The following is a 57,671-nucleotide window of genomic DNA, read 5'->3' as shown; positions in this document are numbered from 1 at the left end:
ATGGCCACGGCCGCCAGGAAGGTGGCGCGCCAGTCGCGCAGGAACAGCAGCACCACCAGCACGGCCAGCAGGGCGCCCAGGCCCAGGGCCTCCAGCGAGGCGTAGTAGCTCTCCTCGATATATTTCACGTTCGAGGTCAGCTCGACGATCTTCAGCTCGGGGTGGGCCTTGTCGAGCTTCTCAACCTCCTTGCGGACCTTCTCGGCGACCTTGACCTCGGACGCGCCGCGCGAGCGGACCATGTTGAAGGTGACGACTTCCTGGTTGTTGAACCGCGCCTGGTTGCGCGGCTCGGCCCAGTGGTCGGTGACCTCGCCCAGGTCGCCCAGGCGCACGGTCTCGCCGTTGTTCAGCTGGACGCGGGTCTCGCGCAGCTGGTCGACGGTGTTGGCCGCCCCCAGGGTGCGGATGGCCCGCTCCGAGCCGGAGACCGTCACGCGGCCGCCGGGCAGGTCGGCGTTGGCCGATTGCAGGGCCTGGCTGACCTCGGCGGCCGTCACGCCGCGCGCGGCCAGGCGGTCGGGGTCCAGCGCCACCTGGATCTCACGGGTGACGCCGCCCTGGCGGTTGACCTCGCCGATGCCCTTGATGGCCAGCAGGGCGCGGCTGACATCATGGTCGACGAACCAGCTGCGCTGCTCGGGCGTCAGCGTCGGGGCCTGGACCACGTAGGTGATCAGCGGATTGCCCGAGATGTCGATGCGCGTGACGTTTGGGATCTGCATGTCCTGCGGCAGGGAGCTCTGCAGGTTGGACATGGCGTTGCGGACGTCGTTGGTGACCCGCTCGTGATCGACGCCCAGCTCGAACTCGATGAAGGTCGACGAGAAGCCGTCGCCGACGGTCGAGCTGATGTGGCGCACCTGGCCCAGGCCGGCGATCGAGTCCTCGATCAGGCGGGTGACCTGGGTTTCCAGCTCGGTCGGCGCCGCGCCGGGGCGCGAGGCGTTGACCACCACCAGCGGCAGGTCGACGTCCGGATTGTCGTTGATCCGCATGCTGCTGAAGCCGGAGATCCCGGCGATGGTCAGCAGCACGAACAGCAGCAGGACCGGGATCGGGTTCTTGATCGCCCAGCGCGAGATGTTGTTGGCGTTGGGGCTAGGGTTTTCCATCGCGATCCCCTAGCGCTTGGTGGCGACGGCGGACGGCGCGCCGGCGATGCGCACCGCGTCGTTGTCGCCCAGGAAGCCCGCGCCCTCGACCACGACGCGCTCGCCGGCGTTCAGGCCTTCGGCGGAGGTCTGGTCGGTGTTGCGCGCCAGGATGTCGATGCGGCGGAAGCGGGCGTGATTGCCGGCGTCGACCACGAACACGCCGGGTTGGTTCTGGCGATAGAGGATGGCGGCGGTCGGGATGGTCGGGGCGGGACGATCGCCGGCCGCGATCTGGGCGCGGGCGAACATGCCCGAGCGGAAGCCGCCGCCGGGCGCCAGGCTGATCCGGGCCAGGCCGACCCGGGTCTGGGTGTTGACCTCGGAGGTGACGATGCGGATCGTGCCCGTCGTCTGGCCGACCTGGTCGGAGCTGATGGTGGCCGGCATGCCCGCCTTGACCGACAACAGGTCGGCTTCGGGGATCTCGGCGTCCAGCTCCAGGCGGCCGTCGCGGACGATGCGGAACAGTTCGACGCCGGCCGAGACGATCTGGCCCTTGGTGACGCTGCGACGGCTGATCAGGCCCGAGACCGGCGCCCGGATGACGGCCTGGCCCAGGCGGGCGATGGTTTCGTTGCGGGCGGCGTCGGCGGCGGCCAGCTGGGCGGCCGCGGTCTGCTGGCGGGCGATCGCGGTGTCGAGCGAAGCCTGGGACAGATAGCCCCTGGCCTGCAGCTCGCGCGAGCGGCCCAGCGCCGCCTGGGCCTCGGCCAAGGTGGCCTTGGCGCTGGCCACGGAGGCTTCCTGCTGGTGCAGCTGGGCGCGCAGCATGGTGTCGTTCAGGGCGACCAGGACCTGGCCCTGGCGCACGACCTGGCCTTCTTCGGCGTTGACCGACACGGCGGTCAGGCCGCCGGTCTCTGCGCCGACGGGCACTTCTTCCCAGGGCGTGACAGTGCCCGAGGCGTTGATGATCCGCGGCAGCGACTGGACGGTCACCACGGCCACGCTGACGGTCTGGCTGGCGGTCAGGGAGGGTTTGGGCGTCTTGGCCTTGGCCTTGTCGCCGTGGTCGCACGCGGACAGCCCCAGGGCGCCGATGCAGAGCACCACCGGTAACGCAGTCGAACGCAGGCCGCGTTTGTTGATCCGTTGATGCACGACCACCTCAGCTCCGATAATTCTCTTGAACAGCCACCGCCTTCTAACCGAGAAACGCCGTTCACCGGATTAAATGATCGTAAGGAGGCCAAACGGCGTCAGGCGAATTCGCCCGGGCCCGGTTTCGTGCGCCGGCCTGCGTTCCAGGCGCCGACCAGGAGGGCGCCCATCACCAGGTAGCTGATCAGGCTGCCGGCCACGTAGTAGGCGCGGGGGATGATCTGGCTGTCAATCGCGGCGGCCAGGTGGATCAGGGCGGCGACGCCCTGGAACGCCGCCGCCGCCATGGTCCACCAGCGATCGGCGGTGAGGGCCAGGTAGAGCAGGACCAGCAGCAGCAGGATGTCGACGACCAGCACGCCGCTCTGGGCGCCGAGGGTCTGGTGGTCGTCCTGGACGAGAGGGCTGGCGAACCAGGCCGCGGCCATCGCCGCCGCGGCGACCCGCTCGACCCCGCGCCCGCGCCAGACGGCGAGACCGCAGCAGGCCAGCAGCATGGCGAGGCTGAACAGCTGGTCGGGAGTCTGGACGTACATCGGCGAGGTTCCGAGGCGGGCTCGACGGCGAGTCGAGATCGCAGGATAACCCCAGCCGCGGCGCAAGCCGATCCATGAAGTCGCGGGCCCGATCACATGTGGGGGTGCAGGATCGGGCCCGCTGCGCGAGGCCTGAGCGGGGAGGGGTCAGGCGACTTCGCGCGTGGTCGGCACCGCCCGAAGGCTGCCGATCAGAGAGGCGGGGGGCTTCTTGCCGCCGCCGCCGAACGAGACGGCCGAGAGGCCGATGTCGTGCTGGGCCTTGCTGAGGCCCTGATGGGTTTCGAGGATGTTCTGCCGCGCCACGCCCAGGGCGCGCATCGTCTCGATCGCGCTGATCAGGGCGTCCTGGCCGACCATCGCCGAAAGGTTGGCGGCTTGCCGCGAGGCCGGCATCAGGGTGGTCAGGGCGGCGGTGCTGGCGATGGCGGCGTCGATGGCCTTCTCGGCGGCGAACAGAGCCTCGGCGACGGCCTCGGCGGCCTCGCGGCGTTCCTTGAGCATGACGGTTCTCCTTGCGCCGTGTCTTGGGGGCGGCGCGTCATCGGGGTGAGGCCTTGGGGCGCGCTCGGGCCGGGAGCGGTCTAGAGCAGGCCCCGAAGGGCGTGCAGGCCGGCGAGCAGGGAGCCGAACGCGAAGGTGGTCGCGAGCATCACGGCGGCGATGAAGGCCAGCCGTTGGCCGAGCGTCAGGTCATTGGGGCCTCCCCAGTTTCCGAGCGGCCGGAAGGCAGGAAGCTCTCGTCCATCAAGGCGCCCGCCACGCAGAGGATCTCGCGTAGCACCATTTCCGGCGGCTTGAAGCTGGCCTGCTTGCGCGTCGCGTTGACCAGATCCGGCGCCATCAGGGCGCTCTGGGTGGTCGCCGCCAGGCTGGCGAGCTGACGTTCCAGCTGGGTCCAGGTGAAAGCCGGCGCCAGGTCGTCCTGCGAGTTGAGGGTCGGCCAGGCCTTGTGAAAGTTCAGGGCGTCGTGGCGCAGGCGCATGGCCTGGTCGATCGCCTCCTTCTGGGAATCCGTGAGTGGCGGCACGTGCTGTTCCTTCCTCGATGTCGCGACCTTCGGCCTGCCGGCCGGGCGATCGCGAAACCTCGACGGGGTCAGGACACCCGGCGGAAGGCGGGGAGGCTAGCCGCGCCGTGTCGGACCCCGACGCGATCGGAGGGGGGGACGCGGCGGCGTGGCGGCGCGGCGAGACCAGGCGGGCGGCCTCGTAGCGGTCGGCGGCGCCTAGGCGCCGCCGCGCCTTGTCCAGATGCCAGTCGACGGTGTGCTTGGACAGGCCGAGGCGGCGTGCGATCTCCTTGGAGCTGAGATGCTCGTCCACCAGGCGCAGGCAATCGCGCTCACGCTCGGTCAACCGGTCCATGCCGCTCACAGTCTGGTCCAAGCCATCGGCCCCCACGGTCATGGGGTGATTGTATTCCGACGGCGTTCCACCGCAAGATGCAGTCAGCCCTTGGGCAGGTCCGCGGCGGCGAGGGTGGACGAGACTTTCCACAGGTCGATGGCGCCTTCGGTCGCGTGGCGGTCGATCTGGTCCAGTTCCTCGGCCGTGAAGCCCAGGGCGTTCAGCGCGGCCAGGGAGTCCTCCAGCTGGGCCACGGTGCGCGCGCCGATCAGGGCCGAGGTGACGCGCGGATCGCGCAGCACCCAGGCCAGGGCCATCTGGGCCAGGCTCTGGCCGCGCGCCTTGGCGATCTCGTTCAGCGCCTGGATGCGGGCCAGGTTGTCGGCGCCGAGCAGGTGGCCGCCCAGCGAGCCCTCGCGGGCCGCGCGGGAGTCCTGGGGCACGCCGCCGAGGTACTTGCTGGTCAGCATGCCCTGGGCCAGGGGCGAGAAGGCGATGCAGCCCACGCCCAGGTCCGCGAGCGTGTCGAGCAGTTCGTCCTCGATCCAGCGGTTCAGCATCGAATAGGACGGCTGGTGGATCAGCAGCGGCACGCCCTCCGACTTCAGGATCGCGGCCGCCTGGCGGGTCAGTTCCGGCGAATAGGACGATAGGCCGACGTACAGCGCCTTGCCCTGGCGGTGCAGGTGGGCCAGGGCGCCCATGGTCTCCTCCAGCGGCGTCGTCGGGTCGACGCGATGCGAGTAGAAGATGTCGACATAGTCCAGGCCCATGCGCTTGAGGCTCTGGTCGCAGCTGGCGATCAGGTACTTGCGCGAGCCGCCGATCCCGCCGTAGGGGCCCGGCCACATGTCCCAGCCGGCCTTGGTGGAGATCACCAGCTCGTCGCGGTGGGCGGCGAAGTCGGTCGCCATGACCTTGCCGAAGTTCTCCTCGGCCGAGCCGTAGGGCGGGCCGTAGTTGTTGGCCAGGTCGAAGTGGGTGACGCCCAGGTCGAAGGCGCGGCGCAGGATGGCGCGGCCCGTCTCGAACACGTCGGCGCCCCCGAAGTTCTGCCACAGGCCCAGCGAGATCGCCGGCAGGTCCAGCCCGCTGCGGCCGGTGCGGCGGTAGGGCATGGCGTCATAGCGGGTCGGGGCGGCGACATAGGGCTTCTGCACGGCGGAGGTCCTGTGTGGAGAGGGTGCGGGGCTGGGCTGACATGGCGTGGAATCCGGCCGTTGTCATCAGCTCAAACCGTTGTCGTCCCGGAAGCCTCGCAGAGGCTGTCCGGCGACCCAGAGGACTGGGCTTATGCCTTGGGGTTCATCGGGGTCCCGGACAAGCGCCGCGCGCTTTCCGGGATGACGACGGCGGGGCTGTCATTTCGGAACCAGCGCGTCGTGGATCGGCGCCACCCAGGCGTCCTTGCCGATGTCGTAGGCGATGAAGTCGCTGTCGAACTGCCAATAGGCCCAGGCCCAGCCGCGGGCCTCGGCCTCGCGGGCCGCGGCGGCGGTGTAGGCGACGCGCGAGGCCATGTCGCCCTTGTCATAGGCGCCGAACTCGCCCAGCAGCATCGGCCGGTCATGGGTCTTGGCCCAGGCCTGGACGCCGTCGAAGTCGGCCCTCATTCGCTGGCGCTCGGCGTCCGTGCCCCAGGTGACGCCGGTCTTGGGCGTGGCGGGGTTCCACGACGCGCCCTGGTGGGTGAACTCCATGGGCAGGTAGTAGTGGACGGTGGCGATCAGGTGGCGGTCGCCTTGCGGCAGCTTCAGCTGGTCCAGGTGGCTGATATTGTTCCAGAAGGCCGGGCCGACGACGACGTTGCGGGTGGGATTGGTCGCCCGCACGACCGGCAGGAGGTCGGCGATCCAGGCGTTCCACACCTCGTCGGTCAGGCCCTTGCAGGGCTCGTTCAGCAGTTCGAACACCACGCCGTCGGGCGCGTCCTTGTAGTGTTCGCCGATCTGTTTCCAGAAGGCGATCAGCCTGGGCTTGCAGGTCGCGGGATCCTCGCCGCAGGCATTGAAGTCGTGCTCGTCGAGGATGACGGTCAGCTTCTGGGCCAGGGCGGCGTCGACCACCTGGTCCAGGGTTTTCAGCCAGGCGGGGTCCAACCGGTTGTCGGCGTCCATGTGCGCGAAGGCGTGCAGGTTCAGCCGCACGGTATCGAAGCCGCCGTCCTTGATCGTCTTGAAGTGCCGCATCTGGAAGCGGCCCTTGGCCGGATCCTTCCACAACGGGTCATAGCCCAGGACGTTGATCCCGCGGGTCATGGTCCTGACCTGGTCCTGCGGCGAGATTTCGCGCGCCGCGGCGGGCAGGGCGACCAGGGCCGAGGCGAGGGCAAGGGCGGCCAAGGGGCAGGCCAGGGCCCTGAGGGCTTTGAGCATGACGTTTCCTCGAGCAGCCCCTGCGGGCTTTCTATCTGACAACGTTGTCAGTTTTAGCCTGAAGTCGCGCGGGCGCAAGACCGATCGGCGCGGTCGATCAAGCGTCGCGGCGCGCCGCTTCGGACTCGGTCTCGGGCGAGGCGGCGCGGATCAGGTCCAGCACGTCGACCAGGATCACCTGCATGGCCTTCTGGGCCGCCTCGGCGTTGCGGGCGAAGATGGCGTCGGCCACGTCCTCGTGCGAGGGGATCGAGGCGGTGCGGCCCTTGATGCGGTTGGTGAAGCGGATCGAGATCCGCAGGGCGGTGTTCACCAGCTCGTGCAGGTCGCGATAGAACGGGTTCTTGGTGGCGTTGAGGATCGCCACGTGGAAGGCGATGTCGGCGGTCAGCGGGTCGTCCTCGCCCTGGGCCGCGGTCTTCATGCGGTTCAGCGCCTTTCGGATGCCCTCAAGCCCCGCCTCGTCGGCGTTGCGGGCGGCCAGGCCGGCGGCGGCGGGCTCGATGCCCAGGCGCATCTCGGTGAACTCGGCCAGCAGGCGCAGGGAGAACTTGCGCTCCAGCATCCAGCGCAGGACGTCGGGATCCAGCAGGTTCCACTCGGTCTCCGGCTCGACCACCGTGCCGTGGCGGGGACGGGCGCTGAGCAGGCCCTTGGCGGTCAGCATCTTGACCGCCTCGCGCGTGACCGTCCGGCTGGCGCCGAACTGCTTGGACAGCTCGCCCTCGGTGGGGAAACCGATCTGGGCGTATTCCCCCGTGACGATGGCCTGTCCCAGGGACTCGACGAGTCCATAGGTCAGACTGAGGCCTGGCTGCGTACGGATCACCAAGTTGTCGCCCCCAAAACGCTTCTCGAAACGGTCGTCGTCGGAATAGGTCTGACCTTGTGTAGCGTGCTTCGTCCACGCCCGGAACAATCATGTCAAAGGTGAAAGCCCCGCCACGACAACCGTGACGAGGCTTTCGACTCAGGCTCGGGCGGTCATCGGTCGAAACACCGCCCGGGTCCTCACCACCAGATGGCGTAGAGGGCGATCAGGATCACGATCACGCCCAGGCCGGCGATGTTGAACCCGGCGGTGGTCTTGTAGCTGACGCCTTCCAGCGACACGACGTTGACCGCCTTCTTCTGGGGCGCGACCAGCGAGACGATGATCGCCGCGGCCAGGGTCAGCAGGAACACCAGGCCCACGCGGTTCATGAACGGGATCACGAACACGCCCATCTTGTCGGCCACGAAGAAGGCCCCCGACAGGGCCGCGCCGCCGATCGCGGCCACCAGGGCCGAGGCGGTGGTGGCGCGCTTCCAGAACAGGCCCAGCATGAAGATCACCACGATGCCCGGGGTGAAGAAGCCGGTGAAGTCCTGGATGAACTGGAACGCCTGCTCGGCGTTGCCCAGCAGCGGTTTGGCCATGACGATGCCGACGATCACCGCGACGACGGCGGTGATCCGGCCCACGGTGACCAGGTGGCGCTCGCTCGAGTCGGTCTTGACCTTGGCGTAGACGTCCAGGGTGAAGATGGTGGCGATCGAGTTGATCTTGGCGGCCAGCGACGCGACGATCGCGGCGACCAGGGCCGAGAACACCACGCCCAGCACGCCGGGCGGCAGCAGCTTCATCATCTCCGGATAGGCCTGGTCGGGCTTGGCCAGGCCCGGCGCCAGCACCAGGGCGGCGATGCCCGGCAGCACGACGATCACCGGCATCAGCAGCTTCAGATAGGCGGCCAGGGCGATGCCCTTCTGGGCCTCGGCGATGTCCTTGGCGCCCAGGGCCCGCTGGATGATGTACTGGTTGAAGCCCCAGTACGAGACGTTCATCACCCACAGGCCGCCGAACAGCACGGAAAGGCCCGGCAGGTCCTTGTAGTGCGGGTTGTCCCTGCTGAGGATCATGTCGAACTTCTCGGGGAACTGGGTGGTCAGCTGGTTGAAGCCGGCCAGCAGGTCGCCGTGGCCGATCTTGCTCAGCGACAGGAAGACGATGATCAGGCCGCCGGTGATCAGCAGGGCGACCTGGACGATGTCGGTCAAGGCCACGGCCTTCAGCCCGCCCCACAGCTGGTAGGCCAGGGCGAAGACGCCGATGATCACCAGGGCCAGCATCTGGTCGATGCCGGCCACGGTGTGGATGGCGATCGAGCCCAGCCACAGGATCGAGGTCAGGTTCACGAACACATAGAGCACCAGCCAGAACACGGCCATCACGTTGCGCACGCTGGGCCCGTACCGCTGCTCCAGGAACTGCGGCATGGTGCTGATGTTGTTCTTCAGGAAGATCGGCAGGAAGAACTTGCCGACGATCAGCAGGGTCAGGGCCGCCATCCACTCGTAGGAGGCGATGGCCAGGCCCAGGGCGTAGCCCGAACCGCTCATGCCGATGATCTGCTCGGCCGAGATGTTGGCGGCGATCAGCGAGGCGCCGATCGCCCACCAGGGCAGGGCCTTGCCGGCCAGGAAGTAGTCGGTGGAGTCCTTCTTGTGGCCGCCCTTGTCGCGGCTGACCCACTGGGCCAGGCCGAAGATGGCGACGGCGTAGATCGCCAGGATGACGAAATCGATGGTTCTCACTGGGGTCCCCCCTTTAGGGCCATGTTCTCGTTGCAGCGGGTAAGACGGATCAGCCCGGGACCGCCGCGGTCCAGGCCGCGACCAGGGCCTTCGCCCGCTGGCCGACGTCCTGGGCCGTATAGCCCGGGCGGTACAGTTCGCCGCCGACGCCGATGCCGGAGACGCCGGCCTCGATCCACGGCTTCAGGTTGGCCGCGCCCACGCCGCCGACGGCGTAGACCGACACGTCCTTGGGCAGCACGTCGCGCACCGCCTTGATGTGGCCGGGACCGAAGGTGCCGGCCGGGAACAGCTTTAGCGAGCGGGCGCCGGCCTTGACGGCGGCGAAGGCCTCGCTGGGCGTGGCGAAGCCCGGCATCACGGTCAGGCCCTGGCCCACGGCGTGGCTGATGACGGCGGTGTCGATGTTGGGCGTGACGATCAGCTTGCCGCCGGCGCCGGCCACCTGGTCGACCACCTCGGGCGACAGCACGGTGCCGGCCCCGCACAGGGCCTGGTCGCCGAACGCGGCGCACAGCTTGCCGATGCTGGTCAGCGGATCGGGCGAGTTCATCGGCACTTCGATGGCCTCGATCCCGGCCTCGACCAGGGCCGCGGCGATGTCGAGGATCTCCTCGGGCTTGACGCCCCGGAGGATGGCGACGATCGGCGGGGTCTTCGGGGCGGTCTGGAGGCTAGGCAAGGACATGAACTCCACGGTTCTGGGCTGACGACAACGCTGCTAGGCCGGCCAGGACGGCGGAATCGCCATCGACGGCCACGCTGGAGCCGCCATGGGCGGCGATGGCCTGGGCGTAGAGGGCGCCGAGGGCCGGCGCGCCGATCAGCGACACCTGGCCCAGGTCGCCGAACCAGCTTGCGGTGCTCGCGGTGTCGCTTCCGATCAGCAGGCCGGACAGGAAGCCCATGGCCTCGTCCTTGGGCAGGCCGTCCAGAAGCTGCCGGCTGCGGGTCTCGAAGATCAGGTGCGGCAGGCGGGCGGGGCCCTGTTCGACGATCCGGGCGACGCCGCGAGCGAAGCCTTCCGACGATTCGGGACCGTCGCCGGGCGCGGCCTTGGCCAGGATCGAATGCTCGCGCAGCAGGGCGTAGAGCTCGCCGACCGGGGCGGTGAGGAAGCTGGCGATCGCCCCGTCCTCGACCACCACCCACTTGGTGTGGGTGCCGGGCAAGGCCAGCAGGTGGCGGCCCTTGGCCAGGTCGGGGTTCAGGGCCAGGGCGCCCAGGATCTGGGTCTCCTCGCCGCGCATCACGTCCGGACCGCCCAGGGCGTTGCGGCACGACAGGCCCGGGACGATGGCCACCGGCAGACCGTCGGCGTCGAGGTGCAGCAACCGCTCGCCGATGTCGGCGGCGTTGGCCGGGCAGGGGGCGTAGGCCGCCTCGGCCCAGCCGTTGCGCGAGCCGACCATGCCGCACAGCAGGGCCAGGGACGGCCCGGCCTCGCGCCAGTCGCCGACCAGGTCCAGGAAGGTGTCGCGCGGCGAGGCCTTGAGCGCGCCGATGCCCGGGCCGTCGCGGCGGTCCAGCACGCTCTTGCCCTGGCGCAGATAGAGCCGCAGGCGCGAGGTGCCCCAGTCGCCGAAGATCGTGACGGAGTTGTCCATGGGATTCATCTAGTGCGACTCTCGGGTGACGACCGAGCCGCTGGCGCCGACCAGGAAGTCCAGGTCCGCGCCCTTGTCGGCGCCCAGCACGTGGTCGATGTAGAGCTTGGCGTAGCCGCGCGTCGCCTTGGGGGCCGGCGGATCGGCGCGCCAGGCGGCCAGGCGGCTGGCCAGTTCCTCGTCGGAGATCAGCAGGTTCAGAGACCGGGAAGGGCCGTCCAGCGCGATCTCGTCGCCGTTGCGCACGACGGCCAGCGGGCCGCCGGCGTCGGATTCCGGCGAGACGTGCAGGATCACGGTGCCGAAAGCCGTGCCGCTCATGCGGGCGTCGCTGATGCGGACCATGTCCTTGACGCCCTTTTCCAGCAGCTTGGTCGGCAGCGGCATGTTGCCCACTTCCGGCATGCCCGGATAGCCCTTGGGGCCGCAGCCCTTGAGCACCAGGATCGAGGTCTCGTCGACCTCCAGGGCCGGGTCGTCGATGCGGGCGCGGAAGTCCTCGATGGTCTCGAACACCACGGCCTTGCCCCGGTGGCTGCACAGTTCGGGGCTGGCGGCGCTGGGCTTCATCACCGCGCCGCCGGGGGCCAGGTTGCCGCGCAGCACCCAGATGCCGCTGTCGGGCTTCACCGGCGCCTCGATGCTGCGGATGACCTCGGCGTTGAACACCTCGGCCGTCTCGTACTGCTCGCCGATTTGTCGGCCCGAGACGGTCAGGGCCTCGGGGTTCAGGAACGGGGCCATCTGCTTCATCACCGCCGGCAGGCCGCCGGCATAGTGCAGGTCTTCCATCAGGAAGCGGCCCGACGGCTGCAGGTCGACCAGCAGCGGCACGTCGCGTGACAGGTTGTCGAAGTCTTCCAGGCTCAGCTCGACGCCCAGGCGGCCGGCCAGGGCCAGCAGGTGGACCACGGCGTTGGTCGAGCCGCCGATCGCGGCGTGCACGCGCAGGGCGTTCTCGAACGCGGCCCGCGTGGCCACCTGCGACATGGTCAGGCCGTCATGCACCATGCGCACGATGGTGCGGCCGGTGTGGTGGGCCATCGCGGCGCGGCGGGCGTCCACGGCGGGAATGGAGGCGTTGTAGGGCAGGCTCATGCCCATGGCCTCGACGATCGCGGCCATGGTCGAGGCGGTGCCCATGGTCATGCAGGTGCCGGGCGAGCGGCTCATGCCGCTCTCGGCCGACATGAATTCCGGCAAGGTCATCTCGCCGGCCCGGACGGCCTCGGAGAACTTCCACACGTCGGTGCCCGAGCCGATGTCCTTGCCGCGGAACTTGCCGTTCAGCATCGGGCCGGTCGAGACGACGACGGTGGGCAGGTCGACGCTGGCCGCGCCCATCATCTGGCCCGGGGTGGTCTTGTCGCAGCCGCCCAGCAGCACGACGCCGTCGATCGGATTGCCGCGGATCGACTCCTCGACGTCCATGGCCAGCAGGTTGCGGAACAGCATGGCCGTCGGCCGCATCTGGGTCTCGCCCAGCGACATGGCCGGGAACTCCAGGGGCAGGCCGCCGGCCTCCCACACGCCGCGCTTCACGTGCTCGGCGATGTCGCGCAGACCCGCGTTGCAGGGGGTGATTTCCGACCAGGTGTTGCAGATGCCGATCACCGGCCGCCCGTCGAACACGTCGTCCGGCAGGCCCTGGCTCTTCATCCAGCTGCGATGAATGAACCCGTCGCGATCCAGCTTTCCATAGCTGTGACCGCTGCGGAACCGGCCGCCCCCGTTTCCCTGACTCATGACCCGCCCTAACGCCGCGGCCGAGCCGCTTCAAAACCCATTTAGCGCATTTATAGTATTATAGAGGCGGTCGCAAACTGCGGTCGCCTCGGTAACGCGTCACGCAAGACGACCTAGGGCTGATTTCCTTGAGTTTACGCGGGTTTGCTGCATGGCCTGTGGCGCAAAAGTCGCCCTCCGCGCTGAAATGATAGCGCTATCAATTTCGGCTTGTAAGTCGGAATTATATGACTAAAGGTCCCGCTTAGATCGTGTGACCGCCGTGGGCGGCGCACGTCACCGACGCCTTTGAGAGCGTCGGGACGGATCTCACCTCGGGGAAGGAAACCGCAATGTCGCCTCGTCAATCTCGTCGCAACGCCATGTTCTTGGGCGCGTCAGCGCTCGTCATCTGCGCCGCTCTGCCGGCCGTCGCCGCCGCTCAGGCGGCCCCGGCCCAGTCCGTCGATACGGTCGAAGAAATCGTCGTCACCGGCCAGCGGGCCGCCATCCAGTCGGCGCAGAAGCTGAAGCAGAACGCCGAGCAGATGGTCGATTCGATCACCTCGACCGACATCGGGGCCCTGCCGGACCGCAGCGTCACCGAAGCGCTGCAGCGCATCTCGGGCGTCACCATCGGCCGTACCTCGGATCCCCGCGACGCCGACCGCATTTCGGTCGAAGGCAGCGGCGTGCAGGTCCGCGGCCTCAGCTGGGTTCGTGGCGAACTGAACGGCCGCGACAGCTTCTCGGCCAAGGCCGGCCGCACCCTGAGCTTCGAAGACGTACCGCCCGAGCTGATGGCCGGCGTCGACGTCTACAAGAATCCGTCGGCCGACCTCATCGAAGGCGGCGTTGGCGGTACGGTCAACCTGCGTACGCGCATGCCCTTCGATTCCAAGAAGAGCATCCTGGCCTATTCGCTCGATTCCAGCTGGGGCGACCTGGCCCGGAAATGGGAGCCGAGCGGCTCGATCCTCTACAGCAACCGCTGGGACACCAATATCGGCGAGCTGGGCTTCCTGATCGACCTGTCCGATTCTAAGCTGAGCAGCCGCACCGACACCATGTCGGTCGACCCCTACAACGTGCGCACCGACCTAGTTCCGGGCAAGACGGTGTACGTCCCCGGCGGCTACGGCTATCGCAGCCTGGACTTCGAGCGCGAGCGCAAGGGCATCGACGCCGCCCTGCAATGGCGCCCCAACGAGCAGTGGGAAGCCACCCTGCACTTCATGCGCTCGTCGGCTTCGCAGGCCTCGACCGAACGCGCCAACGGCTTCAACCCCGGATCGGGGAACGGCCCGGCCGCCGGGACCAGCTTCACCTACAGCGATACCGGCCACTTCCTCAAAGGCACGATGGCCAACGCGCCGGGCGGCGACACTCTTGGCTCGTCACTGATCGACACCCGCTTCGCCGACCGCAGCTCGGTGACCTCGGACTACTCGCTGAACGTGAAGTACAATCCGAACGACAAGTGGGCGTTCAGCGCCGACGTCCAGTACATCTACGCCAAGACCAAGACGGTCGATAACACCGTGTTCAACTCGCTGGAAGGCGCCAACGCGCAGAACGGCGGGACCCGGCCCGCCACCCTGGATTTGACCGGGGACCTGCCCCAGATCACGGCCAACAACGACGCCGCCTTCCTGGCCAATCCGGCCAACTACTACCTGCAAGCGGCGATGGATCACCACGACCGCAACGACGCCGCCGAGTGGGCCGAGCGCTTCGACGGCGAATACAGCTTCGACGAGGGCAGCTGGCTGAAGTCTTTCCGCTTCGGCGTCCGCCATACCTTCCGCCAGGCCACCACCCGCGAAACCGCCTACCGTTGGGACACGGTGGCGCCGAGCTGGGGTCTGCCGGACAACAAGGTGCCGCCGATCTCCACGCTTGACGGCTATCAGGGCTATTACGGCCTCTATACCTTCGACAACTACTTCCGCGGCAAGACCAAGCTGCCAGCGCCGTTCGTGATGCCGACCGCGGCCTTCGTGAACAACTACGGCGACACCTCGCAGGTGTTGCAACGGATCGCGCAGGCGAACGGCGGCGGCTGGCGCGCCTTCAACGGGGTCTTCGATCAGCAGACCCCGGCCGGCGGCAGGGGCAGCATCAACCACCAGAAGGAAGAGACCCTGGCGGCCTACGGCCTTCTGCGGTTCGGCCACGACGTTTCGCTGTGGGGCGACCAGCGCGAGATCGACGGCAACATCGGCCTGCGCGTCGTCAAGACCGAGAGCCAGGGCCAGGGCACCCAGGTCTTCCCGGTCAACAACGGCAGCAGCAGCATCGACATCCCGGCCGCCGACCAGGCGTTCGGAAACGGGGCCTCCAGCCCCATCAAGGGGGGCCGCGACTATGTGAGCCTCCTGCCCAGCCTGAACGTGCGCCTGAAGCTCGCCCCGGACATGTTCATCCGCTTCGCGACGGCCAAGTCCATCGTCCGTCCGGACTTCCAGCAGCTGCAGCCGAACTACTCGATCAGCGCCGAGAATGGCTTCATCTCCGGCGGTGTCTGCACAGACAGCATCCCCGGCGGTTCCCGAGCCAACTGCGTCTATCAGTATACGGCCAACGCCGGTAATCCGGACCTGAAGCCGATCCGCTCGACCCAGTACGACCTGTCTTACGAGTGGTACTTCAACGCGACCGGCAGCCTGACGGCGACGGTGTTCTACAAGGACATCTACAACTTCATCGCCAACAGCCCGACCAACCTCAGCTTCACCAACAACGGCGTGACCCGCACCGTCCAGGTGATCCAGCCGTACAACGCCGGCCACGGGAAGGTTAAGGGCTTCGAAGTCGCCTATCAGCAGTATTACGACTTCCTGCCCGGCGCGCTGCGCGGTTTCGGCGTACAGGCCAACTTCACCTATATCGACAGCAAGGGCACGCGGAACGGGGCGGTCAACCCGTACGACAACACCCAGATCACCAACAGCGCGGCCGAGGACCTCCCGCTCGAGGGCATGTCGAAGACCAGCTACAACGTCGCGGCGCTCTATGACCTGGGCAAGGTCTCGGCGCGCCTGGCCTATAACTGGCGTGAGCGCTATCTGCTGACCACCACGGCCGCGAACATCAACATCCCGGCCTGGTACGACGACTACGGCCAGCTGGACGGCTCGGTGTTCTACACCGTCAACGACGCGCTGAAGATCGGCTTCCAGGCGGCGAACCTGGCCAACGCCAAGACCAAGATCCTGGTCAGCTATCCTGGCCGGCCCGAAGAGGGTCTGACGGGCCACAACTGGGTCGTGGCGGACCGCCGCTACTCGATCGTGCTCCGCGGCACCTTCTAGCGGCTTCGCTCGCGAGCCTCTGAACAGGCCCTCGTTCCGTCCCGGCCCCACCGGGACGGGGCGGGGGCTTTTTTATTCGTCGCGCCGGCCGGAGAAGCCGCTAGCCTGGGCGCGTGACCAACGACGGAAAATCCGCGTTATGACCGAGCAGTCTCCATTCAAGTTCGTCATCGTCGGCGGGGGCACCGCGGGCTGGATGACCGCCGCCGCGTTGGCCCACGCGTTCAAGGGCCAGGTGGCGGAGATCGAGCTCGTTGAATCCGAGGAGATCGGCACGGTCGGCGTCGGCGAGGCCACCATCCCGCCGATCCAGTTCCTCAACAGTTTGCTGGGCATCGACGAGATCGACTTCGTCAAGAAGACCCAGGCGACCTTCAAGCTGGGCATCGAGTTCCGCGACTGGAAGACGCTGGGCCACAGCTACCTGCATCCGTTCGGCCCGATCGGCACGCCGATCGACGGGGTAGGCTTTCACCATTATTGGCGACGGCTGCGCGAGCACGGCCGCGCCGCCGACATTTTCGATTATTCGATGTCGGCCGTCGCGGCCCGGAAGGGCAAGTTCGTCATCGCGCCGCGCGAGCTTCCGCCGGGCGTGCCGCCGCTGGCCTATGCGTACCATTTCGACGCCGGCCTCTATGCCCGCTTCCTGCGCGAGTATGCCGAGGCGCGAGGCGTCAAGCGAACCGAGGGCAGGATCGTCGACGTCAAGCAACGCGCCGCCGACGGCTTCGTCGAGGCGGTCGAACTCGAGGGCGGCCGACGCGTCGAGGGTGATTTCTTCGTGGACTGTTCGGGGTTCCGAGGGCTGCTGATCGAGCAGACCCTGAAGACCGGCTACGAGGACTGGACCCACTGGCTGCCCTGCGACCGCGCGCTGGCCGTGCCTTGCGACAGCGTCACGCCGCTGACGCCCTATACGCGCTCGACGGCGCGCAAGGCGGGCTGGCAGTGGCGCATTCCGCTGCAGCACCGGACCGGCAACGGCTACGTCTATTCCAGCCCGTTCATCAGCGACGACGAGGCGGCCGCTACCTTGATGGCCAATCTGGACGGGGCGCCGCGGGCCGAGCCGCGGCTGCTGCGCTTCACGACCGGCCGGCGCAAGCAGGCCTGGAACAAGAACGTCGTCGCCCTGGGCCTGGCCAGCGGCTTCATGGAACCGCTGGAATCGACCAGCATCCACCTGATCCAGACGGGGGTGATGCGCCTGCTCTCCCTGCTGCCGACCCGAACTTACGACCCGGCGGCGGTCGCGGAATACAATCGCCTGTCGAAGGTCGAGTACGAGCAGATCCGCGACTTCATCATCCTGCACTACTGCGCCACGGAGCGGGATGATTCCGAGTTGTGGCGCTACTGCGCGAACATGGCGCTGCCCGAGGCGCTGAGTCACAAGATCCAGCTCTTCCGCGAGCGCGGAAAGGTCGCCCGCTACGACGATCAGCTGTTCGCCGAACCCAGCTGGATCGCCGTGTTCCTGGGGCAGGGCGTCGAACCCCGCGACCACGATCGCCTGGCCGACGTGGCGCCGATCGCCTCTGTTGAACGCACGCTGTTCAATATCCGGGACAAGATGGTCCATATCGCCGACCGACTGATGACGCACGACGAATTCATCGCCCGCCACTGCAAGGCCGATCCAGTCTGACGCGAGGCGATCCTCTTCGTCTTGCCAGCCAATTATCCTACTTATACTAGTGATAGCGGTAACAATCCGTCGCGACGAGGCAAGCCTCCGGAATGACGGCCCAACGGGAGGCGAGCTTGCGGTTTCAGGATAGAACTCGGCCGGGACGGGGCGGCTCCCTGGCGCTCATCGCGGCGTTGCTGGCCGCCACAGCCTTGACCGGCATGGCCGCTTCCGCGCCCGCCCACGCCGCCGACCTGCCCAGGCTGGTCGAGAAGGACGGCCGCCACGCCCTGATGGTCGACGGCGCGCCGTTCCTGATGCTGGGCGTCCAGGCCAACAACGCCGCCAACTATCCCTCGCAGCTGCCCAAGGTGTGGCCGGCGATGCAGGCGATGCACGCCAACACCCTGGAGATCCCGATCGCCTGGGAGCAGATCGAGCCGGTCGAGGGGCAGTTCGACTTCTCCTTTGTCGACGTGCTGCTGAAACAGGCCCGCGAGAAGGACGTGAAGCTGGTCCTGCTGTGGTTCGGCACCTGGAAGAACAACAGCCCGCAATACGCGCCCGAATGGGTCAAGCTGGACAACAAGCGCTTCCCGCGGGTGATCAACGCCAAGGGCGAGGTCAAGAACTCGCTGTCGCCTCACTTTCGCGCCACGCTGGAGGCCGACAAGAAGGCCTTCGTCGCCCTGATGCGCCACCTGAAGACGGCCGATCCGGATCACACCGTGATCATGATCCAGCCCGAGAACGAGACCGGCACCTACAGCGCCGTCCGCGACTATTCCCCCACCGCGCAGAAGCTGTTCGAAGGACCCGTGCCGGCCCAGCTGGTCAAGGCCATGGGCAAGAAGCCGGGAACCTGGGCGGCGGTGTTCGGCAAGGACGCCGACGAGTTCTTCCATGCCTGGTCGATCGGCCGGTTCGTCGACGAGGTCGCCGCGGCCGGCAAGCGCGAGCTGCCGCTGCCGATGTACGTCAACGCCGCCCTGCGCGACCCCTTCAAGTATCAGGACCCGTTCACCTATTCGTCGGGCGGGCCGACCTGGAACGTGCTGGAGGTCTGGAAGGCCGCCGCGCCGTCGATCGACGCGCTGGCGCCCGACATCTACATGCGCGAGAGCGCCAGCGTCCGGAAGACGCTGGAGCAGTACGGCCGTCCCGACAACGCCCTGTTCGTGCCCGAGATCGGCAGCGACAAGGCCTTCGCCCGCTATGTCTATGACGTGCTGGGCCGCCACGGGATCGGCTTCTCGCCGTTCGGCCTCGACTACACCGGCTATTCCAACTACCCGCTCGGCGCCAAGCAGGTGGACGCCGAGACGCTGGAGAACTTCGGCGTGCACTATCGCCTGCTGGCCCCGATGGCCCGCGAGTGGGCCAGGCTGTCGTTCACCAGCGACGTCTGGGGCGTGGGCGAGGCCGACGACCGCAAGGCCGAGACCCTGAAGCTGGGCGACCGCTGGACCGCCACGATCTCGTACGGCGAATGGCAATTCGGCTCGATGGACGCGCCTTGGATGGGCAAGGCCGAGAAGCAGCCGAACCGCGAGATCCCGGACGGCGGCGCCCTGATCGCTCGGTTGTCGGCCAACGAATTCCTGGTCACCGGCTATCGCGCCCGCGTCACCTTCGGCTCGGCCAAGGACGAGCGGTTCATGCTGGCCCGCGTCGAGGAGGGGCATTTCGAGAACGGCCAGTGGGTGTTCGACCGCGTGTGGAACGGCGACCAGAGCGACTACGGCCTGAACCTGACGACCCTGCCACAGGTGCTGAAGGTCAAGCTGGCCACCTACTGACGTCCGCAATTCAAGCGCCGATCCCGATGTTCACCGGGATCGGCGGCGATAAAAATCAGAAATCCTAGGGGAAGAACTCAATGCGCATGCTGCCCAAGGCCCTCCTCGCCGGCCTGACGCTCGCCCTCCTGGCCTCGACCAGCGCCCTGGCGCTGGACGGCGGCTTCGAGAAGACCGCCGACGGGGTGATCGTCACGCCCGCCTCGGGGCCCGCCAAGAAGGTGCGGCTGCAGGTGATGGGCGACCGCCTCATCCACGTCACGGCCACGCCGACCGACAGTTTGGACACGCCCAAGAGCCTGATGGTGATCGCCCAGCCCAAGACCTCCGGCTTCACGGTCGACCAAGTCGGCGGCAAGCTGGTGCTGAAGACCGCCAAGGCGACGGCCGAGGTCTCGCTGGACGACGGGACCGTCGACTTCAAGGACGCCAAGGGCAAAACGGTCCTGGCCGAACGCGACCGCGGCGCCTTCAGGCCGGTGAAGGTCGACGGCGAGGACTTCTACGAAGTTCGTCAGCAGTTCAATCCGGGTACGGACGAAGCCTTCTACGGCCTGGGCCAGCACCAGAACGGCCAGATGAACTACAACGGCCAGGACGTCGAGCTGCTGAACTACAACCGCGCCATCGCCGTCCCGATGCTGCTGTCGAGCCGCGGCTACGGCCTGCTGTGGGACAACAGCTCGATCACTCGCTTCGGCGACCCGATCCCCTACGACGTCGCCTCGCGCGACCTGAAGATCACCGGCCTGGACGGCAAGCCCGGCTTCACCGCCAAGTACTATGTCGGCGGCGAGCTGAAGCTGACCCGCGCCGAGACCGACATCGACTACCGGTTCCTCAAGGACCTGCCCAACCTGCCCAAAGAGCTGAACGGCCCCGGCGGCAAGCCGCTGCCCGACAAGAAGGTGGTCTGGGAAGGGACGCTGACCACCGACAAGGCCGGGGTGCATCGGTTCAAGCTCTATTCGAGCGACTACGCCAAGGTCTGGATCGACGGCAAGCTGGTCATCGATCGCTGGCGCCAGAACTGGAACCCCTGGTACCACAACTTCGACGTCGCCCTGACCCCGGGCAAGGCCCACAAGGTCAAGGTCGAATGGCTGCCGGACGGCGGCTATATCGGCCTGCTGCACAACAATCCGCTGCCCGAGCCCGACCGCCATTCGCTGCAGCTGACCTCCGAGGTCGGCAAGGCGATCGACTACTATTACGTGGGCGGCGACGACCTCGACCAGGTGGTGGCCGGCTATCGCGAGCTGACCGGCAAGGCGACGATGATGCCCCGCTGGGCCTACGGCTTCTGGCAGAGCCGCCAGCGCTACGAGACCGCCGACCAGTTGGTCGACACCGTCAAGGAATACCGCAAGCGCAAGCTGCCGCTCGACAACATCGTGCTGGACTGGCGCTACTGGACCGACCCGACCTGGGGCAGCCACAAGTTCGACGCCTCGCGCTTCCCCGACCCGAAGGGCATGATCGACGAGGTGCACGCCCTGAACGCGCACTTCATGATCTCGATCTGGCCGAAGTTCTATCCGACCACGGACAACTTCAAGGAACTCGACGCCAAGGGCTACATGTACAAGCGCAACATCGAGCAGGGCGCGTTGGACTGGGTCGGCCCGGGCTATCTGAACTCGTTCTACGACCCCTATCCGAAGGAGGCGCGTGACATCTACTGGCGTCAGGTCAAGGAGAACCTGAAGGTGCTGGGCGTCGACGCGTGGTGGATGGACGCATCCGAGCCCGACCTGCACTCCAACGTCGATGTGCCCGAGCGCACCAAGCGCATGGGCCCGACAGCGCTCGGCCCGGCGGCTCAGTACTTCAACGCCTACGCGCTGCCGCACACCCAAGGCGTCTATGAGGGCGAGACGGCCTACAACCCCGAGGTCCGTCCGTTCATCCTGACCCGCTCGGGTTTCGGCGGCCTGCAGCGCAACGCCTCCTCGGTGTGGAGCGGCGACGTCGTGGCGCGGTGGGACGACTTCCGCGACCAGATCTCGGCCGGGGTGAACCTGTCGATGTCGGGAATCCCCAACTGGACCACCGACATCGGCGGCTTCTCGGTGGAGAAGCGCTACGAGAACAAGGACCCGGCCCACTGGCCCGAGTGGCAGGAGCTGAACCTGCGCTGGTTCCAGTTCGGCGCCTTCAGCCCGCTGTTCCGCAGCCACGGCGAGACGCCCTTCCGCGAGATCTACAACCTCGCCGACGAGGGGACCGAGGTCTACAAGGCCCTGGCCTGGTACGACGAGCTCCGCTACCGGCTGATGCCCTATGTCTACAGCGTGGCGGCCGACACCTATCAGCGCGACGGCAGCATCATGCGCGGCCTGGTCATGGACTTCCCGGCCGACAAGGCGGTGCGGAACATCGACGACCAGTATCTGTTCGGCAAGGCGTTCCTGGTCGCCCCGGTGACCCAGTTCAAGGCCCGCTCGCGGTCGGTCTACCTGCCCGCCGGGGCCAGCTGGTACGACTTCGAGACCGGCAAGGCGTTCAAGGGCGGCCAGACCATCAAGGCCGACGCGCCGCTGGCCCGCATGCCGCTGTTCGTCCGGGCCGGCTCGATCGTGCCGACCACGGTGGTCCAGCAATATGTCGGCGAGCAGCCCGACGCGCCGCTGACGGTGGTGGTCTATACCGGCGCCGACGGCAAGTTCGAGCTCTATGAGGACGACGGCCTGTCGACCGCCTATGCGCGCGGCGCCTGGAGCCGCATCCCGATGAGCTTCGACAACGCCACCGGCCGCCTGACGATCGGCGCGCGCTCGGGGTCGTTCAAGGGCATGGTCGACAAGCGGGTGATCAAGATCCGCTTCATCGGCGGCGGGGCCAAGCCGGTCGACTTCGACGCGGTGGATCAGACCGTGGAGTACGCCGGCCAGCCGGTGGTGGTGACGCGGAAGTAGATGCGCACCTGAGGTCCTCCCCCCACAGGGGGAGGGCCTTGGGCCCTAAGCCTGCACCACCAGCTTGCGCGTGATCAGCTCGGCCGCGTTCACGCGCTCGCCGCCCGGCTCCATCACTTCCAGGTGCACGTGGTTGGTGATCCCCGGATAGTGCTTCTGCAGGCTTTCGACGCTGCCGATCGTCTCGCCCAGCCGCACGGTCTGGCCGACCTCGACGCCGGGGGTCACGTAGAAGGCGCGGGCCACGTAGCCCAGGGCCGGGTTGCTGATCTCGACGAACTTCAGGTCGCTGGACCCGGCGTAGGCGTAGCCGATCTTGGTCACGTAGCCGGAGATCGGGGCGTGGACGTCCTGGCCGGCCGTGGCCACGTAGTCGACGCCCTCATGGCTGCGCGAGCCGCCGTCGCGGCGGGCGCCGAACTGGCCGTCGCCGAACTCGTCGTGGCCGCGCGGGAGGCCGCCCGTGGGGTTGGCGAAGTCGGGGGCGCCGTCGCCGTCGATGTCCGAACCGCTCCAGACCAGTTCCTTGCGAACCGGCCTCTGCGGCTTGGCGGCCATCTCGGCCAGCAGGCGCTGGACGACCGGCGACGGGCCCCTGGCCTTGTGCGGAGTCTCCATCGCCGCCACCACCATCGGAGCGAAGACCAGGGCCAGGCCCAGCGCGCCGCGCGCCCAAGGGACGAGTCTGTGCGGGGCGGGTGTCTTCGCATCCGATGCTTGCATCAAATCGTCCTGAAGTTGTTCGTGGATCGTTTCGGGATGTTGGGCGTTTTTGTCGGTTAATCGCCAGATAAGGCGAAGACATGGCAAGCCAAGTGCGACCTGCGGTCGCGCACGTATACGGCTGTGCTTGAAGCTCTACTGAACGTTGTTGGCGGGCAGTGGGCTAGACCCTGTGCAGGGTGATGGTCAATGCTCTGGTTTCGGCGGGAATATCGAGCGTTGCTGTCTCGTCCGCGTCGACAAGGACCACGTCCAGTTCGGCGAGATTCCCCACGCCTTCTAGCAGTACGACGAGCCTCGGTCCGTCCGGGGCCGCGCCGGGGTCGCCGCGCCAGGGCGCGACCCGCGCCGTCCAGGCGCCGCGCCGGACCATGACGTTGAGGTCGCGGATCGGGCCGGCGGTCAGGCGCGCGACGACGGCGGCCTCGCCCGGGAAGGCGAAGGGCGCGCCGGGCTCCAGCCGGATCGTCCGGCCTTCGATCTCCAGCGCCAGGCCGTCGCCGGCGATCACCGTCAGCACCCGGTCGGCGCCGGGAAAGGCCGAGAACGGCCCGTCGGCGGCGACGTCGGCCAGGCTAACCCGCCAGTCGAAGCCGTCCAGGCTCGCGCCCGGCGGCCAGGCGGCGACCTCGCGGGTGACGCCGCCGCCGTTCTTCCACGGTGTGGCGACCCGGTCGGCGGCGCGCAGGATGCGCACTACAGGATGCCCGGCAGGTCCAGGCCATGTTCGCGGGCGCAGTCCCTGGCGATCGCGTAGCCGGCGTCGGCGTGGCGCATGACGCCGCTGGCCGGGTCGTTCCACAGCACGCGTTCGATGCGCCTGGCGGCGGCTTCCGTACCGTCGCAGACGATGACCATGCCCGCGTGCTGCGAGAAGCCCATGCCTACCCCGCCGCCGTGGTGCAGCGACACCCAGGTGGCGCCCGAGGCGGTGTTGAGCAGGGCGTTCAGCAGGGGCCAGTCCGACACCGCGTCCGAGCCGTCCATCATCCCTTCCGTCTCGCGGTTGGGCGAGGCGACCGAGCCGGAGTCCAGGTGATCGCGGCCGATCACCACCGGGGCCTTCAACTCGCCCGAGGCGACCATGGCGTTGAACGCCAGGCCCAGCCGGTGACGGTCGCCCAGGCCCACCCAGCAGATCCGGGCGGGAAGGCCCTGGAATTTGATCTTCTCGGCGGCCATGTCCAGCCAGTGGTGCAGGTGGGGATTGTCGGGGATCAGTTCCTTGACCTTGGCGTCGGTCTTCTTGATGTCCTCCGGATCGCCCGACAGCGCGGCCCAGCGGAACGGCCCGATCCCGCGGCAGAACAGCGGGCGGATATAGGCCGGCACGAATCCTGGGAAGTCGAAGGCGTTCGTCACGCCTTCCTCCAGCGCCATCTGGCGGATGTTGTTGCCGTAGTCGACGGTGGGCACGCCGGCGGCCTGGAAGTCGAGCATGGCCCTGACGTGCACGGCCATCGAGGTGCGGGCGGCGCGGTTCACCGTTTCGGGCTCGCGCTCCTTGGCGGCGGCCCACTGGTCCAGGGTCCAGCCGGCCGGCAGGTAGCCATTGATCGGGTCGTGGGCGCTGGTCTGGTCGGTCAGCAGGTCGGGGCGGACGCCGGCGGCGAACATCGCCGGCAGCAGCTCGGCGGCGTTGCCCAGCAGGCCGACCGAGATCGGAGTGCGGTTTCGGCAGGACTCCTCGATCCAGGCCAGGGCTTCGTCCAGGGTCTCGGTGGCCTTGTCCAGATAGCCGGTGCGCAGCCGCATCTCGATCCGCGACGGCTGGCACTCGATGGCCAGGCACGAGGCTCCGGCCATCACCGCCGCCAGGGGCTGGGCCCCGCCCATGCCGCCCAGACCGGCGGTCAGCAGCCACTTGCCGGCCAGGTCGCCGCCATGATGCTGACGGCCCATCTCGACGAAGGTCTCGTAGGTGCCCTGCACGATGCCCTGGGCGCCGATATAGATCCATGAGCCGGCGGTCATCTGGCCGTACATGGCCAGGCCCTTGCGATCCAGTTCGTTGAAATGCTCCCAGGTCGCCCAGCGCGGCACCAGGTTGGAGTTGGCGATCAGCACGCGCGGCGCGTCGGGGTGGGTGCGGAATACGCCGACCGGCTTGCCTGACTGGACCAGCAGGGTTTCGTCGTCATTGAGCCGGCGCAGGGTCTCGACGATCTTGTCGTAGCTCTCCCAGTCTCGCGCCGCCCGGCCGATGCCGCCATAGACCACCAGTTCCTCGGGCCGCTCGGCGACGTCGGGGTGCAGGTTGTTCATCAGCATCCGCAGGGGGGCCTCGGTCAGCCAGGACTTGGCGGTGAGTTCCGTGCCGGTGGCGGGGCGGATGACGCGGGTGTTGTCGAGGCGGGTCATGCTGAAGTCTCGAGCGTTGAAAGGGCTGTTCTTCTCCTCACCCGCAGAGCGGGGGAGGAGAGGTTGAGGCGAAGGCCAGGCAGGCCTTCAGCACGTCGGTGAGGGCGGTCTGCAGCCCTGCGGCGCGCGCGACCTGGAACGGCGTTGGCCAATTGTCCGGCGCCAGGACCGCCGGTTCGTCGACATAGCCGCGGCAGGCCAGCTCCATCTGCACCGCATGGACGCCCTGGTCCGGCCGGCCGTAGCGGCGGGTGATCCAGCCGCCCTTGAACCGGCCGTCGGTGACGCGCGGCAGGCCCGTGGCGTCGCAGGCGCTTTCGACGGCGCGGGTCAGATCCGGATCGCAGGCCGCGCCGCTGTTGGTCCCGATGTTGAACTGCGGCAGTTCGCCCTCGAACAATCGCGGGGCCCGCGAGCGGATCGAGTGGGCGTCGTACAGCACCACCTTGCCGTGGCGCGCCACCAGCCGGTCGAGCTCGGCCTGGAGGCCGGCGTGGTAGGGATCGAAGAAGCTGGTCCGGCGCCGGGCGATCTCGGCCGGGTCGGGCTCCTCGCCGGGGCGATAGAGGGGGTCACCGTCGAAGGTGTCGACTGGGCACAGGCCGGTGGTGGCCTGGCCGGGATAGAGCGACACGCCCGACGGGTCGCGATTGACGTCGATCACCGTGCGCGAGACCTCGGTGCGCACCACCGTGGCGTCCAGGCCGTCGGCGAAGGCATAGAGCTCGCCCAGCCACCAGTCGGCGTCCTTGCGCGCCAGCCACGGCGAGACCAGTCGCGCCTCGATGCCCTGCGGGATCAGCGTGCCCGCGTGCGGGATGCTGACGATCAGCGGGGCGTCGCCGCGTTCTATGCTCAGCCAATCCATCAGGTTGTCATCCCGGCCGTAGCGCAGCGAAGCGCCGGGACCCAGGGGAGCCGCGCCGCCTTCGCCCAGTCCCCTGGGTCCCGGACAGCCTCTGCGAGGCTTCCGGGATGACAACGATGGGTGGGCGGGCTCATGCCTCCACCCCCGGCAACGCGATGGCCGAAGCCGCCGCCACGACCGCCCCCGACCGCACCAGGGCGTTGGCGGCCTCCATGTCCGGATGGAAGTGGCGGTCGTCCGACAGGTGCGGGACCTGGGCGCGAAGCGCCCGCCGCACGGCCTCCAGGGCTGGGCTCGAGGCCAGGGGCGCATGGAAGTCGCAGCCCTGGGCCGCCGCCAGCAGCTCGATGCCGATCACCGCCTCGGCCGCCTCGACCATGGCCAGCAGGCGCCGCGCGCCGTGGGCGGCCATCGACACGTGGTCCTCCTGGTTGGCCGAGGTCGGGATCGAGTCGACGCTGGCCGGATAGGCCTTCTGTTTGTTCTCCGAGACCAGGGCCGCGGCCGTGACCTGCGGGATCATGAAACCGGAGTTCAGGCCCGGCTTGGGGGTCAGGAAGGCCGGCAGGCCCGAGCAGGCGGGGTCGACCAGCATGGCGATGCGGCGCTCGGCGATCGAGCCGATCTCGCAGACGGCCAGGGCGATCATGTCGGCGGCGAAGGCCACGGGCTCGGCGTGGAAGTTGCCGCCCGACAGGGCCTCGTCCGTATCAGGGAAGATCAGCGGATTATCGGAGACGCCGTTGGCCTCGGTGGCCAGGGTCGCGGCCGCCTGGCGCAGCACGTCGAGCGCCGCGCCCATCACCTGCGGCTGGCAGCGCAGGCAGTAGGGGTCCTGCACCCGTGTGTCGCCCTCGCGGTGGGAGTCGCGGATCGCCGAACCGGCCATCAGGGCGCGCAGGGCCGCGGCGGTCTCGATCTGGCCGGGCTGGCGGCGCAGGACGTGGATGCGCCGGTCGAACGGGGTGTCCGAGCCCTTGGCCGCCTCGGTGGCCAGGGCGCCGGTGACCAGGGCCGACTGGAACAGCCGCTCGGCGTCGAACAGGGCGGCCAGGGCGTTGGCGGTCGAGAACTGGGTGCCGTTCAGCAGGGCCAGGCCTTCCTTGGGACCCAGGACCAGGGGTTTCAGGCCCGCGTCCCTCAGGGCCTCGACGGCCGGCAGGCGCCGGTCGCCGACGAAGATCTCGCCGACCCCGATTAGGGTCGCGGCCATGTGGGCCAGCGGGGCCAGATCGCCCGAGGCCCCGACCGAGCCCTGGCACGGCGTGACAGGCGTCAGGCCTTTCACGAGCATCGCTTCCAGCAGGTCGGTCGTCGCCGGCCGCACGCCCGACGCCCCCTGGGCCAGGCTGGCCAGCTTCAGGGCCATCATCAACCGGACCACCGGGACCGGCGACGGCGCACCCGTGCCGGCGGCGTGCGACAGCACGATGTTGCGCTGCAGGGTCTCCAGGTCGGCGTCGCCGATCCGCACGCTGGCCAGCTTTCCGAAGCCGGTGTTGATGCCGTAGACCGGCGCGCCCTTGGCCAGGATGCGCTCGACGGCGGCGGCGCTCCGCGCGATCACCGGCGCGGCGCTGGGATGGAGGCGAGCGGGGGCGCCGCGATAGACGGCCTTCCAGTCGGCGAGGCTGACTTCACCGGGGGTGAGAACGACTTCGATCACTTACAGGCCCTTCCAGACGCGCGCATGGAGCGGGTTGAAGCCCATGCGGTAGACAAGTTCGGCGGGACGCTCGATGTCCCAGATGGCCAGGTCGCAGGCCTTGCCGGCCTCGAGCGTTCCGATGCTGTCGAGGCGGCCCAACGCCCGCGCCGCCTCGCGCGTGACGCCGGCCAGGCATTCGTCGACGGTCATCCGAAACAGGGTGGCGGCCATGTTCATCGTCAGCAGCAGGCTGGTCAGGGGCGAGGTGCCGGGGTTGCAGTCGGTGGCCAGGGCCAAGGGGACGCCGGCCGCGCGCAGGGCCTCGATCGGCGGCAGCTTGGTCTCGCGCACGAAGTAGAAGGCCCCGGGCAGCAGCACGGCCGTCGTTCCGGCCTGGGCCATGGCCGCGATCCCGGCCTCGTCCAGATACTCCAGGTGGTCGGCCGACAGCGCTCCGAACTCGGCGGCCAGGGCCGCGCCGTGCAGGTTCGACAGCTGTTCGGCGTGCAGCTTGACCGGCAGGCCGTGCTCGCGGGCGGCCTGGAACACCCGCCGGGTCTGGGCGGGGGTGAAGCCGATGCCCTCGCAGAAGGCGTCGACCGCGTCGGCCAGGCCCCATCCCCCGAATTCAGGGGCGGCGACGGCAGGGATCATCTGGAAGCAGACATGGTCGATATAGTCGTCGGGGGCGTCGGCATATTCCGGCGGCAGGGCGTGGGCGCCGAGGAAGGTGGTGGTCACCGACACCGGGCGGGCCTCGGCCAGGGCGCGGGCGGCGCGCAGGCTCTTCAGCTCGTCCTCCAGCGACAGGCCGTAGCCGGACTTGACCTCGATCGTTGTCAGGCCCTCGGCGATCAGGGCGTCCAGGCGGGGCAGGGCGCTGGCGACCAGCTCGGCTTGCGAGGCCGCGCGGGTGGCCTTCATGGTCGAGACGATGCCGCCGCCGGCCCGGGCGATCTCCTCGTACGAGGCGCCGGCCAACCGCAGCTCGAACTCGTGGGCGCGGTCGCCGCCGAACACCAGGTGGGTGTGGGGGTCGATCAGGCCGGGCGTGATCCAGCGGCCCTCGCAGTCGATCGTCTCGCGGGCCTGGAAGGCGGGGGCTTCGGCGGCGGGGCCGGCATAGGCGATGCGGCCGTCCAGGCTGGCGACGACGCCGTCCTCGACCGCGCCGATTCCCGGTTGGCCCGGCGCGAAAGTGGCCAGGCGGGCCTTGCTCCACACCCGATCGCAGCGCATGGCCTGGGATCTCCCGACGCCGGTCCGGTCTCTTGCCGACGGCTCCAATATGTATAGACATATTCGCGCGACCCGAGGATTGTCCAGTGACCGACGACGAGTTTCCGCCGGAACCCGAGGCGGACGACGCTCCGATCTACACCCCACCGCGGGCGGTCGAGGCCCAGGCCGAGCCGGCTCAGCGGCCCGCGCCTGAGCCCGATCGCGCGCAACCGGCCGGCCCCCAGACCCTGTGGTTCGAGCAGGCCCTGCTGGCCGACGGCTGGGCGAAGGCCGTGCGGTTCACGATCACCGACGGCATGATCGGCCGCGTCGACACCGACGTGGCCCGCCAGCCCGGGGAGGTCGCCCACGGCCCGTGCCTGCCCGGCCTGCCCAACCTGCACAGCCACGCCTTCCAGCGGGCCATGGCCGGTCTTACGGAGACGCGCGGCCCACCGGACAGCAAGGGTGGCGTCGACAGCTTCTGGACCTGGCGCGAGCTGATGTACCGCTTCGTCGACCGGCTGGGTCCCGACGAGGTCCAGGCCATCGCCGCCCTGGCCTATATGGAGATGCTGGAGACCGGCTCGACCCGGGTCGGCGAGTTCCATTACCTGCATCACGACAAGGACGGCGGCGCTTACGCCGACCCGGCCGAGATGGCGGCGCGGATCGCGGCCGCGGCCGACGAGACGGGCGTCGGCCTGACCCTGCTGCCGGTGTTCTACGCCCATGCCGGCTTCGGCGGCGTCGCGCCGGGCGAGGGGCAGCGGCGGTTCATCCACGACGTGGACGGCTACGGCCGGCTGGTCGAGGCCAGCCGCGCGGCGGTCGCGAGCCTGCCGGACGCCGTGGTCGGGATCGCGCCGCACAGCCTGCGGGCGGTGACCGGCGAGGAGCTGACGGCGATCCTGCCGCTGGCCGGCGCGGGTCCGATCCACATCCACATCGCCGAGCAGACCCAGGAGGTCGACGACTGCCTGGCCGCCACCGGCGCGCGGCCGGTGCGCTGGCTGATGAACAATGCGCCGGTCGACAAGCGCTGGTGCCTGGTCCACGCCACCCACCTGAACGCCATGGAGACCGAGCGCCTGGCCAAGAGCGGCGCGGTCGCGGGCCTGTGCCCGATCACCGAGGCCAATCTGGGCGACGGCGTTTTTCCGGCCCACGACTATCTGGCGGCCGGTGGGGCGTTCGGGATCGGTTCGGACAGCAACGTGCTGATCGACGCCGCCGAGGAGCTGCGGACCCTGGAATACGCCCAGCGCCTGACGCGGCGGTCCCGAAACGTCCTGGCCCGCGCGCCCGGCGGGTCGACCGGCGGCGAGCTGTTCCGGGCGGCCGTGAGCGGCGGCGCCCAGGCCCTGGGCGTCGCCGGCGGCTTGCGGCGCGGGCGCGCGGCCGACTTCGTGACCCTGGACCGCGCCCATCCGGCGATGGTCGGCCGCGACGGCGACGCCTTGCTGGACAGCCTGGTGTTCGCCGGCCGGCACGGGGCGATCGACGGCGTCTGGCGCGGCGGCCGCCAGGTCGTCAGCGGCGGCCGCCACCACGCCCGCGACGCCATCCTCGCCCGCTACCGGACCGCCCTGGGGAGCGTGCTGGCTTGACCGGAAACGAAAGGACGCTGTCCCAGCGCATCCGGGGCGAGATCGAGGACCTGATCCGTTCGGGCGCCTGGACGCCGGGCCGCAAGGTCCCGTCCGAGGCCGAGCTGATGGCCCGGTTCGACTGCTCGCGGATGACCGTCAACAAGGCGATGTCGGCCCTGGCGGACGAGGGACTGATTGTCCGCCGTCGTCGCGCCGGCTCGTTCGTGGCCCGGCCGCGCGTGCATTCCACCGTGCTCGACATCCCCGACATCCAGGCGCAGATCGTGGCGCGTGGCGAGGCCTATCGCTTCGACCTGCTGGACAGGCGTCGGCGCAAGGCCAGGACGGCGGACGCGGACGAGGCGGCCCTGGCGGCTGGCGGCGCGCTGCTGGCGCTGCGTGGCGTGCACGTCGCCGGCGACCGGCCGTTCGCCCTGGAGGATCGCCTGATCAGCCTGGCCGCCGTGCCGGAGGCCGCCGACCTCGATTTCGCCGACGAGTCGCCGGGGGCCTGGCTGTTGCACCACGTACCCTGGACCGAGGCCGAGAACCGCATCAGCGCGGTCGGGGCCGACGCGGCGACGGCGGGGCTGATGGGGCTGGACCCGGGCGCGGCCCTGCTGGCCGTCGAGCGCCGCACCTGGCGGGCGGGCGAGCCGGTCACCTGGGTCCGCCAGCTGTTCCCCGGCGAGGCCTACGACCTGGTGGCGCGGTTCGGGCGGGCGCGCTGATACGGCCTTGGGCCGTCCACGAAGGTAGGCCATCACAACCACTTTACGAGTCCAAATTGTCTGAGTAATGTCGCGGTACGCCTGACCGGCGACCGGGAGGAAATGGGTGAAACAAGGTCTGTCTCTTGCGCTCGCCTGCTCGGTGGCGCTCGCTTCCAGCGGCGCGCCGTCGGTCGTTCGGGCGGCCGGTCCCGAGCCGGTCATCGTCAGCCGGGGCAACCCGCTGTTCCGCGACCGCTTCACCGCCGATCCCGCCCCGCTGGTCGTCGGCGACACGCTGTATCTCTACACCGGCCACGACGAGGCCCGGGGCGACGAGATGTTCACCATGCGCGACTGGCTGGTGTTCTCGACCAAGGACATGAAGACCTGGACGCCGCACGCCCCGATCATGAACGTCAAGGACTTCAAGTGGGCCAAGAAGGACGCCTGGGCGTCGCAGGCCATCGAGAAGAACGGCAAGTTCTACTTCTACGCCGCCGTCGAACACGACGACAGTCATCCGGGCAAGGCCATCGGCGTCGCCGTTTCGGACAGTCCGACCGGTCCTTTCACCGACGCGCGTGGATCGGCCCTGATCACCAACCAGATGACGCCCGAAGGCAAACACAGCTGGGAGGATATCGACCCCACCGTCTTTACCGACGACGACGGCGTGACCTGGATCGCCTGGGGCAATCGCGACTGCTACATCGCGAAACTCAAGGCCAATATGACGGAAATCGACGGCCCGATCCGCAAGATCACCCCGCCGCATTTCGAGGAAGGTCCCTGGCTGCACAAGCACGGGGATCTCTATTACCTCGTCTATGCGTCGCTCGACCGCACGACCCAGAGCGACGAACATACGTCCTACGCCACCGCCACCTCACTGGACGGGCCCTGGACCTATCGCGGTGAACTGACCAAATCGGCCAAGAACAGCTTCACCATCCATGCCGGCATCGCCGAGTTCAAGGGTCAGGGGTACATCTTCCTGCACAATGCGACGCTTACGGTCGGGGACCAGAGCGGCGCCGTCGGCCGCCGCGCCGTGACGGTCGAATACCTGCAATATAACCCGGACGGCACGTTGAAGCCTGTCGTCCAGACCGAGGCCGGGGTCTCCGCGCCGCCTCCACCGGCCCATTAATCAGACAAATAACCGCGCCGGATCATGGCGCGACAATCCATCTGGGATCGTCTCAATGCGCCTTCTGACCTCCGCGGCCGCGATCGCCGCCGCCCTGATCCTGCCCGTCGCGGCCCATGCCGCCGAGGCCCCGGTTCAGGTAACGCTCGATGCGTCCAAGCCCGGCGCCGTGATCGACCGCCATGTCTTCGGCCAGTTCGCCGAGCACCTGGGCAGCGGAATCTACGGCGGCATCTGGGTCGGCAAGGACTCCACGATCCCCAACACGCGCGGCATCCGCAACGATGTCGTGGCGGCCTTGAAGGCGCTCAAGGTCCCCAACGTCCGCTGGCCGGGCGGCTGCTTCGCGGACGAATACAACTGGCGTCGCGGAGTCGGCCCCGAGCGCAAGGCGGCCGTCAATGCGAACTGGGGCGGGGTGGTCGAGCCCAACACCTTCGGCACCGACGAATTCATGGACTTCGCCCAGCAGATCGGAACCGACGCCTATGTCTCGGTCAATCTCGGCTCTGGCACCGCGCAGGAAGCGGCCGAATGGCTCGAGTACATGACCTCGTCGACCGACGACGCCTTGGGCGCCGAGCGCGCCAAAAACGGTCACCCTGAGCCGTATAAGGTCGCGATCCTTGGCCTCGGCAATGAATCCTGGGACTGCGGCGGCGCGATGTCGGCGGACTTCTACGTCAACGAAATGAAGCGCTTTTCACGCTTCATCCATAACTATAACCCCGCCCAACCGATGAAGCGCGTGGCCGTCGGCCCGAACGGCGCCGACACCAGCTATACCGACGCCGTCATGAAGGCGTGGAAGGGCCGTTCCTGGGCCTGGGACATCGAAGGCCTGTCCCTGCATTTCTATTCGACGGGCGGCTGGCCGCCGCATTTGCCGGCCGCCGGCTTCGACGAAAAGGACTATGCCGCCCTGCTGAAGGACTCGATCGGCATGGACGGCATGATCAAGACGCATTCGGCGATCATGGACCGGTACGATCCCGAAAAGAAGGTCGCCCTGGTGGTCGACGAATGGGGCGCGTGGCTGGCGCCGACGCCAGGGTCGAACCCCGGCTTCCTGGTGCAGCAGAACAGCCAGCGCGACGCCGTGCTGGCCGCGCTCAACATCAACATCTTCGCGCGCCACGCCGACCGCGTCCGCATGGCCAACATCGCGCAGATGGTCAACGTCCTGCAGGCCATGATCCTGACCGACAAGGACAAGATGCTGCTGACGCCGACCTATCACGTCTTCCACATGTACGTGCCGTTCCAGGACGCGACCTTCGTGCCGCTGACCTTCGACGCCGGCGCCTATACGACGAACGGCGTCACCCTGCCGCGCGTCGACGCCGTCGCGGCCAGGGACAAGGCCGGCAAGGTGTGGATCGCCGTCACCAATATCGACCCGAAGTCGCCCGCGACGTTCAGTGTTTCACTGGCCGGCGTGAAAGCCACCAAGGCTTCGGGCCAGACCCTTTCCGCGCCGAAGGTCGACAGCGTCAACACCTTCGACGCGCCCAATACCGTCGCCCCCAAGGCCCTGTCGGCCAGGGTCGCCAGCGGCAAGCTGACCGTCACCGTCGCACCGGCGTCGGTGACGGTGCTCGGTCTGGAATAGTCGGAGCAAGACCGGTAGGGCGGATAGAGCGCTTCGACGAGATCCTCGCGCAGGCCTTGGCGTCCCCGGCCGTCTAGACCAGCCCCGGCCCGGAGATCCGCACCACCGGCGTGAAGGCCGGCCGCGCGCTGGGCAGGGTCACGCGCAGGCCCTTGCCGTCCCGCTTGAAGGCCAGCGGCTCGGGCGACCCCAGCAGTTCCACCCGCCGCACCTCGCCGGCGCTGGTCGGGCCCGACGTCGCCAGGCTCTCGATGACCAGCTCGCCCGTCGGCCAGGCCATGGGCAGGGCGTATAGGTCGCCGCCCTTGGTGGTGAAGCGGATGTCGGCGGCCTCGAACGGCTTGGCGTCGCCCTCGTTCTGCATACCCTCGACCAGCCTGGTCGGGCCCTCGCCGTAGATCCGCCAGGGCCGCGAGGCGTAGATCGCCGGGCCGTTGACGGCGATCCAGCCGGCCATGCCCTCCAGGACCTTCTCTTCCTTGTCGTCGATCGTGCCGTCGCCGCGCTGAGGAATGGAGACCATCAGGCAGCCGTTCTTGCTGACCACGTCGATCAGGCGCTGGATCACGTCCCTGGCGCTTTTGTAGCCGTCGCGGTCGTAGAGGCCCCGGTCGTAGTGCCAGTTGCCGATGCAGGTGTCAGTCTGCCAGGGTTCGGGCCGAAGGCGGTCGGAGAAGCCGCGCTCGACGTCCTCGACGATGCCGCGCCGCTGCAGCGGGCTCAGCTTCTTGCCGGTGACCACCACGTCGGTCGCGCCACGCGCCGCCACGGCCTGGTTGTAGTAGTGGGCCGTCGCCGCCAGGCCGGCCTGGCCCAGCGGCAGGGTGTAGTTGTCGAAATAGACCATGTCGGGCCGGTAGCGGTCGACCAGGTCGTTCTGCCGCGCCAGCCAATTGGCGACGAACGCGGGATTGTTCGGCGGCGGGGTCTCCAGCCATTCGCCGTCGTGCTTGTCGTGCCAGGCGTTGGCGGCGGCGATGCTGTCGATGCCGTCGGGGATCAGCATGTTGGGGCCGGTATAGAGCTGTTGCGGATCCAGCCCCTGCCACCACTTGCCCTTGCCGTCGGCCTTGGTCAGGCGATAGGCGTCGTAGCGCCGGCCCTTCAGCGGGCCCTCGGCGTCGTAGCCGTAGGCGGTCTGCCACCAGTGCCAGGCGTGGGCCGAGTGGTTGGAGACCCCGAAGCGCATGCCGTGCTGGCGGGCGACCTGTTCCCAGGTCCCGACGATGTCCCGCCCTGGGCCGACGCGCAGGGTGTTCCAGGTGTGGTGGCGGCTGGCGAACATGTCGAGGTTGTCGTGGTGATTGGCCATCGACATGAAGTACCGGGCCCCGGCGGCCTGGTACTTCTTCATCAGGCCTTCCGGATCCCAGTTCTGCGCCTTCCAGCGCGGGATGAACTCCATGAAGCCGAATTGCGTCGGATGGCCGTAGGTCTTGACGTGGTGCTCGTAGACCCCGTTGCCCTGGATATACATCTGGCGGCCGTACCAGTCGCCGTATTCGGGCACGCATTGCGGACCCCAATGCGACCAGATGCCCAGCTTGGCGTCGCGGAACCAGTCGGGGACCTTGTAGTCCTGGGCCAGGGACTCCCAGCTGGGCTGGAAGCCGCCCTTTCGGGGAGCGGCCAGGGCGGGCGCGGCCGAAGCGGCGGCCAGGCCCGCGCCCAGGTTCAGCAGGTCGCGGCGATTGAGGCTCATATGCGGTCCCTAGTTCTTGGCTGGCGCCGCGGCGTTAGCCGGCGGGTCGCCATAGAGGATGCCCCGGCCGTGGACGCCAAGATAGACGCGGCCGAAACGGTTTGGATCGCCGGTCAGGGCGCGCAGCTCCGCGAAGCCCCAGCGCTCGTCGTGCAGCTTGATCCAGGTCTTGCCGACGTCGTCGGAGCGGAACACGCCCTCGACCCCGCCGACCTTGCCCCAGACGAACACCGCCGGATGGGTCTGGCCCGGCGCGGCCTTGCCGAAGCCGACCAGGCCGGCCTCATCGACGCCGCCGACCGCCTTGAAGCTGTCGCCGCCGTTGGTCGAGCGCATCAGGCCCTGGGCGGTGGGCAGCCACAGCTCGCCCTCGATCCCGGGCGCGGCCTTCAGCGGCCGGCCGTTCGGCAGGTTGCGGGCCGCGACCTTGAAGCTCTCGCCGCCGTCGGTGCTGGCCAGCACCGCGCCCTGGACGGCGTCGTAGACATAGAAGCGCGACGGGTTCACGCGGTCGGAGGCCGGCGTGAAGTCCAGGCGCTCGCCAGACGCCGCGCCCTGGACCGGACGCCAGGTCCTGCCGTCGTCGCTGGAGACGTAGGGCGCGGCGTTGCGCAGGGCCCAGACCATGCGCCCGCCGTCGGCCGACAGGGCGATGCGGCCGGTGTCGGGGTTGGAACCGCGCGGCGGCGAACCGGCGAAGGCCTTCCAGGTCTTGCCGCCGTCCGTGGAGCGGAAGCCGCCGGTGGGCGTCGGGTCGCTGGTCCGGACCAGGATGTCGGGCGCCAGCGCCGCGTAGTCGAGCCCGCGATTGGTGCCGCCGTGCGGGTCGAAATAGCGGCTGTTGGCAGCGCTGTCGACGTCATCGTGGCGAAAGCCGCCGATGTCGCCGATCGCGCTCACCAGCGGGGCGCCGCCCGAGGCGCCATTGGGCGGCGAGACCAGCTCCAGGGCCACGGTCTCTTCCAGCCCCTCGTCGTCGAACCGCCAGCTGGTGCGGCCCGAGCGGTCGGCCTCCGTCAGGTTCTTCGTCCGCCACAGGCCGTAGCCGGTGACGTAGATGGCCTCGTCGGGATTGGTCGGGTCGATGTCGATGTCGCCGATCCAGTGGCCCATGGCGCGGGCGGCCTTGCCCTCCAGGCCGCGCACCCAGGGCGCGCCGCCGATGTCGTGCTCGGACTTCTCCCGCAGGCCCTTCCAGGTCTTGCCGCCGTCGGTGCTGCGGAACACCTCGTCGCCCTTGCCCCAGCGGTCGAGGGTGGAGACCACGACGACGCCCGGATGGGCGGGGTCCAGGCTGAGACCGCCATAGCCGAACGCGTCCGGCCCGCCCGGCTTGACTGGGGTGATGTCGGTCCAGGCGCCGCTGTCGGGGTCCATCTTCCAGACCGCGCCGTCAGTCACGCCGTTGGGGCCCAGCGCGTTGCCGTAGGCGATATGGACGACGCCCTTGGCGTCCAGCGCCAGGTGGTGCGGGATCAGTCCCTTGGGCTGGCCGTCGACCAGGCCCCAGCGGGCCCCGCCATCGGTGCTGACCAGCAGGCCGCCGCCATGGTTCGTCGCGAAGCCGGCATAGAGAATCGCCGTCTCGCCGGTCTTGGTCTTCTCCACCGGGTCGAAGGCCACCAGGGTGACGTGGACCTTCGGGAAGGCCTCGACCCGCGACCAGGTCGCGCCGTGGTCGGCGCTGCGGTAGAGGCCGTCCTTGGCGCCCAGGAACAGCACCGCGCCCCGAGCCGGGTCGACCATCAGCCGCTCGCCGGTGTTGCGGCCGTCCTCGTTGCCGCCGATCTTGACCGGCAGCTCGGTCTTGGCCCAGGTCGCGCCCCGGTCGGTGGAGCGCAGCAGGGCGCCGCCGCGCGCGTAGGGACCGGTATATTCGCCGGCCGCCATGTAGAGCCGGTCGGGGTCCTGTGGATCGACGGCCAGGCTCAGCGCCCCGGCCAGCTGGCCGTCGGCGCGCTTGAGGTCGTCGTTCAGCGCCACCCAGCGGCTGGTCGTTCGATCCAGGCGATAGGCGCCGCCGATGTCGGTGCGGATGTAGACCAGCCCCCTCTCGGTCGGGTGGTAGACCACGCCGCTGACGAAGCCGCCGCCCAGCACCTCGACGGGCTTCCAGCTGTAGGGTTGCACGGTGGGCGAGGCGGCGAGGGCGGGCGCGGCGAGGGCCAGCGCCCCGGCGGCGACCGCCAGGGCGAGACTGCGTTTGAACCAGGACAAGCGGGACCTTCCGTCTCAGCGGGCCAGGGGCAGGCGAACGGTCGCGGCGACAAGCGCCAGGGCGGTTCCGGCCATCGAGCCCGCCGCAAATCCCCTCATTTCGTCTCTCCCCATCATCGCCTGTTGGGCGTTTCTATTTGTCACACAAATTAGACGGTGTATGGATCGCCGTCGAGCTTTAAGATACCGGTACCAGTGAACAGCGACCGGATTGCCCGGAACGCGCCGACATGCAATTGACAGCGTTGTCGGAGTTCCAACGATAATGATGCGGGGAGTTATGAACACCAAGGCCTTTTGCGCAGCGCTGCTGGCGACCACCCTTCTGACTGGCGCCGTGTCGGCCGCCGAAAGCAAGAGCACCGCCCATCCGGCCCTGTGGCCCGCGGCCAAGAGCCAGGGCCTGGTCGATCCCCGGACCGAGGCCTTCGTCGACTCCGTGCTGGCCAAGCTGACCCTGGAGGAGAAGATCGGCCAGATGATCCAGGCCGACATCGCCTCGATCACACCGGAAGACCTGAAGACCTATCCCCTGGGCTCGATCCTGGCCGGCGGCAGCTCGCCGCCGCTGGGCGCGCCCGACCGCTCGCCGATCGGCCCCTGGGTCAAGTCGGTCGAGGCCTTCCGCGACGCCGCGGCCCAGCGCCAGGGCGGCACGCAGGTGCCGCTGATGTTCGGCATCGATTCGGTGCACGGCAACGGCAACGCCATCGGCGCCACGCTCTTCCCGCACAACAGCGCCCTGGGCGCGACCCGCGACCCCGAACTGATCCGCAAGATCGGCGCGGCTACGGCGCAGGAGACCGCCGCCGCCGGCTTCGACTGGGCGTTCGGCCCGACCCTGACCGTGCCGCGCGACGACCGCTGGGGCCGGGCCTACGAGGGCTATTCGGAAGACCCCGAGATCGTCCGCAGCTATGCTGGCCAGATGATCCTGGGTCTGCAGGGGGCGGTCTCCCAGGGCGGCGTGATCCAGCAGGGCCACGTGGCGGCCAGCGCCAAGCACTTCCTCGGCGACGGCGGCACCCACGAGGGCAAGGACCAGGGCGACACCCAGGTCTCCGAAGCCGAGCTGATCCGCCTGCACGCCCAGGGCTATGTGCCGGCCATCAACGCCGGGACCATGACCATCATGGCGTCGTTCAACAGCTGGAACGGCGAGAAGATGCACGGCAACAAGAGCCTGCTGACCGACGTGTTGAAGGGCAAGATGGGCTTCGACGGCTTCGTGGTCGGCGACTGGAACGGACACGGCCAGGTGGCCGGCTGCACGCCCAAGAGCTGCCCCCAGGCCGCCAACGCCGGCCTGGACATGTACATGGCGCCTGACAGCTGGAAGGACCTCTACGCCAACACCCTGGCCCAGGCGAAGTCGGGCGAGATCCCGATGGCCCGCATCGACGACGCCGTGCGCCGCATCCTGCGCGTGAAGGCCAAGCTGGGCCTGTTCCAGCGGGCGCGTCCGGTGGAAGGCAAGGAGGCGGTGATGGCCTCGGCCGAGCACCGCGCCATCGCCCGCCAGGCCGTGCGCGAGTCGCTGGTGCTGCTGAAGAACAACGGCGTGCTGCCGGTGAAGGCCTCGGCCAACATCCTGGTGGCCGGCTCGGGCGCCGACGACATCGGCCAGCAGGCCGGCGGCTGGACCCTGTCGTGGCAGGGCACCGGCAATACCAAGGCCGACTTCCCCAACGCCCAGTCGATCTATTCGGGCCTGAAGGAGACGGTCGAGGCCTCGGGCGGCTCGGCGACGCTCAGCATCGACGGCGCGTTCGACAAGAAGCCCGATGTCGCGATCGTGGTGTTCGGCGAGACGCCCTACGCCGAGGGCGTGGGCGACATCAAGACGCTGGAATACCAGCCCGGAAACAAGACCGACCTAGCCCTGCTGAAGAAGCTGAAGGCCGCCGGCGTGCCGGTGGTGGGCGTGTTCCTGTCGGGCCGGCCGCTGTGGGTGAACCCCGAGATCAACGCCACCGACGCCTTCGTCGCCGCCTGGCTGCCGGGCTCGGAAGGCGGCGGGATCGCCGACGTGCTGATCGGCGACAAGGCCGGCAAGCCGCGCGCCGACTTCCGCGGCAAGCTGGCGTTCAGCTGGCCCAGGACCGCCGGCCAGTTCACCCTGAACCGCGGCGACAAGGGCTACGCGCCCCAGTTCGCCTACGGCTACGGCCTGACCTACGCCTCCAAGGTCCGGGTCGGGACGCTGTCGGAGAAGCCGGGCTTCACGATCGCCACCGACAATGTCAGCAACTACTTCGTGGCGGGCAAGACTCCGGTGCCGTTCGAGTTCCGGCTGACCCCGACCACGGCGGCGCAGATCCGCCCGGTGGACGCCGGCAACGTGCAGGAGGCCGGTCGCCAGCTGACCTTCTCGGGCGACGTCGAGGCCAAGGCGGCGATCGCGACCGACAAGGCCTTCGACCTGTCGTTCCAGGCCAACGCCGACATCGACCTGCTGGTCGATTATCGCGTCGACGCCAAGCCGACCGCGCCAGTCACCCTGTCGATCGGGGCGGGCAAGCTGGACGTCACCCCGGTGCTCGAGGCCTCGCCGGTCGGCGAGTGGAAGAGCCTGAAGGTGTCGCTCAAGTGCTTCCAGGCGGCCGGGACCGACGTGACCAAGGTCACCGCGCCGTTCGAGCTGTCGACCGCCGGCAAGCTGGTGGTGTCGCTGCAGGGCGTGAAGCTGACCACCGACCCGGCCGGCGCGGTCTGCCCGGGCAAGGCTCAGTAGAAGCGCCGCTCGCCCCGGCGAAGGCCGGGGCGGAAGCCGAGGTCCAAGGCGGGCGCTGAGCCCGGAACAACAAAACCCGCCTGGATCCGGCGTCCGCCGGGATGGGCGGAGATTAGGGTGAGATCCATGCGCACGAAGATCCTTGGCCTGCTGGCCGCCACCGCCCTGACGGCCGCGGCCGGGGTCGTCGAGGCCGCTCCCCTGCTGGCTCCGGTCTTCACCGACCACGCTGTCCTGCAGCGGGGGCAGCCGATCCGGATCTGGGGCGCGGCCAGGCCGGGCGAAGCCGTCGAGCTGGCGCTGGGCGAGGCCAAGACCAGCGCCACCGCCGACGCCGAGGGCCGCTGGTCGGCGACCTTCCCGGCCCGCGAGCCGGGCGCGGCCCTGACCCTGACGGTCCAGGCCGGCGGCGAGCGCCAGGCGATCTCGGACCTGCTGGTCGGCGACGTCTGGCTGTGCTCGGGCCAGTCGAACATGGAATATCCGCTGCGCCGGTCGCTGAACGGCGAGGCCGAGGCCGCCAGTTCGGCCGACCCGAACATCCGCCTGCTGCAGACCGGCCGCGTCAGCCTGCCCGAGCCGACGGCCGCCCTGCCCAAGGAGGCCGCCTGGCGTCCGGCCACGCCCGAGTCCGCCAACAATTTCAGCGCCGCCTGCTTCTTCATGGGCCGCGAGATCAAGAAGACCACCGGGGTTCCGGTCGGCCTGATCGACGCCACCTGGGGCGGGTCGGTGATCCAGGACTGGATCAGCCGCGAGGGGCTGCACGCCCTGGGCAGCTATGAAGAAGGCCTGGCCATCCTGGCCGACTACGCCAAGTCGCCGGAAACCGGCATGGCCCGGTGGACCGCCCAGTTCGACCACTGGGCCGCCAAGGCCGAGCCGCAGGCCGCGGCCTGGAGCCGGCCGGACTTCGACGACCGCGACTGGAAGACCATGCCGGCCGAACGGTTCTGGGAGGCCAATCCGGGCCTGGAGACCTTCGACGGCACGATCTGGCTGCGGGCGACGATCGTCCTGACCGCCAAGCAGGCCAAGCAGGGCGCCGTCCTGGCCCTGGGCCCGGTCGACGACCTGGACATCACGTTCGTCAACGGCCGCCAGGTGGGCTCGACCCAGGGTTGGGACAGGCCGCGCGCGTACAAGATCGCCCCGGGCGTGCTGAAGGCCGGACCCAACGTCGTCGCCGTGCGGGCCATCGACACCGGCGGCGGCGGCGGGGCCTGGGGGCCGGCGGCCGAGAAGGGGCTGAAGCTCGACGACGGCTCGTTCGCGCCCCTGGGCGCCAGCTGGCGCTACAAGGTCTCGTCCACCGTCGCCCAGAGCGGCGTGCCGCCGACGCCGCCGTGGGTGGGGGCCAGTGGCCTGTCGACCCTGCGCAACGGCATGATCGCGCCGCTGATCCCCTACGGCCTGAAGGGCTTCGCCTGGTACCAGGGCGAGGCCAATGTCGCCGAGTCCCAGAACTACGAGCGCCTGCTGGCCGCCCTGGTCGGCGACTGGCGCAAGTCGTTCGGCGGGCCGGACCTGCCGTTCCTGGTGGTGCAGCTGGCCGATTTCGGGCCGCGCCAGACCAGGCCCGCCGAGTCCGGATGGGCCGGGGTGCGCGACGCCGAACGCCGCGTGGCCGCCGCCGACCCCAAGGTCGGCCTGGCCTCGGCGGTCGACATCGGTGACATCTACGACATTCACCCGGCCAACAAGCAGCAGGTCGGCCATCGCCTGGCCCTTCAGGCCCGCAAGCTGGCCTATGGCGAGACGACGCTGGTCGCCGCCGGTCCGGCGCCGCTGTCGGCGACGCTGTCGGGCGGGGCCGTGGTCGTGCGGCTGGACCAGCCGGCGGTGGTGCAGGCCGACGTCCGGCCGGTAGGCTTCGAGCTGTGCGACGCGGGCGGCGCCTGCCGCTTCGCCGACGCGGCCCTGGCCGGCGACCAGGTCCGGCTGGCGGTCCCGGCCGGCTTCGCGCCGGTCAAGGTCCGCTTCGCCTGGGCCGACAGCCCGATCCTCAATCTCTATGGGGCCACCGGCCTGCCGGCGACGCCGTTCGAACTGGCGATCGCGCCGTAATAACGGGCAACGAACTGGGCGACGGCGCGCGCGGACATCGCCCGCGCCGTTAACCAGCAACCCCCGGCGCTCGACGGCATTGTGTTGCGTCAAGGAGACCGCCGAGTGCCCGACGCCGCGTACCAGGAACTGGCCAAGCTGTGGGAAGCCGTCTTCGGCGAGCAGCCGTCCGTCGTCGCCGAGCCGGGCCTGACGGCCCAGGTCCTGGTCCGCTGCCTGCCGCCGGTCGAGCCCTACAGCTTCGTCACTAAGGACGAGGATGGGGAGTTGGGATAGACGACCCGCCCGCGCGACCGACGTTCAGAATGAGGCTAGGCTCCCAACCGTTGTCATCCCGGAAAGCGCGCAGCGCTTGTCCGGGACCCAGGTGAACCGCAAGGCTTCTGCCCAGTCCCCTGGGTCCCGGACAGCCTCTGCGAGGCTTCCGGGATGACAACATTAAGAGCCGACCTCGATCGGGTCCGATCGCTAGACCGCCAGGGCCTTGAGCCGCTCGCGCAGGTCGCCCAGCTCGTCCAGGCCCAGGTTTAGCTTGCAGAACAGTTGCTCCGGCACCGCCTTGGCCTTGTCTCGCAAGGCGGCGCCGGCCTCGGTGAGGGTGACGATCACCCGGCGCTCGTCCTCGGGATCGCGTTGGCGGGCCACCAGGCCCTGGGTCTCCAGGCGTTTCAGCAGCGGGGTCAGGGTGCTGGACTCCAGGTCCAGCGCCTCGCCCAGGGCGCCCACGGTCCGGGGACTCGCCTCCCACAGCACCAGCATGGCCAGATACTGCGGATAGGTCAGGCCCAGGGCCTCGAGCAGCGGCCGGTAGAGCCGGGTTACCCGATTGGCGGCGCCGTAGAGGGCGAAGCACAGCTGGCGGTCGAGGCGCAGGGCCTCGACCGGTTCGCCGCTTGTCTTGTTCGTCTTGGCGCTCATGCGGCCCTTGTGGTGATCGCGACATCGACATTGCCGCGCGTGGCGTTGGAATAGGGACAGACCTTGTGCGCCGTCGCAACCAGGGCTTCGGCCTCGTCCTGGGTCAGGCCCTGGGTTTCGACCTCGAGCGCCACCTCCAGCCTGAAGCCGACCTCCAGCGGGGCCAGGCCGACGACGCCGGTCACGGTCGAGCCGGTCAGGCCGATCTTCTGCTGGCGGGCCACGAAGGCCATGGCGCTCTGGAAGCAGGCGGCGTAGCCGGCCGCGAACAGCTGCTCGGGATTGGTGCCCTGGCCGTTGCCGCCCAGCGCCTTGGGCAGGGCCAGCTTCACATCCAGCAGGCCGTCGTCGCTGCGAGCGCCGCCTTCGCGACCGCCGGTGGCCGTGGCGCGGGTTTGATAGAGAGTGGACATCGGTGCCTCCTTGGCGTTGTTCGATGTGAACGATTTAATCGTGCGCGATATGAATGCAAGAGGTGCGGTTGAATTTTTATCGCGCGCGATCTTTTATCCCAAAAGCCGCTCATCCCGGCGAATGCCGGGACCCAGATCCGCAAGCGGTGTGGCTGATTGGAAGGGCTCGGCGCTCTTGGCGTCAATCGCGAAGTCATTCCATCTGGGTCCCGGCGTTCGCCGGGATGAGCGGAATAGATGGAGCCTTACGCCGCCCAGGCGGCCGCGAAGCGTTTCAGCTGCGAGCGGGCGGCGCTTTCGGCGCCGTCGCCCAGGGCTTCCAGGCGCAGGAACAGGTCGCCGGCCCGGTGCGGGCCGCGGGCCGGCAGGCCCTGGCCGGGCAGGCGCACTAGGCCGCGGGCGGCGGCCTTGGTCGAGATCCAGACCAGGCGCGGGCCCAGGGCGGTGGCGACCTCGATTCGGCCGCCCTCGGCCAGGGCGCGGGCGTCAAGCCGCGCGGTCAGCCACAGGTCGTCGCCGCGCGCCAGGGCGTCGGGATCGTGCTTGAGCGCCACGCGGAAGGTCACGTTCTCGACCCGCACCTTGTCGCCTTCGCGCAGGCCGGCCGGCAGGGTCAGGCGCAGCTTGCGGGCGTCGAGCGTCAGGTCCAGGCAGCCGCCGGCGAAGGCCAGGGCGGCGTCGATCCGCAGGGTGGCCTGCTCGACCCGGGCCGGTTCGGCGACGGCGGGCGGAAAGTGGATCGGGCGGGCCGGGGCGTCCTGCAGCAGGCGATAGGCGGCCAGCACGTCGCGGAACAGGGCGGCGTCGCCGCCGGGGCGGTCCGGGTGGGCGCGCTTGGCCGCCTCGCGATAGGCGGCCCGCAGCTCGCGCTCGTCCGCGCCGGGCGCGACGCCCAGGATGGCGCGGGCGGCCTGGAGGCTGAGAACGGAAGACGAGCCGGCGGTCATGCCGCCGACCCTGCCGCCGTTTGGTCAACGGGGCGTTAAGTTAAGACTTTAACGAAGCTGGCCGCCCAGCAACCAGACCAGGCCGAACACGCCGAACACCCCGGCCACGAAGACGATCACCGCCCACGAGCCGCTACGGCGGTGCCAGGTGACCGGCTCGTCGACGTCCGGCCCCTCGACCCGGGCCCGCTCGGCCGCCTTGGCGCGCAGCCGCCAGAGGTTCCAGCCCCCGGCCGCGAACAGGAACAGGCCGCCGGCCGCCAGGATGATCCAGTCCTGGACGTCATCGCCCTTCCACTTGACCGCCTCGACATAGCCGATCCAGAGGCCCGCCGCGCACCACAGCGCCAGGGGAAGCCAGGCCAGTCGCGCCCGCGTGCCGAGTTTCATGGGATGCCCTTCATGTCGCGCGGCAGATGCGCGCGCCGGGTGGCGGCCGTCAAGCGCCGCTCGCCACGCCGGCGATCGGAAATTTCCGACCGATTTCCGACGGGCTGTCCTATATCGAGGTCATGACCGACGCGCCCCTGATCCCCGCCTCGCCGTCCGAGGACGACTACGTCCGCCAGGTGACCGAGGCCGCGCCCCTGCCGCTGCTGCCGGAGGGCGACCCGATCCGCCTGTTCGAGGACTGGCTGGCCGAGGCCGGCAAGGGCGAGCCGAACGATCCCAACGCGGTGGCCCTGTCGACCGTCGACGCCGAGGGCCTGCCGGATTCGCGCATGGTGCTGCTCAAGAGCGTCGATGCGCGGGGCTTCGTCTTCTACACCAACACCCAGAGCGCCAAGGGCGAGGAGCTGAACGCCCAGCCCAAGGCCGCCCTGCTGTTCCACTGGAAGTCGCTGCGCCGCCAGGTGCGGGTGCGCGGCGCGGTCGAACCGGTCACGCCGGAGGAGGCCGACGCCTATTTCGCCAGCCGCGCGCGCCACAGCCAACTGGGCGCCTGGGCCAGCGACCAGTCGCGGCCGCTGCCCGACCGCCTGGCCCTGGAGCGCCGGGTGGCCGAGATGGCGCTGAGGTTCGGGATCGGCAAGGTGCCGCGTCCGCCGCACTGGTCGGGCTATCGCGTCGTTCCCCAGGTCATCGAGTTCTGGCGCGACCGGCCGTTCCGCCTGCATGAGCGGCTGGTCTACGAGCGCTCGGGCGAGGGCTGGGGGACGAAGCGGTTGTTTCCGTAGGCGACGCGGATCGGCGGCCGGCCAGCGCTTCAGGTCCGTTTGGCCTTGCCGCGGTCGTTCGGCGTGCGCGCCGAGATTTTCTCAAACGCGTCGGGGTCGACGCGTTTCCGGGGGCGGCCGCCCAGCCTTCCGTTCGCCGCCGAGGAGACGGCCTTGACGGCGCTCTTGGCCTTGCCGCCCTCGCGACCCAGTTGCTGGGCCATCCAGCGCTTGGTTCCGGTCAGGCCCTGCAGCAGGCCGGGAATGTAGATGCTGGCGTCCAGCAGCGGGAAATAGATCGCCGACCCGCGCCCGGAAACCTCGACCTGAGCCAGGTGTTCGGGCTTGGCGCCGGCCAGCTCCTGGTGCCGCCCGGGGTCGAACGTGACCTCCAGCCCATTGTTCATCTCGATCCACACGCGATGGCGTTCGGGCAGGAAGGCGACATTGATGGCGCGGGGACGGAACGCATTTTCCTCGGCGGTGCGCCTCGCGATGGCTTCGAATTCGGCTTCAGAAAGCGCCATGCATTTGTCTCCAGGCCCGGCAGAGCATCGTCAGGTGGCCGGCGACGAAGGCGATGATCGCGTTTAACTCCGCGAGGCGGTAGCCGTCGACTTCGCGAACGCTGACCGGTCCGTGCCTCGTCTCGTCGGTCTCGCAACAGCTCAGCAGCAGAACCGCCTCCGCGTTCACCCCGTTCACATGCACATGAGAAGGCGCATGATCCTGGGTGTAGATCTCTATGCGCGTCCTGCCCGTCCTGTCCGGGTATTGCAGCAAGGTGGGCATGAGGGTTCCTTCTAGCAGAAACCTAAGCGGTTTGGAAGTTTGGCCCGGCGGCTAGATGGAAGCGCCGGACGACCTGGCTCCATACCGCGCCAGGAACGTCTCCACCGCCTCCTCGGCGATGTCGCGCAGCGGGCGGACCGGGCGGGCCTCGTCGCCGGCCGTCAGGCCCAGCACCAGGGTGGCGTGGTCCAGCATGCCCAACAACTGGCCGGCCGCCCAGGCGGGGCGGTCGACCGTCAGCTCGCCGGATGCGACCAGGTCCTCGATGAGTTCGATCGCCGTCCCGCCCAGGGCCTGGTGGGCGCTCCGCCGGACGTGGTCGGCCACCGCCTCGAAGCGCCGGCGTTCGCTGGCGACCATCCGAAAGATCGCCCGGGTCGCGGGCTGCGACATGAAGGTCGCATAGGCCAGGGCCAGGCTGATCAGGCGCGCGCGGGCGTCGCCCTTGGTCCGCGCGCTGGCGCGCACGGGTTCGGCCATGTGCTGGACGGCGTCATGGACGATGATCTCGAACAGCTTGGCCTTGCTGGGGAAGTAGGCGTAGAGGGTCGCGGTGGACACCCCGGCCATGCGGGCGACCGCCTCCATGCCGGCGGCGGAATAGCCTTCGCGGAGGAACACGCCGCGCGCGGCGGCCAGGATCTCGGTCTTCTTGCGCTCCGACCGATTGAGGACTGCGCCGATCAGCATGTGGTTTCGACTCTAGCCACGGTAAACACGACCATAGGCGCTCAACCAAAGCGTAAGCAAGCCGCCATGCGCGACGCGGCCTGAACTTTCCGCTATGGGGACGCCCGCGCCCGGAAGTCTGGCGTGGTTGACGAGGTTGGGGCGTGATCAAGGACGCGGAGACGGTTCGCGAGCAGGAAGTGGCCGCCTGGATGGGCGAGCGGGCCGATCGGGTGATCGAGACCTCCTGCGCCCGGGTGTTCCTGGTCGGCGAGGCGGCCTGGAAGGTCAAGCGGCCGGTCAATTTCGGCTTTCTGGACTATTCGACCCTGGAGCTGCGCCGCTGGTCGCTGGAGCGCGAGCTGAGCTTCAACCGCGCCGCCGCGCCGGACATCTACCGCGCCGTGCGCCGCCTGACCCGCACCGAGGCGGGCGGGGTCGAGATCGACGGGGCCGGCGAGATCGTCGAATACGTGCTGGAGATGCGCCGCTTCGACGAGCAGGGCGTGCTGGCCCAGCAGCCCTGGGCGATCGACGACGCCCTGGAGGAGTCGCTGGGCCGCACCATCGCCCAGTTCCACGCCGGCGCGCCGCTGCGGCCGAACGGCGGCGGGGTGGGGGCCCTGGGCTACACCATCGCCTCCAACGCCAACCTGCTGCGCGGCCTGGCCCCGCGCCTGGGCGCCCAGGCCGTCGAGCGGCTGATCGCCGAGACGGATCTCGCATTGGAGCGCCTGGGCCCGCTGCTGAACGCGCGGGCCGGGCAGGGCTTCGCCCGCCACTGTCATGGCGACCTGCACCTGGGCAACATCCTGGTCGAGGAGGGCAGGCCGATCCTGTTCGACTGCATCGAGTTCAACGACTCGCTGTCGGACATCGATATCCAGTACGACCTGGCCTTCCTGCTGATGGACCTGGACTTCCGCCGCCGCCGCGACGCCGCCGGCCGGGTGCTGAACGCCTATCTGGACGAGGCCGCCCGCGCGTTCGGCGAAGGCCTGTGGACCGGCCTCGCGGCCCTGCCGCTGATGCTCAGCGTCCGCGCCGCGGTGCGCACCCACGTCTGGGCCTACAGCAACGACGACGAGGCGGCCCGGGCCTATCTGGCCACGGCCCTGGAGCACCTGGCCCCCAGGCCGGTTAGCCTGGTGGCCACCGGCGGCTTCTCGGGCTCGGGCAAGTCGACCTTCGCCCGGGTCTGCGCGCCCGGCCTGGGCGCGGCCCCCGGGGCGGTGGTCCTGCGCACCGACGAGATCCGCAAGCGCCTGTGCGGCGTGCCTTCGCTGCAGCGCCTGCCCAAGGAGGCCTATACGCCCGAGATGAGCGACCGGGTCTATGGCGAGCTGTTCCGCGACGCCGCCCTGACCCTGGCCGCCGGCCGCTCGGTGGTGGTCGACGCGGTGTTCCTCAAGCCCGAGCAGCGGGCCCGCGCCGAGGCCCTGGCCCGGCAGGCCGACGTGGCGTTCCAGGGCGTCTGGCTGGAAGCCCCACCCGAGGTGCTGCGCGCCCGCGTCGCCGCCCGCGTCAACGACGCCTCGGACGCCGACGTGGCGGTTCTGGAAAGCCAGCTGGCCCGCGACACCGGCGAGATCGCCTGGCGCCGCGTCGACACGGTCAGCGCCTTCGAGGACGAGGCGAGGGCGCTGGCGGAGACGATGGGGTAGGGCGGACCGGTGTTCGGCGCAGGAGGCCGAAAACCTCGTCCTTCGACAGGCTCAGGATGAGGTTTTCTACCCGCTGGGTCGGTAAATGGTCCTCATCCTGAGCTTGTCGAAGGACGAGGACCGCGCACCGCTTTGACAGTCATCCCCACGCCGACCGTTCGCCCGCCGAGCGCGCCGCGTTGCGCGACGGGCGCCGCCCCGCTAGCCTCGCCTGAACAACGATAACGGATCGGGAGCGCGGGCGATGCAGGGCTTGATGCAGCACGGGGCCTTGACGGTCGACAAGATCATCGACCACGCCGCCCAGTGGCACGGCGCGCGCGAGGTCGTCACCCGCTCGGTCGAGGGGCCGATCGTCCGCACCACCTACGGCGCGATCCGCGACCGCGCCAAGCGGGTGTCCAACGCCCTGCTGGCCCTGGGGATCAAGCCGGGCGACCGGGTCGGGACCCTGGCCTGGAACACTGGGCGCCATATGGAGGCCTGGTACGGGATCATGGGCATCGGGGCGGTGTGCCACACCCTCAACCCGCGCCTGTTCCCCGAGCAGATCGCCTGGATCGCCAACCACGCCGGCGACCGCGTGATCTTCACCGACCTGACCTTCATGCCGATCATCGCCGGCGTCCTGCAGCACCTGCCCAGCGTCGAGCATGTGGTGCTGTTCACCGATCGCGACCACATGCCCGCCGACTTCAGGCCGGCCGGCGAGACGCCCAGCTTCAAGGGCCTGCTGTGCTTCGAGGACCTGGTCGAGCAGCACCATGCCGACTGCGCCTGGGGCGGCTTCGACGAGGGCACGGCGGCGGGGCTCTGCTACACCTCCGGCACCACGGGCGACCCCAAGGGCGTGCTCTATTCGCACCGCTCCAACGTCCTGCACACCCTGATCACCCTGCAGCCCGACGTGATGGGCCTGTCGCAGAAGGACGTGATCCTGCCGGTGGTGCCGATGTTCCACGCCAACGCCTGGGGCGTGGCGTTCTCGGCGCCGGGGACCGGGGCCAAGATGGTGATGCCGGGCGCGAAGATGGACGGCGCCTCGATCTTCGAGCTGCTGGATAGCGAGGGCGTCACCTTCTCGGCCGCCGTGCCGACGGTCTGGCAGATGCTGCTGCAGCACCTGAGGGAAACCGGCGCCAGGCTGCCGGCGCTGAAGAAGGTGGTGATCGGCGGGGCGGCCTGTCCCGAGCACATCATCCGCGCCTTCCACGACGACTACGACGTCGAGGTGGTCCACGCCTGGGGCATGACCGAGACCTCGCCGGTCGGCACGCTGTCGGTGATGACCGACGAGCTGGAAAAGCTGCCCTACGACCAGCAGATGCCCTATCGCCTCAAGCAGGGGCGGCCTCCGCTGGGCGTGGAGCTGAAGCTGACCGACGACGCGGGCCGGCGCCTGCCGCACGACGGCAGGAGCTTCGGCAACCTGAAGATCAAGGGCCCGATCATCGCCGCCGAATATTTCCGGGGCGCGGGCGGCAAGATCCTCGACGACGAGGGCTTCTTCGACACCGGCGACGTGGCCACGATCGACGACCACGGCTTCATGCAGATCACCGACCGGGCCAAGGACGTGGTCAAGTCGGGCGGCGAGTGGATCAGCACGATCGACATCGAGAACATCGCCCTGGGCCATCCCAAGGCGGCGATGACGGCCGTAATCGGGGTGCCCCACCCCAAGTGGGACGAGCGGCCGATCCTGCTGGTCAAGCTGAAGGACGGCGAGACCGCCACCAAGCAGGAGTTCCTCGATTTCCTGCACGGCAAGATCGCCAAGTGGTGGACGCCTGACGACGTGGTCTTCGTCGACGAGATCCCGCTGGGGGCCACGGGCAAGATCGACAAGAAGCTGATCCGCCAGCGCATGAAGGACTACGTGCTGCCGGCCTTGGCCGTGGCGGGCGTTGCGGAGCCCGAGCCCGAGCCCGAACCGCCCGCCGCCACCCTGGCCGCCGCCGACGGAGCGCAGGCGGCGCGGATCTATGCGCCCGAGCCCGAGGAGCCGCTGTCGGAACCGCCGCCGCTGCCCGAGCCGCCGATCGCCGAGGCCCTGGCCCACGCGGACGGCGAGCCGCCGGCCGAAGCCGAGGGCGAAGCGGACCGCTTCCCCCTGGATCCGCTGGAGCCCGCGAGCCCCGCGCCGCCCTTCGAGCCGGTGCCGGAAGAGGCCTTCCACGCCGAACCGGTGTTCGTCGCCGAGTCGCCGCCGCAGGCCATGCCGGCGACAGCCCCGCGAGAGGACGGGGAGGCCGAGGACAAGGCGGACAAGACGGCCAAGGGCGGCGCGGCCTCGGTCCTGCTCGACGGGGCGCTGGTCGTCGCCGTGGTTCCGGCCCTGCTGGTGGCCGTCGGGATGCTGGGCGTGAAGCTGGGGATCCTCCCGCCGGCGCTCGGCCACGACCGGATGACCCTGGACTGGGCGCCCAAGGCCGCCGTGCTGGGCGTCGTCACCGGCGTGCTGGGCCTGTTCGTCGCCGCGTTCGGCGGCGTCCCGCGGTTCTGGAAGAAGGCGCTGCTGGCCCTGGCGATCACCGTCGCCACCCTGGGCCTGATGGCCGCGACCAATGTCCTGGGCGGCCCGCCGGCGGGGTGAAGAGGGGCGGACGCGAAGCGGTCAGGCCAGCCGGTACGTGCTGTCCAGCCCCGCCACGCCGTCGCACGTCACCCGTCCTTGCTTCACCAGCAGCAGCATGTGCGCCAGCACCGACATGGCCGCGGCCGGGTGCAGTCGGGGATCGACGGCCGCGTAGAGGGTCGGCACCATGGCCTTGATCGTGGTCGGGCCCTGGGCCAGGGCGGCCAGCACCTGGGCCTCGCGCGCCCGGCGATGGTCGGCATAGGCCTGGAGGAACGGCGCCACGTCGCGGACCGGCGCGCCGTGGGTCGGCCACAGGGTGTCGAACCCCTCGGCCCGCACCTTCTCCAGGCTGGCGAAGTAGTCGCCCATGTCGCCGTCGGGCGGGGTGATCACCGTGGTCGACCAGCCCATCACGTGGTCGCCGGAGAACAGGGCGTTCTCCTCCTCCAGGGCGAAGCAGACGTGGTTGGAGGTGTGGCCCGGCGTGGTCACGGCCCGCAGCGTCCAGCCCGGGCCCTCGAACACGTCGCCGTCGGCGATCTCGACATCGGGACGGAAGCCCTCGTCCTCGCCAGCTTCCAGGGCCGGTTGTCCGGGGTCGGGCGCCAGCTCGGCCAGATGCGGCGCCCGGCGGCCGTATATCGTCGCCCCGGTCGCCGCCTGCAGCGGACGGGCCAGGGGGGAGTGGTCGCTGTGATGGTGGGTGACCAGGATGTGGCTGACCGCCTCGCCCTCCAGCGCCGCCAGCAGCGCCTGGAGGTGGCCGTCGAGATCCGGGCCCGGATCAATCACCGCCACGGTCCCGCGCCCGACGATGTAGGTTCCGGTGCCCACATAGGTGAACGGGCCGGGATTGTCGGCGATCACCCGGCGGATCGACGGCGAGACCTGGTCGCAGCGGCCATATTCGAACTCGATCTCGCGGACGAAGGGAATCAATGGCGGCCTCTTGGGAGGATGGCGGGGGAGAAGCGCGGCGCCGGACTTGCGGTAAACGGTTCGTAAACCTCCCGGAGTACGGATCATGGCCGCCGACGCAGCGATTTTTGTCTCAAAACGGCTCCAGCGCGCGGCCTTCGCCATTCTGTGTCTCATCGCGGCCCAGTTCGTGCTGGCCAGCTGCGAGCCCGAACCGTCGCCGATGGCGGCCCGGGTCGCCTTCAGCCACCGCTACTAGCTAGACGCCCAGCACGCCCGACAGGTCGTAGCCGGCGTCCGCACCCTGGCGCACCAGGGTGGCGCGGTCGGCCGCGCCCGACGCCGCCTGACCGAGGGACCAGGTGACGATCGAGCGCGTGCCCGAACGGCAGAAGGCCAGGACCGGGCCTTCCGCCCCCTCGACCGCCCGCCGCACGGCCTCGACCTGGTCGTGGGTCGGCCCGCCGCGCACCGGAACATGCAGATAGTCCAGGCCGGCGGCCCGCGCGGCCGCCTCGATCTGGGCGCTGGACGGCTGGCCCGGCTCCTCGTCGTCGGGGCGATTGTTGATCACCAGCACGAAGCCCTCGCCGGCGGCGCGACCCAGGTCGTCGAGCGCGATCTGGGGGCTGACCGAAAGCGAGTCGGTTACACGTCGGAACGCAGTCATGGCTTTGATCACTCGTGGAAGGGGCATGGGGCGCCGCCGAGGCGGCGGGGCCGCATCATCCCGGCACTTCGGCGCCCAGGCAACGGTCGGTCGTGGTCAAATGTGTCGGAAATTTAAGCGACGCGCGGGGAAAGTTTCCCGCTGATCGTCGGTGTTCGGCATTCAGTGCTGGTATCGAACCAGTTTCGTGGGGTGTTTTCTCGAATGTCAATCGGATGTGGGGCGTTTTGACCTGCTGAGCCGCCTTTTGGCGTCGGTGACCCCGTGCTGGGTCTACGCGGGTGGAATTTGCCTTTCAGCCCAACAGGATACGGGGGCGGAGACCCGCGTTATCGCCCGGTTTGTGGAAGAACTGAGCGGCGTTCGGCGGAAATGAGGCGATCGTGTTGCGATAATGCGACAGCCTGAGGCGATGTTATTACGGATCGGTAATGGGAATTGACCGGTGCGCGCGGCGCCTCCTAACGTCGGTGCAACCGGGGAAATGTTTTCCGGGACACCTAAGTTCTCGTGGTGGAGTTGGGGCGAAAATCCAGACAGGCCGAACGTAACGCCCCCGAAACGGGCGCGTGCGGGCGGTCGGGATGCTTCACCATGCAAGAGGGGATACTATGAAGATGATTTCCACCAAGGGCGGTGCGCGCGCGCGCCTCTTGACGTCGACGCTGCTGGCCGGCCTGGCCACCGTCGCCGCGCCGCTGGCCGTGACCGCGGTCGCCACGGCGATCCCGACCCTGGCCAGCGCCCAGGACTACAGCTCCGGCTCGCTGATCGGCACGGTCAAGGATTCGGCCGGCGTCACCGTCCCGGACGCGACCGTCACCGTGAAGTCGCTCGACCAAGGCTTCACCCGCACCGCCACCACCGACGGCAATGGCCAGTTCCGCGTTCCCCTGATCCCGATCGGCGGCTACTCGGTCTCGATCGCCAAGGAAGGCTACCAGCCGACCAGCGACGGCAACGTCCGCGTCGCCCTGGGTGGTTCGACCGCCTACTCGTTCACGCTGACGGAAGTCGGCGGTTCGGTCAGCGAAGTGGTCGTCACCGCCACCGCCAACCCGCAGCTGGACTTCGCCGCGACGACCAAGGGTCTGACCGTCGATATGGAGACCCTGACCAAGCAAGCGCCGCTCGGCCGCTCGCTGACGGCGGTCGTCCAACTGGCCCCCGGCGTCGTCGTCGGTAGCTCGGCGCGCGTCGGCACGGCCCCCAGCGCGGCCAACTTCGGCGCCCAGCCGTCGGTCGGCGGCGGTTCGGTCGCCGAAAACGCGTTCTACATCAACGGCCTGAACATCACCAACTTCGACAACTACATCGGCGCCGCGGAAGTGCCGTTCGACTTCTACAAGTCGGTTGAAGTCAAGACCGGCGGCTATCCCGCCGAGTTCGGCCGCGCCACCGGCGGCGTGATCAACGCCGTCACCAAGTCGGGCTCGAACGATTTCAAGGTCGCCGTCCACGGCAACTTCGAATTCGACGGCCTGCGCGAAGATTCGCCGGACACCTACATCATCGCGAGTCACCAGAGCAAGCGCACGCGCAAGAGCGGCACGTTCGAAGTCAGCGGCCCGATCATCAAGGACCACCTGTTCTTCTACGTGCTGAACCAGCAGCGCGACGACTCGGAGGCCACGGCCTACAAGACGACCGGCCAGTACACGATCGACAAGTCCAACGACCCGTTCTGGGGCGCCAAGCTGGACGCCTACATCACCGACCGTCAGCGCGTCGAACTGACCTACTTCGACACCCAGAAGACGATCGATCGCACCGCCTACGCCTACAGCGCCGCCACCGACACCATCGGCGCCCAGCTGCCGTCGACGGTCTATCGCCAGGGCGGCGTGAACTACGTCGCGCGTTATACCGGCACCTTCACCGACTGGTTCACCCTGTCGGCGGCCTACGGCCGTAACCGCGACTCCAACAGCGTCCTGCCGGGCAACACGGTCGATCCGCTGGTCCAGGAAGACTACACCACCGGTTCGCTGAACACGATCAGCGCCCAGAAGCAGGGCACGATCGAAACCCGCAAGACGCTGCGGGAATTCTATCGCGTGGACGGCGACTTCTACTTCAACCTGCTCGGCGACCACCACGTCCGCGTGGGCTACGACCACGAAAAGACGACGCTGAACCACGCCTCGATCGACACGGGTCCCGGCTCCAACGGCATCGCCTACATCTATCACCAGGGTTCGGCGAACGACACGTTCGAGGTTCCGACCGGCGTCAACTACGTCGAAATCTCGACGAACCGCTTCGGCGGCGCCCCGGTCCATGGCGTCAACGAAGCCTGGTACATCCAGGACGCCTGGGACCTGACCCCGAACCTCAGCCTGCAGCTGGGCATTCGCCACGACAACTTCACGCTGGACAACCTGCTCGGCGAGCAGGTCCTGAACCTGAAGGACAACTGGGGCCCGCGCTTTGGCGTGACCTGGGATCCGGTCGGCGAGGGCAAGGACAAGGTCTCGGCTTCGTTCGGCCGTTACTACATCCCGCCGGCGTCGAACCTCAGCTACCGCGGCGCCGACCTGGGCTACAGCACGTTCTTCTACGCTCCGGGCTACGTGGTTGGATCGGGTGACACCGCCGCCAACTTCACTCGGGCCGGGAACAGCGTCCCGACCGCCCTCGGCACGCAGATCACGACCACGACCAATCCGGGCCTGCCCGCCGGGACGCTGGTCGGCTGTCCGACCCAGAACATCATCGCCGGCACCGCCGGCGTACCGGGTTGTACGGTTTCCTTCGGCCTCGGCGTCGCCGAACCGGCCTATTCCAAGGCCGCCGTGGGCATCAAGGCTTCGCAGGAAGACGAATACACCATCGGCTACGAGCGCCAGATCAACGACCTGTGGAAGGGCGGGGTGAACCTGACCTACCGCAAGCTGAACCGTATTTCGGAGGACACGACCCTCGACCCGTTCGTCGTGGACTGGTGTAACCGCAACACCACCGGCGCTACGCTGGCGGCCTGTACGCTGGTCTACAACAACTCCTGGCAGTACATCGTGTTCAACCCGGGCGAAGATCTGACGATCAACCTGCGTCAGCCCAACCCGCTGATCCACGATGCGGCGACCATCGCGGCTCTGGCCTCGCTGCCGAAGACCCTGACCTTCACCAAGGACGAGCTCAACTTCCCGAAGCCCAAGCGCGAATACATCGCGCTGGAGTTCACCTTCGAGCGCGCCTTCGACGGCAAGTGGGGCCTGAAGGGCTCGTACACCCTGTCGGAAAGCAAGGGTAACTACGAAGGCACCGTCCTGTCGGACAACAACCAAGCCGACGCCGGTTCGACCGTTCTGTACGACTTCGTTGGCCTGACCGACTACCAGGACGGCCTGCTGCCGAACCACCACGCGCACCAGTTCAAGGCTTTCGGCAGCTATGCCGTGACCGAGAACCTGATGTTCGGCATGAACGCCTCGGTGATTTCTCCGAAGCACCAAGGCTGTCTCGGCGTGCACCCGACCGACGGCCCCTCGGCCGGCTACGGCTCGGCGTCGCGCTGGTGCACGGACTTCGCCACGGGCCAGAAGCGGCCGGTTCCGCGCGGTTCGGCGCTCAAGACCGACTGGACCACCACGGTCGACCTGTCGGTCCGCTACACCGTTCCGGAAAAGGTCATGCCCCTCGGCGGCAACCTGGTCCTGCGCGCGGACATCTTCAACCTGCTGAACCGGGATGGGGTGACCTCGTTCGAGGAGCGTGGCGAAACCAACACCGGTGGTCGTCGTTCGCAATACGGCCTGCCGATCGCCTACCAAGATCCGCGCTACGTGCGGTTCGGCTTCGACCTGGACTTCTAAGGTCGGACGCTCAAGCGAAAGCTGGAATGGCGGCGGGCTCCTCGGAGCCCGCCGTTTTTCTTTGGGCCTCGCCACGGGCGTCTACGCTCGGCGGATGGCCGATAGACTTCAGCGATTTCAAGGCTCTAATTTTTCTCGACCCGATTTGGTCCTCACCCCTTCGAACCACCCTTATCCTGATCCCACCTGAAGGCAGGGGAGGGCGCACGTACGGCGACCGATGCGGCTTTCAGGGGTGGACGAGCGGGAAGGCTTGTCCGCCGTGTCTCCTCGGAGACATCCCGGGTTGGTTCGGAGCAGGCTCGCCTCAGTCGCGACGAAGCTTCGGCGCCCAGGATAGGCGGATCAGGCCAGCAGGCCTGGGCTGAAATCGCCCGGGCGGTCCAGGACGCGCCAACGTCCTGCCCGTCGGGGGCCTCCATCGG

At 68.9% G+C, this 57,671-nt stretch carries 44 protein-coding genes and 2 pseudogenes (1 of these 46 running past the window's edge); 16 read left to right on the top strand and 30 right to left on the bottom strand.

Annotated elements, in window-relative coordinates:
- From AC07NX_RS18910 to AC07NX_RS18850, 13 genes and pseudogenes are all read right to left on the bottom strand, one after another.
- Positions 1-1,115, bottom strand: partial view of an efflux RND transporter permease subunit gene (locus tag AC07NX_RS18910; RefSeq protein WP_494643878.1) — the 5' end (the start) only. The gene continues 2,014 nt to the left of window position 1, outside the view; only the first 1,115 of its 3,129 coding nucleotides appear in the window; the start codon lies at positions 1,113-1,115; its stop codon lies beyond the left edge, outside the window.
- 9 nt (positions 1,116-1,124) lie between these two features.
- Entirely contained in the window at positions 1,125-2,264 is a 1,140-nt protein-coding gene (locus AC07NX_RS18905; RefSeq protein WP_494643876.1) for an efflux RND transporter periplasmic adaptor subunit, read from the bottom strand.
- Between the two features lie 92 nt (positions 2,265-2,356).
- Complete coding sequence (locus AC07NX_RS18900; RefSeq protein WP_494643875.1) at positions 2,357-2,794, bottom strand: hypothetical protein; 438 nt, start codon at positions 2,792-2,794, stop codon at positions 2,357-2,359.
- Between the two features lie 147 nt (positions 2,795-2,941).
- Positions 2,942-3,298 carry a hypothetical protein gene (locus tag AC07NX_RS18895; protein WP_494643873.1) on the bottom strand — a complete coding sequence of 119 codons (357 nt, stop codon included), beginning with the start codon at positions 3,296-3,298 and terminating at the stop codon, positions 2,942-2,944.
- A 184-nt stretch (positions 3,299-3,482) separates the two neighbouring features.
- The gene (locus tag AC07NX_RS18890; protein ID WP_494643872.1) at positions 3,483-3,824 is read right to left on the bottom strand and encodes a hypothetical protein; all 342 of its coding nucleotides are present in this window, start codon (positions 3,822-3,824) and stop codon (positions 3,483-3,485) included.
- Positions 3,825-4,002: 178 nt separating this feature from the next.
- A pseudogene (locus AC07NX_RS18885) lies at positions 4,003-4,161 on the bottom strand (helix-turn-helix domain-containing protein); the annotation flags it as partial.
- An 83-nt stretch (positions 4,162-4,244) separates the two neighbouring features.
- Positions 4,245-5,261 (bottom strand): L-glyceraldehyde 3-phosphate reductase, encoded by a 1,017-nt coding sequence (gene mgrA, locus AC07NX_RS18880; protein WP_494643910.1) that lies wholly within the window; start codon positions 5,259-5,261, stop codon positions 4,245-4,247.
- 243 nt (positions 5,262-5,504) lie between these two features.
- Positions 5,505-6,518, bottom strand: a complete 1,014-nt coding sequence (locus tag AC07NX_RS18875) for a glycoside hydrolase family 5 protein (RefSeq protein ID WP_494643871.1) — start codon at positions 6,516-6,518, stop codon at positions 5,505-5,507.
- A gap of 97 nt (positions 6,519-6,615) precedes the next feature.
- Positions 6,616-7,344, bottom strand: coding sequence for a FadR/GntR family transcriptional regulator (locus AC07NX_RS18870; RefSeq protein ID WP_494643908.1), 729 nt, complete (start codon positions 7,342-7,344; stop codon positions 6,616-6,618).
- A gap of 185 nt (positions 7,345-7,529) precedes the next feature.
- Positions 7,530-9,095 carry a sodium/sugar symporter gene (locus AC07NX_RS18865; protein ID WP_494643869.1) on the bottom strand — a complete coding sequence of 522 codons (1,566 nt, stop codon included), beginning with the start codon at positions 9,093-9,095 and terminating at the stop codon, positions 7,530-7,532.
- A 49-nt stretch (positions 9,096-9,144) separates the two neighbouring features.
- Complete coding sequence (locus tag AC07NX_RS18860) at positions 9,145-9,783, bottom strand: 2-dehydro-3-deoxy-6-phosphogalactonate aldolase (RefSeq protein WP_494643867.1); 639 nt, start codon at positions 9,781-9,783, stop codon at positions 9,145-9,147.
- Positions 9,770-10,702 carry a 2-dehydro-3-deoxygalactonokinase gene (locus AC07NX_RS18855; protein ID WP_494643866.1) on the bottom strand — a complete coding sequence of 311 codons (933 nt, stop codon included), beginning with the start codon at positions 10,700-10,702 and terminating at the stop codon, positions 9,770-9,772. Before AC07NX_RS18855 ends, AC07NX_RS18860 begins: the two co-directional genes overlap by 14 nt.
- A gap of 9 nt (positions 10,703-10,711) precedes the next feature.
- On the bottom strand, positions 10,712-12,448 hold the full coding sequence (locus AC07NX_RS18850; RefSeq protein WP_494643864.1) for an IlvD/Edd family dehydratase: 1,737 nt from the start codon (positions 12,446-12,448) through the stop codon (positions 10,712-10,714).
- Positions 12,449-12,780: 332 nt separating this feature from the next.
- On the opposite strand from AC07NX_RS18850, the gene AC07NX_RS18845 reads away from it, so the two are divergent.
- From AC07NX_RS18845 to AC07NX_RS18830, 4 genes are all read left to right on the top strand, one after another.
- Positions 12,781-15,741, top strand: a complete 2,961-nt coding sequence (locus AC07NX_RS18845) for a TonB-dependent receptor (protein ID WP_494643863.1) — start codon at positions 12,781-12,783, stop codon at positions 15,739-15,741.
- 139 nt (positions 15,742-15,880) lie between these two features.
- Positions 15,881-17,392, top strand: a complete 1,512-nt coding sequence (locus AC07NX_RS18840; RefSeq protein WP_494643862.1) for a tryptophan halogenase family protein — start codon at positions 15,881-15,883, stop codon at positions 17,390-17,392.
- Between the two features lie 116 nt (positions 17,393-17,508).
- A complete protein-coding gene (locus AC07NX_RS18835) occupies positions 17,509-19,173 on the top strand; it encodes a DUF5597 domain-containing protein (protein WP_494643861.1) in 1,665 nt (554 codons plus the stop codon).
- A gap of 80 nt (positions 19,174-19,253) precedes the next feature.
- Positions 19,254-22,091, top strand: a complete 2,838-nt coding sequence (locus AC07NX_RS18830) for a TIM-barrel domain-containing protein (RefSeq protein ID WP_494643859.1) — start codon at positions 19,254-19,256, stop codon at positions 22,089-22,091.
- Between the two features lie 45 nt (positions 22,092-22,136).
- Here AC07NX_RS18830 and AC07NX_RS18825 read toward each other — a convergent pair whose 3' ends face one another.
- The 6 genes from AC07NX_RS18825 to hutI all read right to left on the bottom strand — a co-directional run bounded on the left by AC07NX_RS18825 (position 22,137) and on the right by hutI (position 28,930).
- Complete coding sequence (locus AC07NX_RS18825) at positions 22,137-22,814, bottom strand: M23 family metallopeptidase (RefSeq protein WP_494643858.1); 678 nt, start codon at positions 22,812-22,814, stop codon at positions 22,137-22,139.
- Between the two features lie 163 nt (positions 22,815-22,977).
- A complete protein-coding gene (locus tag AC07NX_RS18820; protein WP_494643856.1) occupies positions 22,978-23,511 on the bottom strand; it encodes a HutD/Ves family protein in 534 nt (177 codons plus the stop codon).
- On the bottom strand, positions 23,511-25,175 hold the full coding sequence (gene hutU, locus AC07NX_RS18815) for a urocanate hydratase (protein WP_494643855.1): 1,665 nt from the start codon (positions 25,173-25,175) through the stop codon (positions 23,511-23,513). The genes AC07NX_RS18820 and hutU overlap by 1 nt, the downstream gene beginning before the upstream one ends.
- 37 nt (positions 25,176-25,212) lie before the next feature.
- Positions 25,213-26,043 (bottom strand): N-formylglutamate deformylase, encoded by an 831-nt coding sequence (hutG, locus tag AC07NX_RS18810; protein ID WP_494643854.1) that lies wholly within the window; start codon positions 26,041-26,043, stop codon positions 25,213-25,215.
- A gap of 130 nt (positions 26,044-26,173) precedes the next feature.
- The gene (gene hutH / locus AC07NX_RS18805; RefSeq protein WP_494643852.1) at positions 26,174-27,709 is read right to left on the bottom strand and encodes a histidine ammonia-lyase; all 1,536 of its coding nucleotides are present in this window, start codon (positions 27,707-27,709) and stop codon (positions 26,174-26,176) included.
- Positions 27,710-28,930, bottom strand: a complete 1,221-nt coding sequence (gene hutI, locus AC07NX_RS18800) for an imidazolonepropionase (RefSeq protein ID WP_494643851.1) — start codon at positions 28,928-28,930, stop codon at positions 27,710-27,712.
- 86 nt (positions 28,931-29,016) lie between these two features.
- Here hutI and AC07NX_RS18795 point away from each other — a divergent pair, with 86 nt between their 5' ends.
- From AC07NX_RS18795 to AC07NX_RS18780, 4 genes are all read left to right on the top strand, one after another.
- The gene (locus tag AC07NX_RS18795; protein ID WP_494643849.1) at positions 29,017-30,522 is read left to right on the top strand and encodes a formimidoylglutamate deiminase; all 1,506 of its coding nucleotides are present in this window, start codon (positions 29,017-29,019) and stop codon (positions 30,520-30,522) included.
- Positions 30,519-31,235, top strand: coding sequence for a histidine utilization transcriptional repressor HutC (hutC, locus tag AC07NX_RS18790; RefSeq protein WP_494643848.1), 717 nt, complete (start codon positions 30,519-30,521; stop codon positions 31,233-31,235). The genes AC07NX_RS18795 and hutC overlap by 4 nt, the downstream gene beginning before the upstream one ends.
- Before the next feature lie 106 nt (positions 31,236-31,341).
- Positions 31,342-32,367 (top strand): glycoside hydrolase family 43 protein, encoded by a 1,026-nt coding sequence (locus tag AC07NX_RS18785; protein WP_494643847.1) that lies wholly within the window; start codon positions 31,342-31,344, stop codon positions 32,365-32,367.
- 55 nt (positions 32,368-32,422) lie between these two features.
- A complete protein-coding gene (locus tag AC07NX_RS18780) occupies positions 32,423-33,979 on the top strand; it encodes an alpha-N-arabinofuranosidase (RefSeq protein WP_494643846.1) in 1,557 nt (518 codons plus the stop codon).
- Between the two features lie 73 nt (positions 33,980-34,052).
- On the opposite strand, the gene AC07NX_RS18775 is transcribed toward AC07NX_RS18780, so the two are convergent.
- A complete protein-coding gene (locus tag AC07NX_RS18775) occupies positions 34,053-35,681 on the bottom strand; it encodes an alpha-L-fucosidase (RefSeq protein WP_494643844.1) in 1,629 nt (542 codons plus the stop codon).
- 9 nt (positions 35,682-35,690) lie between these two features.
- Positions 35,691-37,898: a WD40/YVTN/BNR-like repeat-containing protein gene (locus tag AC07NX_RS18770; RefSeq protein ID WP_494643843.1), complete on the bottom strand. Its 2,208-nt coding sequence runs from the start codon at positions 37,896-37,898 to the stop codon at positions 35,691-35,693.
- Between the two features lie 268 nt (positions 37,899-38,166).
- Here AC07NX_RS18770 and AC07NX_RS18765 point away from each other — a divergent pair, with 268 nt between their 5' ends.
- The 3 genes from AC07NX_RS18765 to AC07NX_RS18755 all read left to right on the top strand — a co-directional run bounded on the left by AC07NX_RS18765 (position 38,167) and on the right by AC07NX_RS18755 (position 42,975).
- The gene (locus AC07NX_RS18765; RefSeq protein WP_494643906.1) at positions 38,167-40,632 is read left to right on the top strand and encodes a glycoside hydrolase family 3 protein; all 2,466 of its coding nucleotides are present in this window, start codon (positions 38,167-38,169) and stop codon (positions 40,630-40,632) included.
- Between the two features lie 126 nt (positions 40,633-40,758).
- On the top strand, positions 40,759-42,699 hold the full coding sequence (locus AC07NX_RS18760; protein ID WP_494643842.1) for a sialate O-acetylesterase: 1,941 nt from the start codon (positions 40,759-40,761) through the stop codon (positions 42,697-42,699).
- 105 nt (positions 42,700-42,804) lie between these two features.
- Entirely contained in the window at positions 42,805-42,975 is a 171-nt protein-coding gene (locus AC07NX_RS18755) for a hypothetical protein (protein WP_494643840.1), read from the top strand.
- Positions 42,976-43,167: 192 nt separating this feature from the next.
- Here the strand turns inward: AC07NX_RS18755 and AC07NX_RS18750 are convergent, their stop codons facing one another.
- From AC07NX_RS18750 to AC07NX_RS18735, 4 genes are all read right to left on the bottom strand, one after another.
- Positions 43,168-43,617, bottom strand: coding sequence for a MarR family winged helix-turn-helix transcriptional regulator (locus tag AC07NX_RS18750; protein ID WP_494643839.1), 450 nt, complete (start codon positions 43,615-43,617; stop codon positions 43,168-43,170).
- On the bottom strand, positions 43,614-44,030 hold the full coding sequence (locus AC07NX_RS18745; protein WP_494643838.1) for an organic hydroperoxide resistance protein: 417 nt from the start codon (positions 44,028-44,030) through the stop codon (positions 43,614-43,616). The genes AC07NX_RS18750 and AC07NX_RS18745 overlap by 4 nt, the downstream gene beginning before the upstream one ends.
- A gap of 245 nt (positions 44,031-44,275) precedes the next feature.
- Positions 44,276-44,977, bottom strand: a complete 702-nt coding sequence (locus AC07NX_RS18740; RefSeq protein WP_494643837.1) for a DnaJ domain-containing protein — start codon at positions 44,975-44,977, stop codon at positions 44,276-44,278.
- A 48-nt stretch (positions 44,978-45,025) separates the two neighbouring features.
- Positions 45,026-45,367 (bottom strand): hypothetical protein, encoded by a 342-nt coding sequence (locus AC07NX_RS18735; RefSeq protein ID WP_494643835.1) that lies wholly within the window; start codon positions 45,365-45,367, stop codon positions 45,026-45,028.
- Between the two features lie 122 nt (positions 45,368-45,489).
- Here AC07NX_RS18735 and pdxH point away from each other — a divergent pair, with 122 nt between their 5' ends.
- Positions 45,490-46,155, top strand: a complete 666-nt coding sequence (pdxH, locus tag AC07NX_RS18730; RefSeq protein WP_494643834.1) for a pyridoxamine 5'-phosphate oxidase — start codon at positions 45,490-45,492, stop codon at positions 46,153-46,155.
- Between the two features lie 29 nt (positions 46,156-46,184).
- On the opposite strand, the gene AC07NX_RS18725 is transcribed toward pdxH, so the two are convergent.
- Genes AC07NX_RS18725 through AC07NX_RS18715 form a run of 3 tightly spaced genes read right to left on the bottom strand, consistent with a single transcriptional unit; the run spans position 46,185 to position 47,616 of the window.
- On the bottom strand, positions 46,185-46,661 hold the full coding sequence (locus AC07NX_RS18725; protein ID WP_494643832.1) for a DUF2442 domain-containing protein: 477 nt from the start codon (positions 46,659-46,661) through the stop codon (positions 46,185-46,187).
- Entirely contained in the window at positions 46,648-46,926 is a 279-nt protein-coding gene (locus AC07NX_RS18720; RefSeq protein WP_494643830.1) for a DUF4160 domain-containing protein, read from the bottom strand. Before AC07NX_RS18720 ends, AC07NX_RS18725 begins: the two co-directional genes overlap by 14 nt.
- 51 nt (positions 46,927-46,977) lie before the next feature.
- A complete protein-coding gene (locus AC07NX_RS18715; RefSeq protein WP_494643828.1) occupies positions 46,978-47,616 on the bottom strand; it encodes a TetR/AcrR family transcriptional regulator in 639 nt (212 codons plus the stop codon).
- Between the two features lie 143 nt (positions 47,617-47,759).
- Between AC07NX_RS18715 and AC07NX_RS18710 the strand changes: the two genes are divergently transcribed.
- A complete protein-coding gene (locus tag AC07NX_RS18710; RefSeq protein WP_494643827.1) occupies positions 47,760-49,259 on the top strand; it encodes a bifunctional aminoglycoside phosphotransferase/ATP-binding protein in 1,500 nt (499 codons plus the stop codon).
- Positions 49,260-49,503: 244 nt separating this feature from the next.
- Positions 49,504-51,750, top strand: a pseudogene (locus AC07NX_RS18705) (long-chain-fatty-acid--CoA ligase); the annotation flags it as partial.
- A 126-nt stretch (positions 51,751-51,876) separates the two neighbouring features.
- On the opposite strand, the gene AC07NX_RS18700 reads toward AC07NX_RS18705, so the two are convergent.
- The gene (locus AC07NX_RS18700) at positions 51,877-52,779 is read right to left on the bottom strand and encodes an MBL fold metallo-hydrolase (protein ID WP_494643825.1); all 903 of its coding nucleotides are present in this window, start codon (positions 52,777-52,779) and stop codon (positions 51,877-51,879) included.
- Positions 52,780-52,864: 85 nt separating this feature from the next.
- Here AC07NX_RS18700 and AC07NX_RS18695 point away from each other — a divergent pair, with 85 nt between their 5' ends.
- Complete coding sequence (locus AC07NX_RS18695) at positions 52,865-53,017, top strand: hypothetical protein (protein ID WP_494643823.1); 153 nt, start codon at positions 52,865-52,867, stop codon at positions 53,015-53,017.
- On the opposite strand, the gene AC07NX_RS18690 is transcribed toward AC07NX_RS18695, so the two are convergent.
- On the bottom strand, positions 53,018-53,428 hold the full coding sequence (locus AC07NX_RS18690; protein WP_494643821.1) for a TIGR01244 family sulfur transferase: 411 nt from the start codon (positions 53,426-53,428) through the stop codon (positions 53,018-53,020).
- Between the two features lie 611 nt (positions 53,429-54,039).
- Between AC07NX_RS18690 and AC07NX_RS18685 the strand changes: the two genes are divergently transcribed.
- A complete protein-coding gene (locus AC07NX_RS18685; protein ID WP_494643819.1) occupies positions 54,040-57,246 on the top strand; it encodes a TonB-dependent receptor in 3,207 nt (1,068 codons plus the stop codon).
- Positions 57,247-57,671 lie beyond the last annotated feature (425 nt).

Source organism: Caulobacter sp. GW821-FHT09A05 (genome assembly GCF_059418465.1).
The sequence above is the reverse complement of the archived record's forward strand: the minus strand, read 5'-3'. Positions and strand labels throughout refer to the sequence as shown.

Coding starts and splice junctions, on each gene's coding strand:
- AC07NX_RS18900 (WP_494643875.1), bottom strand. CDS start 2,794: ATGTACGTCCAGACTCCCGACCAGCTGTTCAGCCTCGCCATGCTGCTG.
- AC07NX_RS18895 (WP_494643873.1), bottom strand. CDS start 3,298: ATGCTCAAGGAACGCCGCGAGGCCGCCGAGGCCGTCGCCGAGGCTCTG.
- mgrA (WP_494643910.1), bottom strand. CDS start 5,261: ATGCCCTACCGCCGCACCGGCCGCAGCGGGCTGGACCTGCCGGCGATC.
- AC07NX_RS18875 (WP_494643871.1), bottom strand. CDS start 6,518: ATGCTCAAAGCCCTCAGGGCCCTGGCCTGCCCCTTGGCCGCCCTTGCC.
- AC07NX_RS18860 (WP_494643867.1), bottom strand. CDS start 9,783: ATGTCCTTGCCTAGCCTCCAGACCGCCCCGAAGACCCCGCCGATCGTC.
- AC07NX_RS18855 (WP_494643866.1), bottom strand. CDS start 10,702: ATGGACAACTCCGTCACGATCTTCGGCGACTGGGGCACCTCGCGCCTG.
- AC07NX_RS18850 (WP_494643864.1), bottom strand. CDS start 12,448: ATGAGTCAGGGAAACGGGGGCGGCCGGTTCCGCAGCGGTCACAGCTAT.
- AC07NX_RS18845 (WP_494643863.1), top strand. CDS start 12,781: ATGTCGCCTCGTCAATCTCGTCGCAACGCCATGTTCTTGGGCGCGTCA.
- AC07NX_RS18840 (WP_494643862.1), top strand. CDS start 15,881: ATGACCGAGCAGTCTCCATTCAAGTTCGTCATCGTCGGCGGGGGCACC.
- AC07NX_RS18830 (WP_494643859.1), top strand. CDS start 19,254: ATGCGCATGCTGCCCAAGGCCCTCCTCGCCGGCCTGACGCTCGCCCTC.
- AC07NX_RS18825 (WP_494643858.1), bottom strand. CDS start 22,814: ATGCAAGCATCGGATGCGAAGACACCCGCCCCGCACAGACTCGTCCCT.
- hutU (WP_494643855.1), bottom strand. CDS start 25,175: ATGACCCGCCTCGACAACACCCGCGTCATCCGCCCCGCCACCGGCACG.
- hutG (WP_494643854.1), bottom strand. CDS start 26,043: ATGGATTGGCTGAGCATAGAACGCGGCGACGCCCCGCTGATCGTCAGC.
- hutI (WP_494643851.1), bottom strand. CDS start 28,930: ATGCGCTGCGATCGGGTGTGGAGCAAGGCCCGCCTGGCCACTTTCGCG.
- AC07NX_RS18780 (WP_494643846.1), top strand. CDS start 32,423: ATGCGCCTTCTGACCTCCGCGGCCGCGATCGCCGCCGCCCTGATCCTG.
- AC07NX_RS18775 (WP_494643844.1), bottom strand. CDS start 35,681: ATGAGCCTCAATCGCCGCGACCTGCTGAACCTGGGCGCGGGCCTGGCC.
- AC07NX_RS18765 (WP_494643906.1), top strand. CDS start 38,167: ATGCGGGGAGTTATGAACACCAAGGCCTTTTGCGCAGCGCTGCTGGCG.
- AC07NX_RS18760 (WP_494643842.1), top strand. CDS start 40,759: ATGCGCACGAAGATCCTTGGCCTGCTGGCCGCCACCGCCCTGACGGCC.
- AC07NX_RS18750 (WP_494643839.1), bottom strand. CDS start 43,617: ATGAGCGCCAAGACGAACAAGACAAGCGGCGAACCGGTCGAGGCCCTG.
- AC07NX_RS18745 (WP_494643838.1), bottom strand. CDS start 44,030: ATGTCCACTCTCTATCAAACCCGCGCCACGGCCACCGGCGGTCGCGAA.
- AC07NX_RS18740 (WP_494643837.1), bottom strand. CDS start 44,977: ATGACCGCCGGCTCGTCTTCCGTTCTCAGCCTCCAGGCCGCCCGCGCC.
- AC07NX_RS18735 (WP_494643835.1), bottom strand. CDS start 45,367: ATGAAACTCGGCACGCGGGCGCGACTGGCCTGGCTTCCCCTGGCGCTG.
- pdxH (WP_494643834.1), top strand. CDS start 45,490: ATGACCGACGCGCCCCTGATCCCCGCCTCGCCGTCCGAGGACGACTAC.
- AC07NX_RS18725 (WP_494643832.1), bottom strand. CDS start 46,661: ATGGCGCTTTCTGAAGCCGAATTCGAAGCCATCGCGAGGCGCACCGCC.
- AC07NX_RS18720 (WP_494643830.1), bottom strand. CDS start 46,926: ATGCCCACCTTGCTGCAATACCCGGACAGGACGGGCAGGACGCGCATA.
- AC07NX_RS18715 (WP_494643828.1), bottom strand. CDS start 47,616: ATGCTGATCGGCGCAGTCCTCAATCGGTCGGAGCGCAAGAAGACCGAG.
- AC07NX_RS18695 (WP_494643823.1), top strand. CDS start 52,865: ATGGCCGCCGACGCAGCGATTTTTGTCTCAAAACGGCTCCAGCGCGCG.
- AC07NX_RS18690 (WP_494643821.1), bottom strand. CDS start 53,428: ATGACTGCGTTCCGACGTGTAACCGACTCGCTTTCGGTCAGCCCCCAG.
- AC07NX_RS18685 (WP_494643819.1), top strand. CDS start 54,040: ATGAAGATGATTTCCACCAAGGGCGGTGCGCGCGCGCGCCTCTTGACG.